This is a genomic window from Campylobacter sp. FOBRC14 (assembly GCF_000287855.1).
GTDB classification, from domain to species: domain Bacteria; phylum Campylobacterota; class Campylobacteria; order Campylobacterales; family Campylobacteraceae; genus Campylobacter_A; species Campylobacter_A curvus.
Genome location: NZ_ALJJ01000009.1, coordinates 1 through 55264 on the forward strand (window position 1 = coordinate 1; position 55264 = coordinate 55264).

Here is a 55264-nt window from a genome sequence, read left to right on the forward strand (position 1 = left end):
GGGGGGGGGGGTAAAATTGTCTCACATTTTTATAAAAGGAGTTGAAATGAAAATTTCAAATGTTTGTTTCAAGGTAGCCTTGTTGGGCTCATTAGTCTGCTCGTCTGCGCTAGCAAAGGGTGCTTTTATGGGAGTTAGCGGCGGCTACAACTACAAGAGCGGCAACGAGCTAAAAGTAGATGGCGACAAGACGAGAGATGCTGTGCCTACCTTTGGTATAAAGGGTGGCTACGACTTTGACGCGATGAGAGTTTATGGCGAGTACATCTACGGTAGCGAGGGCAAAGCCAGCCAAAGAGACGCAGCAGACGCGATCGAAGCCAAGTGGAAAACGCATAAATTCCTAGTCGGAGCTGACTACACGCCAGAGATCACGCGAAATTTCAAATTCTTAGCTGGAATTTATACCGGCCTCACCGTCCTGGACCTTGACGTAAAAGCCACGACTACAAATGCCAGCCTCACTATCTCGGACACCGGCAGAGACTGGACTATCGGCGGCAAACTGGGCGGGATTTACAGCTTTGATGAGAGAAACGAGCTCGAGTTTGGCGTGCGATACGACAAAACTAAATTCGACCTTGAAATAGGCGATGAAAAAGACAAGATAAAGCACACGAATTCGGACGTTTATCTAGGCTACAACTACAAATTTTAATCTCGGTCGGGCTAGTCCCGATCCGTCTTTGTCAAATACTCCCTTATCGCCGCTTCCTGCCGCCTTTTAATCTCCGCGCCGATCTGCTCGCCTTTTAGCCCAAGTGTCAAAATTTTATTCATTTTAATGTCCGGGCTAAATCTCTCGTCATAAATTTTAAGCTCCTTTGCCCTATTTATGCGGCTTTCATCGTAGCAGCCAAGCCAAAATTTAAGCGGCTTTTTAAGTGCGATTTTCATCAGCTCAAAGTCACTTGGCTCGTCCTTAAAAAACGGCTCTTTTTCAACGCTAAAAAAGCTTTTTGGTAGCTTCAAACGCTCCAAATTTGCTCTCGCGTCAAGTCCGAAATATCCGCAAAGCAGATAAATAAACAGCCGCTCGTCACTCACAAATTTACGCGCATTTTTCAGCAGGGCGTTAAATTTATCAAACTCTTGCCGCGAGATACAAAGCCCCTTAAATTCGCCACCCACAAACTTACCAAATAGCCAGCCAAGCAAATTTAGCTCAAATAAATAACGCGCGCCGATGTGTAAATTTGGCGCTTTAAAAAATTTAACGAGCTCGGCGTTTATGCGCTCACGGCTTAGATTTTCAAGTGGCAGCTTTTTCATCAGATTTAGCGTTTCAGGCGCGATGGTAAAGCCAAGTCTCGCGCTAAACTGCACTCCACGAAGCACCCTTAGCGCGTCCTCGCAAAATTTAGCTTCATCGATGTGACGTAAAATTTGCCCGCGCAAGTCATCTCGCCCGCCGTAAAAGTCCAAAAGTTCGCCATCAAAGATATTTATCATCATGGCGTTAATGGTAAAATCACGTCGCAAACACGCTGTGCGCGGGTCGTTTATGTAGCTGACGGCAAAGTCTTTGTGCCGCTCACCCGTTTTGCTCTCGCTACGAGGGAGGCCTAGGTCGAAGTTTTTAAATTTGTAGATGAAGTAGCTTTTGCCAACGCCGCTAGCACCGATACTTTGCATAAGCGCGTCAAATTTATGCGGGTAGATGTCATAGATCTCGATGTCGTAGTCGTAGATCTCGCGCCCTAGCAGCGTGTCGCGCACACAGCCACCTACTAGGTAGACACGAGTAGTGTGAGGTGCTAGTAGGCGGCGCACCTCGTCAAGGTCGCTATTTTGGCAGATTTTCGAGCCTATTTTCGACATTTGCGAGCGTAAATTCTAAAAATTTAAGTGTCAGCTCCAAGCGGCTTTGTAAATTCTCCTTTGGCATTTCATTTAGCCCCTCAAAAAGCACCTCGATACGCTCGCGCAAATTTTTCAAAAATATCTCTTCACTGCTTATGATATCGCGGCTCTCATCTTGCGTCGGCATCGCGCCCTGACTAGGCTCATGCGCTTTTTGCGCGCTTACATCTACGCTGACGTCTTTGGCGGGCGGCTCTTTTTCGCGCTGAGCTTCATCCTTGCGTTTAGCTATGGTCTCTATCTTTTCTAGCTCCGCGCTGACCTCGTCTATCGCCATTTTGGCTATATCATCAAGCTTCATAATCTTATCAACCACCTTTTAAATTCGGTTATCTCCTCTGGAGTCTTCATATCGATGAAAAAGTCTTTCATCTGCTCGTTTTGTATCTTTCGCGCCTTGCGAAGCCCGCTTAGACGGCGGATAGCCGCGAGCGCGTCCTTATTTGAGGGATTTTGCTTCAGGATATTTTTATAAGCCTCGAGTGCATCGTCCATTAGCCCTTGAGACTCGTATATAAGGGCTTCTGTTATCGTATTTTTCATGGTTTTTCTACGTATTTTGCTATTATGCCGCCCATTTCCGAGGTCGTGCATATCTCTTTAGCGCCGAATGAGGCGATATCTTTTGTCCTATACCCCTCTGCAAGCACTCTTTTCACGGCATTTTCTATCGTCATGGCGGCTTCTTCTTGATTTAACGCGTATCTTAGCATCATCGCCGCACTTAGTATCGTCGCGATAGGATTTGCGATGCCCTGCCCTGCGATGTCCGGTGCACTGCCGTGTATCGGCTCGTAGATGCCTACTTTGCCGCCTATGCTAGCACTTGGCAAAAGCCCGATCGACCCGCAAACCATGCTAGCCTCATCGCTTAGGATATCGCCAAATAAATTTTCTGTTAGGATCACGTCAAACTGCCTAGGAGCGCGCACCAGCTGCATCGCAGCGTTATCGACATACATAAATTCCAAATTTACGTCAGGATAGTCCTTCGCCACTTCGCTTACGACCTCACGCCAAAGCTGGCTGGTCTCTAGCACATTTGCCTTATCGACCAGGCAAACGCGTCTTTTACGCTTCATCGCGGCCTCAAATGCGACCTTTGCGATGCGCTCGATCTCAGCTTTCGTATAGATCATCGTGTTAAAGGCGCTATCATCTTTTTTTTCGCGCGGCTGACCAAAATAAAGCCCGCCAGTCAGCTCGCGAACCACCAAAATATCGACATCTCTAACCACTTCGGGCTTTAAAGCACTAGCGTCTATGAGCTCGTCATATATCACGGCAGGGCGTAAATTTGCAAACGCCTCAAGGCTCTTTCGTAGCTTCAAAAGCCCGCTTTCAGGACGTTTATCGCGTGGCAGGTCGTCCCATTTAGCACCGCCTATCGCGCCAAAAAGCACAGCATCCGAGCCCAGCGCGCTTTGACAAGTCTCATCAGGTAGCGGCTCGCCAAACACATCTATCGCTGCCCCGCCCATCAGCTTGTAGTCAAGCTCGAGCGTAAAGCCAAATCTCGCACTCGCTGCGTCAAGCACCTTGATCGCCTCATCGACGATCTCGGGACCGATGCCATCGCCCTTTATCACACAAATTTTATATCTTTTCATGACCGTCCTCATTTTGCTTTCGCTTTTGCATATTCGATCAGTCCGCCACTTTTTAAAAGCTCTTGCATAAACGGCGGGATCGGGTTAAATTTATACTCTTTTTGAGTGCTTAAATTTATGATTGTGCCGTTATCCACGTCGATTTTTAGCTCATCGCCCTCGTTTAGCTCGTCAGTTTGTGAAATTTCAAGTATCAAAAGCCCGGTATTAAAGCTATTTCGGTAAAAGATCCTCGCATAGCTCTTTGCCACGACAGCCCCGATACCAGCGGCTTTGAGAGCTAACGGTGCGTGCTCGCGTGAGCTGCCGCAACCAAAATTTTCGCCCGCGACGATGATATCGCCTTTTGCGATCTTGGAGCTAAATTTGGGATCGGCGTCCTCCATGATGTGCTTTGCGAGCTCGTTTTCATCGGATGTGTTTAGATAGCGCGCAGCGATGATGATGTCGGTGTCGATGTTATCGCCGAATTTCCAGACTTTGCCTGTCATTTTTGACCTTAAATTTAAATTTGAGCGATTTTAACAAAACAAAGCTAAATTTTTAATTCACGATCATCCAAACACCGATAAAACACATCAAAAATGCAGATACGATCTCCAAAATCCGCAGGTGGTTTGCGAGCAGCTTTTTAAAAGCCATACCGCCCAGCGCATAGACATTTAACGCGAAAATTTCCACGATAAAAAGCAAAAATAAAAGCAGATACATATCTCCGCCAAATGGGTCGGCTTTGTTTAAAAATGCCGGCAAGATCGCGGCTAGAAATATCCACGCGTTTGGATTTGACAGCGATATGAGCGCGCCTTTTACAAAAAGTCCTACGCCACTTTTATCGCCTTTGACGCTTTTGACATTGACGCCGCCGCGCCTTAAAAAGCCCTTTACGCCAAGGTAGATGAGGTAAATTCCACTACAAATTTTAAAAATGCTAAAAGCAAGGGTGTATTTGATGAGTAGTGCGCCGATGCCAAATATACATAAAACCGCGATAAATAGGAGCGAAAACACCTGCCCCGCGAGCATCGGCAGAGTGCGGCGGTAGCCAAGAGCCATGCCAAAGCTAAGCGCGAGTGTCATGTTGATGCCAGGCATCAGGCTGATAGGCAAAAACGTGATGACAAAAAGCAATGAATTCATAACAGCTCCCAAAATTCAACTGCAAAATTTTAAGCCTAAAATCATAAATTTAAGCTCTATTTTAACAAAAATTTGGCTTTTAAGATCTTTGTTGAAGCAAAGTTGTATAAAATAAACAAAGGCGGCAAATTTACCGCCTTAAATTTTTAATGGGTTAGGAAAAATTCCTGGATCTTAGCCTTGTCGTTCGTGGTCGCAAGGGCTAGCATCAGTAGGACTCTGGCTTTTTGCACGTTTAGGTTGTCGCTGGTTAAAAAGCCGTATTTCGTATCATCGACTTCACCGTTCATCGTGGTCTCGCCGCTGCCTACGCGAGAGTCACGCACGACTACGACGCCCTTTTTGACCGCTTCGCCTAGGGCTTCAAGCGCGCTTGGGAAAGGATTGCCATTGCCCATGCCCGCATTTACGATGCCCTTAGCGCCGTTTGCGACGGCTAAATTTATGAAGTCCGGGTTATCGTTTGAGTGGCTAAAAATAATATCCACGCGCGGTAGCTCCTTGATCTTTTCGATGTCAAATGCGCTTTTTGTCGTGTGTTTGCGTGCCGGGGTCATGTAGTATTTGACGTTGCCGTAAAAGACTGTGCCGATCTTGCCGGCGTTTGGAGATTTAAATGTATCCACGCCCGTTGTGTTCGTCTTTGTCACCTCGCGTGCGGCGTGGATCTCGTCGTTCATCGTTACCACGACGCCCTTGCCTACGCTATCCTTGCTCATCGCGACATTTACGGCGTTAAATAAATTTAACGGGCCGTCCGCACTTAGCGAACCGCTGTTTCTCATCGCTCCGACCATGACGACTGGTTTGTCGCTTTTGACGACGAGATCAAGAAAATACGCCGTCTCCTCCATCGTGTCGGTGCCGTGTGTGATGACGATACCGTCGGCCTTGCCGCTATTTAGCAGCTCATTTACGCGCTTAGCTAGTTTTAGCCAAACTTCGTTATTCATCTCCTGTGAGCCGATGTTTGAAATTTGCTCGCCTTTGATCGTGGCGATCTTGTTTATTTCAGGCACTGCGGCGATGAGCTTATCGACCGTGACCGTGCCCGAGGTGTAGCTGCTATCAAGCGCACCGGAGCCGCTACCGGCGATCGTGCCGCCTGTTGCTAAAATGTAGATCGTAGGTTTTGCAAAAGCCACCATAGAACCTAAAAGCATGAAAAATACCACCTTACAAATGAAACGCATGTCTTCTCCTTTAGCAGAAATTTTCTAAAAGATTATAGCGCTTGACACTTAAATTTCATATTAATTTTTAAATTTTATATTTTTTTAAAAAATTCTTATCATAACCATATAAATCGCTGTCGAAATCACAATGCTAAGCAAGGTATTTTTAAATTTTAGATGAATAAATACCGCACTCAGCACCCCGACGGCTTCGTTCAACCCGTATGGAAAGACGCTAAATTTAGTGTCTTTTAGCGCGTAAAAGACCAAAATCACCATTATCATCAGCCCCATGTGCCGCTCGATAGCACTTAGCCACGGGCTTGGCTTGTAGTTTTTGACCGCATAAAAGGGCATCGCCCGCGTGAGAAAAGTCGCGAACGCACTCACTAAAACCGCGACGAAAACGAGCCACTCGCTGGAATTTACGCTTATCATAGTCGCTCCTTAAACACCAAAATAAACACGAAGCAAAGCGCCATCGAGCCCACGAGCAGCGCCTTTGCGGGCATGCACGCCACGCCCACTACGCCAAAAAAGCACGCGACAAAAAGGACTTTGAAATTTTTATCGTTTTTAAACATTTCTATAACGATCACGATAAAAAGCGCCGTGAGGGAGAATTCAAGCCCGCTCATATCGACTTTGATGAGGCCGCCAGCCACGTAGCCAACGAGCGTGCCAAGTGCCCAGTAAAGCCACGAGAGGAAATTTAGCCAAGTAAAAATGAAACTGCGCTCGGCGGCGCCTGAAATTTTGAGCGTTTTAAAGATAGCAAAGGTCTCGTCCGTTAGCGTGGCGATGTTAAAGAGGCGAAATTTCAGCCCGTTATATTCTTTTAGCAGCGCAAGAGCGTAAAACGTGTGGCGTAAATTTACGAGATAAGAGACGATAAAAACCTCAACAAGCCCTGTGCCCGCGCTAAAAAGCGAGAGCATCATAAACTGCGCCGCACCGCCGTATGCGAGCATGCTAAGAGTCATCGCGATAAGCGTGCTCACCCCCATGCTGTTTGCCAGTATCCCAAACGCCACACCCAGCGGGAAATAGCCCATAAATATCGGTATGCTAAGCTTAAAAACGTAGTTAAACGACATATTTTTCCTTAAATTTAAGCGCAAATAGTATCTAAAATTTGAGAAATTTTGGCTAAAACATAGCGGATCAAAGGGTGAAATTTTAAGACTCCGTTATGATAATCATTGACGTTTACTTTGCAAACCCTGTTCACTCCGCAAGACGCCGAACATATAGCACGATTTTTTGCTTCGTTGCACTCGCAACTGCAAAGCAGACCGCGGTCAGCTATCGCTTCCCTGTCCTCGTAGCGAAGTCTCGTTACGAGTGCGTAGCACGAAGTAAAAATCGGCGGCGATAGCGTCGCTTCACAAGGTTTGACTTCGCTTTGAAATCCAAAAATCAATGAAATATTTTAACAGAATCAATTTTAAATTTCATCCTTTGATCAAAATAGAAGCAAAATTTTAGTTCAAGGCCTTTTTGCGGTCTTTACTCTCGCTGGCCGAGGAGTCGTCTTGTGAAAAATAAAGCACATCAACGACCCAAATAAGCAAGATGAAGCCGACTATACTAAGCATCACGATCATTTTCTACCTTTTAAGTCCGTTTACGATCTCAAGCATCGAGTCGCTCGTCGTGATCGCCTTTGAGTTGGCTTCGTAGGCACGCTGACCCGTGATGAGGTCGGTCATCTCCTCGACTAGCTGCACGTTACTCATCTCAACAAAGCCTTGTCTGATCGTGCCAAGCCCGTCAAGCCCGGCTACACCTACTACCGCGTCCCCGCTCGCTGCGGTTTCTAGATAGTTGTTATCGCCCATCGAGTGAAGGCCTGCCGGGTTGATGAAATTTGCTATTTGTATCTGGCCTATTTGCGCCATATTGGTCTCTCCGGCTTGTAAAACCGAGACCGTTCCGTCCGTACCTATCGAAATTTGCGTAGCATTTGCAGGCACGGCGATCTGAGGAATGAGCTGATATCCGTCGGAATTTACGATCGTTCCGTTGGAGTCAAGCTTGAACGCACCGTTTCTAGTGTATGCCGTAGTGCCGTCAGGTAGCTGAAGCTGGAAAAAGCCGTTGCCGGCAATGACCATGTCAAGGTTGTTGCTGGTTTCCTTAAAGTAGCCCTGAGAGAAAATTTTATTTATCGCCGTAGGTCTGACGCCCAGTCCCACCTCGATACCAGTCGGGCTCGTGGTCGTCTGGCTAGTCGCCGTGCCTGCGTATTCCATGACTTGATACATCAAATCGGCAAATTCCGCGCGATTTTTCTTATATCCGTAGGTATTTACGTTTGCTATGTTATTTGAAGTAACGTCTATTTGCGTCTGCTGAGCGATCATGCCCGTAGCAGCCGTATAAAGTGATCTCATCATGTCTTTATCCTTTAAGCTTTAAGCGCTAGTTTTTGAACTGCGTCTTGGTTGAGGTCGGTCATATGGCTTGTCATGACCTTTTGATACATATCCACAAGGCGCTGTGTCTCGATGAGTCCGACCATCTCGGTAACGGGATTTACGTTTGACATCTGCACGTAGCCTTGCATCAGAGTGTCGGCATCGTCGATATCTATCACATCGTCTAAATTTTTAGGCTCAAAAAGGTTGTCTCCTATCTTTTTAAGCTCTCTTATCTCACGTGGTTGAGCGATGAAAAATTTTGAAATTTGCTCGCTTTCGCCCTCGTTCATAGTATAGATATTTCCGTTTTTATCGACGCTTAGACTGCGATCTAGGGGTGCTTGTATGCCTCTTTGCTCAGGAGCTAAGGCCTGATAGTTGTTTGGCAACACGCGGTATCCCTCTTTTGTAACGATAAAGCCGTCCTCATCGAGGTTAAACGAGCCGTTTTTAGTCAGCCTCACGCCATTTGGAGTATCCACTAGAAAAAACATATCCTCGCGCTTGATAGCAAAATCGAGCGTATTGGAGCTGTATTTAAAGCCTCCAGCGCTAAAATCGGTGTATTCTTCGCTCACTTGCGGGACACGATCAAGAGTCCTGTTTAGAAATTTTGCCGCGTCTTTGGTGTGATTTTTTAGCGGCAGCTCGTCTTGAGTCTCTTTGAAAATTCTCTCAAAATCCCCGATAACGACGTCATTTCGCTTAAATCCTATCGTATTTACGTTGGCTAAGTTGTTTGATATGACGTTTAATCTGTTAAACTGCGTCACCATTCCGGCAGTGGCCTGATAGTAGCCGTTTTGCATGGAAATTTCCTATAAATTTTGATTTTTACGAGTATAAAGCAAAATGCGTTCCAACTTTTCTTTTATAAACATTTAATAAAATTTGGGTATAATCCATTTTCTTCTTTAACAAAAGATTTACGATACACAAAATGCAAAATCAGAAAGGAAATTTTATGAGTGCCGCAAAAGAAGCTTTGAGCCAAATAGAGGAGCTTTTCACTGAAAATGCAAAAGGTTTTCTCACCTATGAAAAACTCGTAAAATTATTAGACAAAGCGCCTACGGCGACGATGATAAAAAAGATAGAGCAGCTTGCTAAAACACATAAAGTCCAGCTGATGACAGCTGCCGAGATCGCAAAGATGAGAAATATCGCCGATGCGAAAAAGCGCCTTGAAAATATACAAAAAACGGATGTGAATATCGAAGAAGACCTCGATCTGACAAGTGACAACGACTTTTTAGAGTGGTCGCGCTCGGATAGTCCGGTGAGGATGTATCTAAGAGAAATGGGGCAAATTTCACTGCTTACAAAAGACGAAGAGGTCGAGATCAGTAAAAAGATCGAGCTTGGCGAAGATATCATTATAGACGCCTTTTGCTCGGTGCCGTTTTTGATAGATTTCATACTTGACTACAAAGAGCCGCTCATCAACAGAGAGCGCCGCGTCAAAGAGCTTTTTAAAAGCTTTGAAGACGAGAGCGAGAGCGAAGACGAGGACATCGAGAACGACGAGGACGAAGAGAACGAAGACGAGGAAGCGCCCAAAAAATCGCTCAAAAACGATAAACGCGCAGAAAAGGTCATCGAAAGCTTCAAAGCTCTTGAAAAAGCAAAAAAAGAGTGGCTAAAAACCGTAAATAAGCAAGAAAAGGTCGAAGTAGAGGACACTATGTCAAAGCTCACCCTTGCTTTTAAAAAGAAAATTTTAAAAGACAAGCTGATGGATCTAGGGCCGACCAGTAAGCTCATAAGCGAGATCGTAAAGTCCATGGAGACCGCTCTAAAAAGTGATGATGAGTTTGACCGCGAGCTAAAGCGCCTGGAGTATCGCTTGCCGATGTTTAGCGATGAGCTCAAGAAAAATCACAAAAGCATACTAAAAGACATCATCAAACTAAACAAGGAGGAGATCGCAGCTCGCGTGCCTGAGGCGACGATGGTTTCTACTTATGTCGAGATCAAAAAGCTCTTTACAACAAAAGAAGCGAGCAAGCAAGGCTTTGACCTGGAGCCCGCACGCTTAAAGGAAATTTTAGAGCAAATCAAGCGCGGCAAGAAAATATCAGACGAAGCCAAAGCTCGTATGGCAAAGTCGAATTTGCGCCTTGTAGTATCTATCGCCAAGCGCTATACGAACCGCGGTTTACCGTTTTTGGACCTCATACAAGAGGGCAATATCGGTCTCATGAAAGCCGTCGATAAATTCGAATACCGCAAAGGATATAAATTTTCCACCTATGCCACATGGTGGATACGCCAAGCTATCAGTCGCGCTATAGCCGATCAAGCTCGCACTATCCGCATACCGATACACATGATAGAGACGATAAACCGTATCAATAAAATCAACCGCAAATATCTGCAAGAAGAGGGCAAAGAGCCTGATGTGAGCGTTATCGCAAAAGAGGTCGGACTAAGTGTCGATAAAGTAAAGCAAGTCATAAAAATAACGAAAGAGCCTATCAGTCTAGAAGCCCCTATCGCAAACGAAGAGGATGGAAAATTTGGCGATTTTGTAGAGGATAAAAGCTCGCTTTCACCGATAGAGCAGATTTTAAAAGGCGATCTAAGAGAGCAGATAGATGATGTCTTGTCACAGCTAAATGACCGTGAAAAGGCCGTCATCTGCATGAGATTTGGACTGCTTGAAGACGAGAGCGATCGCACTCTTGAAGAGATAGGCAAAGCTCTAAACGTGACTCGCGAGCGTGTCCGGCAGATAGAAAGCTCCGCTATCAAAAAGCTAAAACACCCGAAAGTAGGCAGAAAGCTCAAAAACTATATCGAGGGGTAAATTTAGCCCCTCCTCTCCTAAAATTTCAGTTAAATTTAATATTACTTCAAACAAACGCTTTACCATCGTAATTTAAAAAACCACGCTTGGTCTAACGGCTTACCCTAAAAGTCGACAGTACCTGCTCCGCTTCGAATTCGTTTCGCAACTACAAGCAAAGCACAATACAGTTAGGCATCCTGCTCTTTGCTCTCATCTTATTTTACTGCACGGCTATTTCTTAAAAAGCTGCAAACGAAATAAAATAAAGCAGAAATGAAGCTTTTAAAAATTTATCAATGCTTTTTTAAAAAAGAAGGCTCTGTTACAATATTTCATTGATTTTCATATTTCAAAGCAGGAGAATACGAACAGCATCCCTGTAAAAACCTTGCTAGCGAGCTTATCGCCGCCGATTTTTACTTCGTGCTGCGCCCTCGTAATGAGACTTCGCTACGAGCAGAGAAGCCACAGGCTGAACGCGGTCTGCTTGCAGGGAAAACGCGAACAGCGTTTGAGTAGTGTAACGAAGCGTCTTGAAAAGCTGCGAGCAACGCGAAGCAGAAAAAATCGTGCTATATGCTTAGCTTCACTTCGTTCGCTACTCTCGCAAGCTCGAGAACGGCTACTCGCTTCCGCACAAACGCTGTTCGCGTCCGTGCTAGGTCGCTCCTGGAGCGAACAGGGTTTTTGCTTCACTCCGTTCGCAACTGCAAAGCAGAAGCGAAGCAAGTGTCAATTATTTATTATAAGAGAGCCAAAAAGAGATTTAAAAAATATCCAAGCCAAAGGCGGCCTGGATAAAATTTAAGCCAAAAGTCTGTCCATTTGGCTTTGTAGATTTGAGATGTTGTGCACTTGAGCGAGGATACTAGCATCGATATTTAAATTTGCTTGCTGCAAGTCATTTACGTTTTTAGCTATATCGTTGTTTTGTAGTCCGCTCTCGCTTTGACGAAGCGCTATACTTTGAGCGATCGAAGCGTTTATGCCTGCGGCTATACCGTTTTGAGCGGAGCCGATATTCGTGCGTAAAGAATTTATATTTTGCATTATATCATTTGCATTTGAGCCGTCCACCGCTACATTTGTGATAGACTCGGTGCTTAAATTTATGCTTTGCACGCCCTCGCCCGTCACGAAATTTAGCTCCGAGCCAAATACACTTTTGCCGTTAAACGTAGCATTTTGCACGCTTTGCGACATAGAGTGCGAAAGTGAGCTTATCTCTTTTTGTATCATCGACCTTTGATCGCTGTTTAGCGCCGCACTGCCTAGAGATACGGAGAGCTCGTTGATGCGGTTTGCGCTTTGGCTTAAATTTGAAAGCGTAGAGTCAGCGATATTTAGCATCCCTATCGCGTCATTTGCATTTGCGATGCCTTGCTCTAGGGTATTGCTCTGACTTAGTAAAGAGTCCGCGATCGCTAAATTCGCCCCGTCGATCCCGCTTAATGCACGCACGGCGGAGATATTTTGCAAAGCCTTTTCCTGCTGTGTCTTTTGCTCTTCTGCTCTTTGTGAAACATTGTATCCAGAGCCCACAGACGTCCCGTTTATTTGCATCTCTTATCCTTTAAATTTTGCTTGATGATAGCTTAAAATTTATAAATTCCAGCTTTATCAGTCGTTTAGACGCACTCTGATCGATCTCTCGTGAGCGCCTAGCCCTTCTGCCTCGGCTAGCTGCATGCAGGCCTTGCCAAGCTCCTTTATGCCCTTTCTGCTGACGGAGATTATCGAGCTTCTTTTCATGAAATTTTCAACCCCCAAAGGTGAGTAGAAACGCGCGCTACCACCGGTTGGCAAAGTGTGATTTGGCCCTGCCAGATAGTCTCCCATCGCCTCAGGCGTAAAATGTCCGAAAAATATCGCTCCGGCATGTTTTATCTCGTCAAGATAGCTAAGCGCATCGTTTGTAGCGATCTCTAGGTGCTCTACTGCCAGCTCGTTCATCAGCTCCACGCACTCTTTCATGTCCTTTGCGATGATGATGGCGGCCTTGTTTCGCATACTAACAGATGCGATAGGCTCGCGTTTTAGCGTCTTTAGCTCATCCTCGACATATCTTTGTACCTGCCTGCCAAAGGCCTCCACCGGCGTTATCAAAAAGCTACTGGCAAGCTCGTCATGCTCGGCTTGAGAGAGCAAATCGATAGCCACATGGCGGGCGTCCGCGCTCTCATCGGCGATGATGCCTATCTCGCTAGGACCTGCTATCATATCGATATTCACCTCACCATAAACTAGCTTTTTAGCCGTAGCGACGTAGATGTTTCCGGGGCCTGTTATCACGTCCACTTTAGGCACGCTTTGTGTGCCGTATGCCATCGCGGCGATAGCGCTGGCTCCGCCTATCTTAAAGGCAGTTTTTATACCGCAAAGATGCATCGCAGCAAGCAAGAGAGGATTTACCTTGCCGCCGATGGCTGGTGTGCAGACTACGATCTCTTTTACACCGGCTACTATCGCGGGCACGGCGTTCATCAAAAGCGAGCTGGGATAGGCCGCCTTGCCGCCCGGGATATAAAGCCCCGCACGATCTACCGGCGTGTATTTTGCACCCAGCAAGATGCCATGATCGTCTTTAAACGTCCAAGTAGCAGGCTTTGAGCGCTCGTGATATGATTTTATGCGCTCATAGGCTAAATTTAGCGCTAGCCTCAGCGAATTATCGAGGCCGTTGTAGGCGCGAGACATCTCGTCTACGCCGATCATCAGGTCGTTTTTGCTAGTCGGGCTAAATTTGTCAAATTTAGCGATCTGCGCAAAAAGCGCCTCATCTCCGCCGTTTTTCACCTCATCGATTATCTGCGTGACAACAGGCAAAACACCGCTCATATCCATATCCGATCGCTTCACAAGCTGCGTAAATTTCGCCCTAAAATCACTGTCCGTAGAGTGTAAAAATTTCATCCCTGATCCTTTTTGAAATGGTTTTTAAATTTTCTTTCATATCTCATTTTTTGGCTTATATTGCCGAGCAACCCGCCTTGATGGATGTATAAAATTTCGTTTTTAAATTCCTTTAAATTTGCAAACATCGTAATAAATCCGACTGGGTCATAAATAAGCTCGAATTCCACGCCGCTAGCCTTTAGCTCTTGCCAAATTTCATAAAGCTCGAGCTTTAGATCGCCAAAATGATATTTTTTGGGCGGAGTTAAAATTTTGACCCGCGAATGCTCATCAAGCGCCGCAATCTCCTCTCGCAGATACTTCGCGTCTCCTACGCACGGGCAGGTAAAGACGTTTAGATCTATATGTTTGGCTAGGTATGTAGCGCTCGTACCGGTGCCCGAAGGCAAAAAAATATCCGGACTCACGCCGCTTTTTTCACTCCAAGTCAAAATTTCATCAGCCTGCGTTTTAAAGCCGTACTCCGCTTCGTTTTGGGCTACGCCCTCGTTTATAAAAAGCGCATCCGCCGTATCGGCAAGCTCTTTTGCAAATTTCACCCTATCCTCGACTACGAAAATTTTCATGCCGTTTTCAAGGGCGAATTTGAAATTCCCGACCGGATTTTGCTTTAAATTTGAATTTAGGTGCGAAACGACATAGCAAAATTCTAAATTTTTTATCTTTGCAAAGAGGCTTAGCGAGTACATCGCATTCGACTGACTGGATCCATGCGAAACGATACGTTTAAAGCCGCTAAGATCGGCGTTTAGAAAGTATTCGAGCTTTCTGGCTTTGTTGCCGTTGAAATCTCCCAGCAAATCATCTCTTAAAAGATAAAATTCACGCCCGTGAAAGCTAAAAGGCTCTATCACTCTTTAGCTCCAAAAATTTTTCTATCTCGTTTATGGCGTCTTTGTTGGAGATCGAAAATTTTATCTCGATACGGCGCGATGCGTCCTTGTCCTCGGCTCCGTCCCTCATAATAAGCTCGTTGTAGCTACGTCCGCTAGCGACCAAGAGCTTTTGCAGCCTGGCGTCTTTGTTGTATGAGTTTATAAAGTCCATCACCGCATAGGCTCTACGCTGCGAGAGTTCGAGGTTGTAAAGGTAGCTGCCGTCGCTATCGGTGAAGCCCTCTATCATGATCTGATCGATATTTTTACTGATCTGGGGGTCATTTAAAAGCACATCAAAATACTTTTCAAGCGTGGTTCTAAGCTCATCTTTGACCTCCTCTTTCAGCTCAGCTTTGCCCTTGTCAAAGAGCACCGAGGAGCTAAGCTTTAGCGCACCAGAGTTTGGATCGATCGCGATACTGCCGCCTAGCTTGTCCTTAAGCTCGGAAATGACTTTCACGCGGATGCCGGTCAGATTTTTTATGCGGTTTTTAGTAACGTTTAGATCGCGTAAAAGCTCGTCGTATCTAGCCTCTTTTGCACTTACTTGCTCAAGCAAAAAGGCTATCTTGGCTAAATTTTTCTCATTACTGGCGTTCGCCTCCTCAAGCGCACTATCTCTGGCGGCTAGATCGTCGTTTAAAACGATCATTTTTTGATTAAGACTGAAAATACTGGCGTTTAAATCGGCTATACTGGCGTTGGCATCGGCATTTTCCTCTATGAGCTGTTTTAGTTTTTGTTTTAGCGCGTCTATCTGGATCACAAAGATATCGTTTGATTTTTTAAGGTTCAAATTTTCGTCGCTTATCTTTGCGAGCTCGTTTTTTAGGGCTGAATTTAGCTGATCGAGAGTAAAATTTTTACCCTGCTCGTCCTTTAAATTTGCAAGGGCTAGGATGATGGCCTGCTCTTTGTCGGCAAGCGTATTTTGCGAGAGGACGTATTTTACGACTATGGCGCCTATCAGTAGCATAAAGACAAAAAGCAATCCCGCCATCAAGTCGGCATACGAGACCCAAAACGTGGAGGAATTTTGATCGCTTTTATCTATCTTCATCTATCAAATTTGCATTTTCTATTTTTTTGATCACGAGGCTAGCCTCTTTGTCTATCTCGTCTATGCTCTTTTTAAGCTCTGCGATAAGGGCTTCGCGCTCTTTGTCACGCTCGCCGTTTTTGACCTCTTGCTCGTAAGCGTTTTTAAAAGCGCCCACGCCTTGAAGCATGCTCTCTTTAAAGGCTCGCATAGCGTTTTCTTGCTCGTTTATGAGCTTTAGTGAAAATTCTTTAAGGCTTGCTTCAAGCATCTTTAGCCCTTGTTCGAATTTAGCCGCATTTTTATCTAGCGTATGCGAACGCTCCTGCGAGATGTCGCTTAGCTTATTGTATCCGGTCAGTAAATTTAGCTCCATTTCTTTTATGCCAGCGCTAAATCCCGAGATCGCCTTTAAGATATCGGAGTGAATTTTGATGAATTCATCTTGCTTGCTGGCGGTTTTATTCAGTAAATTCACGCCTTGTTCCAGCCCAACTCTAGCTTCGCTGATGATTTGCTTTTCTAGATCTTGAAGCTGCATATACGAGCTGAATTTAGACTCGATCATGTCGTCTAGTCTACCAAAAAATTCCTCGTTGCTGACTCGTTTGAACATATTTTTTATATCGTCAAAGTGACTCGTAGCCGCGCTCATATATCGCTGCTCCAGCTCGTCCTTTTGCCAGAAAAACTGGCGGCTGAGCTCCCTTTGCTCGTTTGCAAATTTTTCAAATTTACTCATCCCGATCTTTTCAAAAAACATCCACCAAAGCGCCAGGAAAATGCCGTAGATCGAAACGTAAAAAGCCGTTCCTACGCCGTTTAAAAGCACTCCGATCTCTTTTTCAAGCTCTCCTGATGTGCTTGAGCTAAAGCTTGGCATCGAGATAGCGATACTTATGAAAGTACCTAAAATTCCAAGCATCGGGAAAACGGCAGCACCGATACTAGCTAGATTGTCATTTCTAAAATCTCTGGTGTAAAGCTCCAAAAAATCATCAAATTTCGCGTTTGATTTTTTGATGCCTGAAATTTCAAGCAGGCGTGAGATGATAAACTCTTTGAGACTGGCTCTAAAATCGTCTATCTTAGACGCAAAAAGGCTGTATGCCAGTTCTGCGCTATGACGCGTAAAAAGAAGCGCCACAAACAAAATAACACCCATCATCACGATCGTATGAAGCTTCATTTGAAAATTTATAAAGCCAAGATAGGCCAATAAAGCTAAAATATAGATCGCGAGAGGGAAAAAGATGATTTTAAAAAAGACAAAGGTAGAGCGACCGGCCTGCGCTTTAGGCATAGCAAGGTCGCTAAAATCGTTTTGATTTTGCATAAATTTAGTTCCTATCGATGCAGTTTAGGTCGCTAAATGCAGTCTGCAAGCGCCTAACCATACTCTCCTCACCGCATCTTAGCCATTTGCGCGGGTCGTAATATTTTTTATTAGGCTTATCTTCACCTTCCGGGTTGCCGATTTGCCCTTGCAAATAGCCGTGATTTTTGGCCTCGTACTCACGCACTCCGTCCCAAAACGCCCACTGCGTGTCGGTGTCGATATTCATCTTTATGACGCCGTAGCTCACTGCATCTTTGATGTCCTTAAGCTCACTACCGCTACCGCCGTGAAATACGAAATTTACGGGCTTGTCGTTTTTGGTATTAAATTTCTTAGCTACGTAAGCTTGAGAATTTTTCAAAATTTCAGGCCTTAGCACGACATTTCCCGGCTTGTAGACGCCATGAACGTTGCCAAAACTAGCTGCGATGCTGAATTTATCGCTTATCTTGCCAAGTCTCTCGTAAGCAAGCGCGACGTCTTCAGGTTGCGTATAAAGAAGCGCGTTATCAACGCTTGTGTTATCCACACCGTCCTCTTCGCCGCCCGTCACACCAAGCTCGATCTCCAGGCTGATGCCAAGCTCACTGAGCTTTTTTAGGTATTTTTCACAAGTGCTTAAATTTTCATCAAGACTCTCCTCGCTAAGATCAAGCATATGCGAGCTAAAAAGAGGCACGCCAAATGCGCGCTTATGCTCGCGGCTAGCCTCGATGAGAGCGTCTATCCAAGGCAGTAGCTTCCTTGCGGCGTGATCGGTATGAAGCACGACAGGCACGCCGTATTCACGGGCCAACAAATGCACATGCTTTGCGCCGGCTATCGCACCTAAAACATCGGCCTTAGGGCATGATTTGCCAGCGTAAAAGCTGGCTCCGCCGTTGCTAAACTGGATGATAACGGGCGAATTTGCCGTCTTGGCAGCCTCCAGGACGGCATTTACAGAGTTGTTTCCCACAACATTTACAGCCGGTATCGCAAAGCCTTGTTCCTTTGCAAAAGTGTATAGTCTATTTACGTCCTCACCACTCAAAACGCCTGCTTTTACAACATCTAAAACGCCCATTTTATCCTCCGAAATTTTATTTATACTCTATTTTGGCTTTCGCGCGAAGTGCATCGCCTTTTTGTCTTATAGTGTTTTGAAATTTCTCCATTTTGACGGCTTGCTCGATTTGAGGTTTAGCCTGTTCGAAGCTTACGACGCCAGCTGGTTTTGAGTCCTCTTTCAAGATGATGTGGTATCCAAATTGAGATTTGACAGGTTTAGTAGATACACTACCTTTGCTCATCGAAAATACCGCGTCTGCGAAAGGTTTTACCATTTGGCTTTGTCCAAACCATCCAAGCTCGCCACCGTGAGCTGCAGAGCCCTTGTCAATAGAATCTGCTTGTGCAAGCTCGGCAAATTTCTTAGCCAAAGCATCGCCCTTTAAATTTTTAAGCTGAGCTATGATCGCGTTTGCGGTCTTCTCATCCTCGACTAGGATATGGCTGGCACGCGCTTGAGCCGGTTGATTTAGGCTATCTTTGTTTTTATTGTAGAAATTTCTAAGCTCATCGTCACTCGTTTTGATACCGTCAAAAATTTTCCTCATATAAAGCTCTACCGCGATGCCTTCTTGTGCGGCTTGAACAGCTTTTATATACTCCGGATCTTTTTCGATACCTGATGCCTTAGCGTCTTTTAAAAGAAGCTTTCTGTTTATGAGATCGTCTATGATGCGTTTTTTCTCGTTAGGTTGAAGCTTGCTGGCGTCAAATCCAGGCATAGCGGCAGCCAAAAGTGCAGAAATATCCGTATCATTTATGTTTTCTCCGTCAACAGTTGCCACGACAGCGGCATTTAGGCTGATAGCAGCAGCCAAACTCAAAATAGCTGGAAATAAAAATTTTTTCATACAAATCCTTTAGAAAAATTGATTTTAGGCGGTCATTATACCAAATAAAGCCATAACTTTTCATTTAACTTATAAAATTTGATAAAATACCAAAATGAGAAGTAAAAAAGATATTTCACAGATAAAAAGCAGGTTGCTTTTAGCCTACAAGGACGCAAAAAGCGAGCTAAGGTTCAAAAGCCCTTACGAGCTAATAGTTTGCGTCATGCTCTCGGCTCAATGCACCGACAAGCGCGTAAATCTCATTACTCCTGCGCTTTTTGAGGCCTATCCGAACGTCAAAGCGATGGCGAACGCGAATTTAGCCAGCGTGAAGCTGCTTATAAATTCATGCAGCTTTTTTAACAACAAAGCTCAAAATCTGATAAAAATGGCAAAAAGCGTCATGGCTGAGCATGACGGCGAGATCCCGCTTGATGAAAGCAAGCTGATAAAGCTAGCCGGCGTCGGACAAAAGACCGCTCACGTCGTGCTCTTAGAGGCGACAGGCGCAAACGTGATGGCTGTGGATACGCATGTATTTCGCGTGTCGCACAGACTAGGTCTAAGCAGGGCAAAGACTCCCGAAGCCACAGAGGTGGATCTGAGTGAAATTTTTAAAACCGAGCTTGGCAGGCTACACCAGGCGATGGTGCTCTTTGGACGCTACACCTGTAAGGCGCAAAAGCCGCTGTGTGCGCAGTGCATCCTAAACGACCTTTGCAAAAGTAAGGATAAAATTTCAGAGTGAAATTCCATCACTGATTTTTTGTCATTATATTTCGCACGACCTGCGTTATCACGCCTACGGATGCGATCTCGCAGCGCTCATTTACGGAGTGAGGTGAGTAGATGTTTGGTCCGATCGATGTAGCCTCTAAATTTTTATGTTTCTCTAAAAGCACCCCGCATTCAAGCCCGGCGTGTATGGCCGTTATGACGGCATTTGGGCAGAATTTTTGAAGCTCTTTTAAAACATCGTCTGCAAATTCTCCTCCGACCGGCTTCCACGGCGCAGAGCGATCCTGCACTCGCACCTCAAAGCCAAGCGCCTTGGCAAGCTCGCTAAGCTCGAATTCCATCCTTTTTAGCCCTTCAAAGCTGACCGAGCGAGCGAAAAATTCCGCCTCGACCTTGTCATTGTCAAATTTCACGATAGATAAATTTACGCTATCGTTTGGCATATTAAGCTCTTTGCTAAAGCTTCGCACGCCCTGAGAAAACGAATTCACAAGGGCTAAAATTTTATCCCCGTCGGCTAAAATTTCAGCCTTGCCACCTAGTTTTTTTATGGCTATCTTTTCATTTTCACTTTGCAGATCCTTTTGGCTCATCACAAGCGCACTGGCAGATGATGGTATGGAGTTGCTCCTCTCGCCACCCTCGAATTTCACGATCTTGCAGCCGTTTTCGCGTAAAAATCTAGCTAAAATTTTGATCGCGTTTGGTATGTCCTTATGTATCTCGTTTCCCGAGTGTCCGCCAGGATAGCCGCTCACGCGCACTTCGTAAAGCTCTCCTTGCGCCTCGTGCTTATCTCGCACGTTCATCGCGGCAAATACGTTTATACCGCCGGCACAGCCTATGATGACCTCGTTATTATCCTCACTGTCTAAATTTAGGAGTTTTTTAGAGATCAGTTGTCCCTTAAAGCCGTTCGCACCGATCAAACCGACCTCTTCGTCGTTAGTAAATAAACACTCGATATTTTTAAATTCGCCAAGCATTTGCATCATTATGGCTACGCCTATACCGTTGTCAGCGCCAAGAGAGGAATTATGAGCCCGCATAAAGCCGTCATCGTCGTATCTGATCTTGATATTTGGCGCGTCGCCCATGCAGACCATATCATAGTGGCTTTGCAGGCAAATTTTAGGCTCGCCCTTTACGGCGTGGATGTTGCCTACCTCGTCTATGCTGACCTTGCATCCATGTGAGCGCGCAAAGTCCGCTAAAAATTCGCGCATCTGCTTAGTGTCGAAACTGCAATGTGGAATTTTGCTAAGAGTCTCGAATTTAGCCAGGATTTCATCTTTTGACATATTTTCTCCTTATTTTATGACACCAGGATACCCGGTCGCTTTTATCGCTTCAAGCATCGCGTCTTTATCGACATTTTCATCCGCCTCGACTACGGCTGTACGCGTCTTTAGCGAGACGCTGGCCTTTTGCACGCCGGCAACTTCCAGCAGCGCTTTCCTCACGATAGCGGTGCAAAGCGGACAGTGCATCGCCTCGATATAGATACTTATCGTTTGGGCGAACGCCCCCACGCAAAGTAGTGCGATGAGTAAAATTTTACGCATAAAATTTCCCTAAAATTTCAGGATAGAATAGCAAGCACAGCACGATCGCTCCTGATATGATGTAGATAAACAGCCATTTTTTGCGACCGGCTCCTAGTGCGCAACTTTTTGGCTTATAAAATATAAAAATACCGCAAAGCACGAAAGAGACGAGTGCAAGCACCGAAAACAGCGTCCTATACTCATAAAGTCCTTGCGTCCAGGACAAAAAAGAAAACGATGTGCCAAAGAGCAAAAATAAAAGCGCGGGCAAACAGCACAAGGTAGCGGCAAATGCGCTACCAAGAGATGTCAATATGAGCCAAATAGGCTTCAATCCTTGATCTCCAAAGATGTGTAGTCGTAGCTGAATTCTTTTGGAGAGTAGTAGTTTTGAGTATTGCCGTCCACTTCGGCATACGGATAGCCAAAGTTGTTTAGCGGAGACTGCGCAGGCTCCGGCGTCAAGACGAAGTCGCGTCCGTAGTTGAAGGCTATCCAGCACATCTCCCAGTTGCCAAAGAGATATTCGCGTATGTGCGCTAGCTTGCTGTCGTCGTTAGAGAGCTTCTCTCCTAGGCGCACCTTCGTAACGTCGGCAGGGTCGACTGGTATCCAGCCGTAGCCTTTTAGATAAAATTCAGCCCTGCAGTGCTGTCCGCCTGAAATTTTAGCCAGGCCGTCCTTTGCGCTACCCATCTGATCGGAAAATCTCGACTGCCCTACTCTGATGCCAAAAATTTCACGCGCAGGTATGCCGACCGATCTGCAAAGCCCGACGAAAACGGAGTTTATATCGGTGCATTTGCCGGTCAGCTTGCCGCTTTCAAGTATGGCTTTGACATCGCCAAGCCCGCATCCTAATACGCTGTTATCGCGTTGCATATTGTTTGCGACCCACGTATATATCGCTCTTGCACGCTCTAGATCGCCTTTTACGTCGCCTATTATCTCAAGCGCCTTATCTTTTACCACGCCCGTAGTCGGGATGTGCGAGGTCGGCTTTAAAAATTCCAGTATCGACGGCTCCATTTTCTCGTTAGGATCGTAGTTTACTTTGCTAAAATCGGTATTTCGCTCGATCGTCTCTATCCTAAAATCAACATTTAGCACTGGTCTTTGCTCGTTTGGTGCAAATTCTCCAAAAAGAGTCGGTATCTGCGTATCCGAGATGAAAGCGTTATTTGCGGTCGTGTTGATCGCGTAGTCTTTTACTAGATGCTGATACTCGCTGTGAAGCGTGAGGGGCACCCAAATTTTTGAAATTTCGCCCTTTTCTACGAGCTGATGCTTGAAGCTAACGTCAAACGTCCTCTTTTTTGGCTCTAAAGCGCCATTTTCGCTCGCTAGGATAGCGTTTGGAAGCAGACTGGCCGCACCTAAAATACCACTAAATTTAAAAAAATCTCTTCTTTGCATGGATTGCCTTTATTTTTTCTAGCTGACCTCAGCCCTTGGTGGCTTATTGTAGCATAAATTTTGGCATTTTGGCTGTTTTATGATAAAATCCGCGCTATGAAAAAGATTATTTTTTTAGCCATTATCGCGGCTAGTTTCAACGGTTGCATCTACCTAAACGACCGCGGGGTTTCGACGCAATACTACAACGACTGCAAAGAGTATTATGACGCGACAGGGACGTATCAAAAAGAGTGTCCGCACAATATGATCGACTGGAAATAAATGGATATAAATAAGGCCAGAAAAGCTAAATTTGACGAGCTAAACAGCGGTAAAAATTTAGAAATTTCACGCGCGATAGAGGCGCTTGGAGATCTTGAGTGCGCGTGCGAATTTAGCGATACGATAAATATAAAATTTCAAAATTTGAGCGCCGAGAAAAAAGAGGAGATTTACGCTCTCGCAAAGTCGCTAAAGCCTTGGCGCAAGGGGCCTTTTAAGATAGATGATATATTTATCGACACCGAGTGGCAAAGCTTTATTAAATTTAATCTCTTGGCGCCGCATCTGAATTTAGACGGTAAAAGCGTCGCTGACGTGGGCTGCAACAATGGCTATTATATGTTTAGGATGCTAAATTTCGCCCCTAAAAAGATAACTGGCTTTGATCCGAGCGTCCATACGGCGCTTCAGTTTAAATTTATAAACCATTTTGCCAAGACAAATATCGCTTACGAGATGCTTGGCGTAGAGCATTTGCCGTTTTTTGAGAGTAAATTCGACACTATTTTTTGCCTTGGCGTGATCTATCATAGAAGCGATCCGATAAAAATGCTAAAAGAGCTAAAAAGCGCGCTAAATCCGGGCGGAGAGGTATTTTTAGACACGATGTATATCGATATGCGGGGAGAATTTGCCCTAAGCCCCAAAAATACCTATTCCAAGATACCAAATATCTATTTCGTGCCTACGATAGACGCTCTGCAGGGCTGGTGCGAGAGGGCGAAATTTAAAGATTTTGAAATTTTAGCCACGAAGCAAACGGATACGAGCGAACAGCGAAAGACGCCATGGATAGACGGGCAAAGCTTGCAAAATTTCCTCGATCCAAACGACAACACCAAAACGATAGAGGGCTATCCCGCACCAAAACGAGTATATGTAAAAATCAAAATTTAAGGATAAAAATGGCTGATGATAATATTTACGAAGCTAGCGAAGAGAGTCAAATAGTCTTGCCCGAGGATGAAAATCCATTTAGAAACGACATCAAGACATCTCCTGCTATAAAGCTGAATTTAAGTGGAACGACCACCTTTTTGGAAAAAAATCACGCAAAGACGAAATTTTACACCAATGCCGACATGGTCGCGGACGACAGAGGGCTCATACACAGCGGATTTATCTTTTCGGCGGCAAACTACGCCGCACTTGTGGCTATAAATGAGGAATTTTGCGTAACTATCGGTGCTCGTATAAATTTTTTCGGTCCGTTGAAGCTTGGCGATATCGTAGAATTTGAAGCTAAAGCGCATTTTGACGAAAATAGAAAACGCGAAGTGCGAGTGACCGGACATACAAAAGAGATCAAAATTTTTGAAGGGACGTTTCAGCTAGTCAAGCTCGAGGAGCATATTTTCGATGCACAACAAAAAAATATACAAAAAGAGGCCGCGATAAGACGCACTAAAGAAAAACAAGAAAAAGACGGGTCTAAATAGGAGGCTTTTTATCCGCTTAGCACCTTTTAGTAAATAAACGGTAATTTTTTAAAATATTTAATTTTATATTAAGCTACAAAGCTAATTTTATATGGTAATATTCTCATTAAACTTTTATTAAAGGAGTCTTAATGAAACTGACTAAAATTAGTCTAGCGGCTTTGGTTGCTTTAGGTGCATTTTCAAGCGTTGCAAGTGCGACACCACTTGAAGAGGCTATAAAAAACGTTGATCTCTCAGGCTTTGCAAGGTATCGTTATACGGACGACCATTTTGACAACAAAGGTGCGAAAACCACAAATGCAAATCATAGATTTAGAATAGAAAGCGCATTTAAAGCAGCTATCGATGATAACTTCTTTGGCGTCTTAAATCTTTTATATGATACAAAAGATGGCTCAGGTCATATGACTCCCAATGCTACAGATCAAACAAATACTACAGGTAGCTTCGGCGTTCAAGAATTTTACTTAGGTTATAAATATGGAAACACTACTGTAACAGCCGGTAAGCAGCTAATCAAAACATTTTTTGATGATGGCGATATATCAGGCACAGGTGTTAAAATCTTAAATACAGATGTTCCGGGACTAACCTTAACAGCGGCTGCATATGATGCATTAGAGTATGGCACAGTTGATGTAGATGGTCCGTTACTAAATGCTATCGGCGCTATGGATAAATCGCCGAATCTATACGTATTAGGCGCTATGGGCTCATATGATCCAGTGGCATTTAAAATTTGGTATGCAAATCTTCATGACGTAGCAAATTTGATCGCAGGCGATGCTGCCGTGAACTTTAACATAAACGACTTCAAGCTAGGTTTACAAGGTCAATACGCTCATAATGAGTCAGATCATGCAGACTATACAGATGCTAATTTCTATGGCGTAAAAGCTAACTTCGGTATACTAGGTGCTAGCCTAAACGCAGGATATATAAACTTTAAAGCCGATAACACAAGCAATGGCGGAGTAGGAACATCTTTCGTTTCAATCGATTCAAATGGTGGTTATATAAATCCAGCCAAAATTCTAAACGGTGCAATGAGTAGTAGCTCTCAATTTTATAACAATATAAAAGACAAGAACGATTACTGGTTCATCAATGCCAAATATGTATTTGATCAAAAATATGGTATCGGCGCAGGATACACAAAAGGCAAAGGCTATAGCAATGCCCTTGCAGAAAAAAGAGCTAAAAGAGATGAGTGGTATGGCCAACTCGACTATAAATATAGCAAAAAGCTAAATTTCATGGCTTGGTATGCAGCTGCTAAAGATAAAAAAGACGGAGAAAAATACAAACAAGATAGGATCAGATTCGAAGCAAAATATAGCTTCTAATCCACTTGATATCCGGGTATGCGATATGCTCGGATATCAACTCTTTCTTACATATCTTATCCATATATCTAAATTTTCTTGTTCTCTCTTAAGCGTGCTGGGCTCGCCGTGTCCAGGGTATAAGATAAAATCGCCTCTTAAATTTTTACATTTTTCAAGACTTTTTATCATGTCTTCCTTGCTAGAATACGGAAAATCCCACCTACCAATGCTGTCTTTAAATAAAAAATCGCCGCTAAACATAGCCTCGCCGATTTGTATCATCGAGCATCCCGGCGTATGTCCGCTAAACAGGTAAAATCTCACACTCATATCACCGATCATGATCTCTTTATCGCCACTGATCAAGGCATCGGCGGTAAAACACTCGTATCCGTAGCCAAAGACATCGCTTTGCACCATAAATGCGTCATTTTCATTGATATAAACGGGCAAGCCAAGCTCGTCTTTTAGGGCTTTGACGTCAAATATATGATCAAAGTGTCCATGCGTACAAAGTATGGCTTTTGCATCTTTTGCGTTTTGCTTGACCCACTCTTTAGCGCCCTCTCCAGGGTCTATGACAATATCGCCGCCAGGAGTTTTTACGATGTAGCAATTTGTCATATACGGACCGAAATTTTCAGATAAAATTTGCATTTTTATACTTTAATTTAAATTTTTAAGAATTTTACAATAAATTCCTTAAACTTAAAGGAAAATTTTAAAATAAAACTAGTATAATTGAACCAATAAAAATAAATCGGTGCAAAGATGAAAGATTACGAAAGCATAAAGAAAATTTTAGTTGAATTCTTAAAAAATTACATTACAAAAAAGAGTAAATCTAAAAATCTGCTGATAGGTGTGAGTGGAGGCATAGACTCTGCGGTAGTAGCCACTCTGTGCGCGGCTGCTATGCCAAAAAATACCCACGCTCTCATAATGCCAACAAACGCTTCAAGCACTAAAAACATAGACGATGCGTTAAATCTATGCAAAAAGCTTGGCTTAAATTTTAAAATTTTAAATATCCAAGCCATCCTTGACGCATTTGGCGACTCTATAGGCGAAAACATAGACAAACTTCGTAAAGGAAATTTAAGCGCAAGGGTGCGCATGAGTCTGCTGTATGACTACTCGGCCAGCATAAACGCTCTAGTCGTAGGCACCAGCAACAAAAGCGAGCTGATGCTAGGATACGGCACTATCTTTGGTGACCTGGCATGTGCGATAAATCCTATCGGCGAGCTTTATAAAACTGAAATTTTTGAATTCGCAAAGTATCTTGGAGTCGATGAAAACATCATAAACAAAGCGCCAAGCGCCGATCTTTGGGATGGCCAAAGCGACGAGGCCGACATCGGATACACTTATGAAACGATAGATGAGATATTAAAAGGTATAGCAGGAGGGAATTTAGGCGCAAGCGTCGATAAATTTGGACAAGATACGGTCGACGAGATCGTAAAAAGGGTAGAATCGAATAAATTTAAGCGACAAATGCCGTTGATAGCAAAAATTTAAAAGGATTTATAATGAAAGAAATTTCATTTTACAAACCAACCGTCACAGAGCGCGAAAGTGAGCTTATCAAAGAGGTCCTATACGGACAAGATCCAAACAGCATAATAGACAAATTTGAAGAGGCTCTGAAGAAGTATTTTGACGCAAAACATGTTATCACGACAAATAACAGCGCGGCGGCGCACCATTTGGCACTAAGCGCCATGCATATCAAACGTGGCGATAAGATACTCTGCTCGGTAAATGCCTTTCCTAGCGTAGCTCAGGCGATCCGCCATTTTGATGCGGAGCCGATATTTGTGGATATAAATGAGGATGATTTTAACATAAACCCCGATGCACTCGAGAAAATTTTAAAAGAGCAAAACCACAAAAAGCTAAAATGCGCCTTCGTCACTCATATAGCCGGTCAAAGTGCGCAAATGGACGAGATAAAGGAGATAGGCGAACGCTATGATGTTCAAATTTTAGACGATGCGAATAGAGCCATAGGATTTACCTACAATGGCAAGAAAGTCGGCAGTAAAGACTCGTTTTTATCGTGCTTTCAGACAAATTCTCAAGTGCAAAATCCAATCTCCACAGCCGGATTTTTCACCACAAACGACGACGAGATCGCCAAAAGCGCCAAGCTACTTCGCAACTACGCGCTGGTAAACGGCATCGATAAATACGGCAATCTAAGCTACATCTACGATGTCGTGGATATCGGGCTAAAATACGATATAAACGCGCTGAATGCGGCATTTTCGCTCGCTCAGCTAGAAAAGAACGACGGCTTCATAAAACGTCAGCGAGAGATAGCTGCGATCTACGATAAGGAGCTAGCGGGCTATCCACAGATCGCCACACCAGTAAAAAAACGCGATCATATCTACTCGCAATACATCATAAAAGTAAATAAAAACCGCGACGGCTTTGCAAGAGAGCTACTAGAGCGCGGCATACACACATCTTTACACTACATACCGATACACCTGCTAAGCTATTATAAAAACAAATACGCGCTTAAAGTAAATGACTTCCCTACTGCGCTAAAGGTCTATCAGCAAGTGCTTTCGCTGCCTATCTACGACGGGCTGAAAGACGAAGACGTCTACTACATCTGCGACACGATAAAAGAGATACTGAAAAATCGTGCCTAAAAGCAGCTTCGAGCAAAATTTACACACTTGGGCGAACAGATATTTTTATCGCCCAAGCCTCCCGCAAAAGCTGCTAGCCTACGCACTTTTACCGCTTAGTCTCGTTTATACCGCCATCATTTGGATCAAAAAAATTTCAAGCTGCAAAAAAGACTTTGGTATCAAAATTTTAAGCGTGGGGAATTTAAGCCTTGGTGGAAGCGGCAAAACTCCGCTTTGTATCGCCATTGCAAATGAATTTAAAGGTGCATTCATCGTGCTAAGAGGCTACAAAAGAGCCACCAAGGGCATGCTGGTAGTCTGCAAAAACGGCGAAATTTTAGCAGATACACGCACGAGCGGCGATGAGGCCATGGAATACGCCATAAGCGTCAAAGATGCAAACGTCATCGTAAGTGAAAACCGCGACGAAGCGATAGAATTTGCCAAAAACGCCGGCGCCAGATATGTCTTGATGGACGATGGCTTTGGTAAATTTCATATCAAAAAATTTGACATCTTGTTGCGCCCAGCTCCAAAGCCCGCGCTAAATTTCACTATCCCTAGCGGCGCTTACCGCTATCCGGTAAGCTTTTATAAATTTGCAGACTTTATCGCCGAGCCGGGCCAGACGCACTTTAGAAAGAGCAGAATCGAAAATCCCACGCCAAAAATGGTGCTAGTGACCGGCATAGCCAACCCGGCGCGCTTAGAGCCGTTTTTTAAAGATACGCTAGCACAGATCTTTTACCCCGATCATTACAGCTTTTGCAAGGACGAGCTCGCTCAAATTTTAAAAGAGCGTGAGGCAAGCTCGCTTTTGATGACGCGAAAGGACTACGTAAAGGTGCGAGACTTTGGCCTACCGATCTCGCTCATCACGTTAGAAACGACGCTTAGCGAAGAGTTTAAAACGCTGATACAATCTAAAATTTAAGCGCATTTTGTTATAATCTGACATTTTTAGCGAAGGATCGAAGTGCAAAATTCACTACAAGTCGCGCAGGTCATCATCTCGGCCCTGCCTTATATTCAAAAATTTCGTAATAAAATTTTCGTCGTCAAATACGGCGGCTCCGCACAGATAGACGATACGCTCAAAAACGACTTCGTTCGCGATATAGCGCTGCTTCAGCTTGTAGGCTGCAAGGTCGTAGTCGTGCATGGCGGCGGTAAAAAGATAAATTCCTACCTTGATCGTTTGCATATAAAAAGTGAGTTCGTAGACGGGCTTCGCGTGACCGACAAAGAGGCTATGGAGATCGTCGAAATGGTGCTTAGCGGCAATATCAACAAAGAGATCACCGCGCTTTTGAACAAAAACGGCGCAAGAGCGATCGGCGTGAGCGGCAAAGATGCGAATTTACTCAAGGCAAGAATTTTAAATAACGGCAAATACGGCTTTGTGGGCGAGATAGAGCGCGTAAATACCTACGTCTTAAACGGCCTGCTCGAAAACGGCCTGATCCCGGTCGTCGCTCCTGTCGCCACTGACGACGAGGCCAACAGCTACAACATAAACGCCGATTTGTGCGCGAGCAAGATAGCAAGCGCGCTAAAGGCCGAACGCGTGATATTTCTCACCGACACGCGCGGGATACTGGATAAAGACGGAAATTTGATCAGCAAGCTAAATGAAGCGCATATAACTGCGCTAAAAGAGGACGGCACGATAAACGGCGGCATGATACCAAAGGTCGATGCAGCACTTGAATGTGTCAAAAACGGCGTCGCAAACGCACACATACTTGACGGCAGGCTGCCTCACTCGCTGCTGCTGGAGCTCTTTACTGATGACGGCATAGGGACGATGATAAAAGGATGAAAATTTTAATGACCTCGGTCGCTGATAAAAAGGCGGCCAAAATGCTAGGCAAAAAACTCATCAAAAATGGCTTGGCCGCTTGCGTCAGCAGCGTAAAGGCGGGTAGTCTTTACGTCTGGGACGATAAAATCTACGACGAGAAAGAGAGAATTCTGCTCATCAAGACGGACGCTAAATTTAAAAAAATAGCTAAATTCATAAAAGCAAATCACGGCTACGATCTGCCTGAAATTTTATCTTTCAAGCCAAAAGATATCTATAAAAAATACAAAATTTGGGTAAAAAATCAAACAAAAGGCAAAAAATGAGACTCACACCCACAAGAGCGGACAAAAACGAAAAGGTAAAAAATGTAAATTTAAGCACCGCACTGCTAAATCCAAGTAGCATCCACGGCGGACTTTACGCACCGACGAAGCTTCCAAAGATAAGCGCTAAAGCATGGCAAGATCTAAGCGCGTTAAGCTACGAAAAGCTGGCACTGGCTATCATCTCGCTCTTTAAATTCGACATCGACGAGGCAAGCTTTAAAAAGGCCTTGAGACGCTATAAAAATTTCGACCGACCAAATATACCGGTCGAATTTAAAAGGCTTGGTAAAAACCTATACATAAACGAGCTTTATCATGGGCCCACACGCGCTTTTAAGGATATGGCGCTTCAGCCTTTCGGCGAAATTTTAAGCAAGCTCGCGCAAAAACGAGGCGAAAACTACCTCATAATGTGCGCCACGAGCGGCGACACCGGCCCGGCGACGCTACAAACCTTCGCAAACGCTAAAAATATAAAAGCCATCTGCTTGTATCCTACGGGCGGCACGAGCGAGGTCCAGCGACTCCAGATGGTCTGCATGCCCGGCGAAAATTTAAAGGTCTTTGGCATAAAAGGCAACTTCGACGACGCTCAGCGCGCACTAAAAACGCTTCTGGCGAGTCAAAATTTTAAAAGCGAACTGGCTAAAAATCGTCTTTTGCTAAGCGCGGCAAACTCCGTAAATTTTGGCAGAATTTTGTTTCAGATCATCTACCACGCATACGCCTACGCACGCCTTTTAAAGCTTGGCAAACTAGGCAAAAACGAGAGCTTTGACATCATCGTGCCAAGCGGGAATTTCGGCAACGCTTTGGGGGCTTATTACGCTAAAAAAATGGGCGCAAAAATAGGCAAGATAAAGATCTCTTCAAACGCCAACAATATTTTGACCGAGCTTTTTACGACGGGCATTTACGATCTAAGGAACAAAACCTTAGTCAAGACCATAAGCCCGGCCATGGATATCTTGCTAAGCTCTAACGTCGAGCGCCTACTTTTTGATAAATTTGGCGCCGTACGCACGAAAGAGCTCATGGACGAGCTTAATAAAAATAAATTTTACAAGCTAAAGGCGCACGAACTAGCAGCGCTAAAAGAGGACTTTGAGGCAAACTTTTGCACCGACGAGGAGTGTGAAAGCTACATAAGCTCCTGGGCTAAAAAAGGCGTAGCGATCGACCCGCATACCGCAACATGCCTAAAAATGGTAGACAGCTCTCGTATAAACGTCATAACCTCGACTGCGCACTGGGTGAAATTTACACCAAGTATGCTAAAAGCCTGCGACGTGAAGGTAAAAGGCGGCGAAAAAGAGGGGCTAAAAAAGATGGCTGAAATTTTAAACGACACAGTGCCAAAGGCGATAGATGCGCTATTTGACGCGCCGATCCTACACCCTGAAGTGATAGCTCAAAGCCAGATCGAAAATAAAATTTTAGAATGGATCAAAAAATGATAATCATACCCGCCCGCCTGGCCTCGACTAGGTTTAAGGATAAAATTTTATGCGATATCGGCGGGGTGCCGATGTTTGTGGCTACGGCTAGACGCGTTAGTAGCTGCGATGATGTAGTAGTAGCGGTCGATGATGAAAGCGTCTTTGACATCGCACGAAAGCACGGACTAAAGGCCGTGATGACGAGCAAGGATCATCAAAGCGGGACGGACCGTATAAACGAAGCGGCGCAAATTTTAGGGCTAGACGAGCGCGAGATCATCATAAACGTCCAAGCCGACGAGCCCTTCATAGAGCCTGAAAATATCGCTAAATTCAAAGCCTTTTGCGAGGCTAAACGCGAAAAAGCCTTTATGTTTTCATGCTACAAGCTAGTTAGCGGCGAATTTGCCGATGATAAAAACCTAGTCAAAGTCGTTACTGATTTTGACGGCTTTGCGCTATATTTTTCACGCTCGCGCATACCTTTTGACCGCGCTAAATGCGACGAATATAAAGCTCACCTTGGCATCTACGGATACAGCGCACTAAATTTACGCAAATTTTGCTCACTTCGCACCTCACATCTTGAAAGTACCGAAAAGCTAGAACAGCTGCGCACCCTTGAAAACGGCAAGCGCATAGCGATGCTGGAGGTCTCAAGCCAGAGTATCGGCATAGACAGCGAGGATGACTACAAAAGAGCATTGGCGAAATTTCGGAACGATCTGTGACATTTGAGACTAAAAATATCTTGATTTATCTCAAATCAAATTTCACGCTTTTTGGCTACTATTTCCAAAAAGGAGAATAGTATGACAAGAGAGAAATTTTGCTACGAGGTCGCGACAGTCACGAAATTCATACAAATTTACTGCACCGACAAACACAAAGACGAGCCAAAGCACAAATGCACGCAAAGCCTGAGCTATAACGGGGAAGCGGACGTGGCGAGCGTGGAATTTGAGCTTTGCAAAGAGTGCGAGCACATGGCTAGATACGCTTACGCCAGACTTCAAGCCTGCCCTCATATAGAAAAACCGCGCTGTCACCGCTGTCCGCATCCTTGCTATGAGCTTGACATGTGGAAAAAGATGGCTAAAATGATGAAATACAGCGGTATGAAGCTAGGCCTTAATAAGATCAAAAAGCTATTTTTAAGAGGCGGCGACTAGCGCCTGCTACTTAACCTTTCTTTCACAAATTCTTTTTACAATTCTCCTACATTTTAAATAAAGGAGAAAAAATGAGCGATCAAACTGCAGCGATATGCCAGAGTAAAATAAGCCTGCCGACACTTTTGATAGCTTCAAAGGCTTATCTTTTGGCGATATTTGCAAAAGCAAAAGAAGCCAGCTTTGGCAAAATGATCACGAGATCTGACGCCAAAACGCTTGCCGATATGGCGTTTGAGATAGATAAAAGATTTGGCAAGCTAAAAGCACAGGCAAATACAGCAAAAGCGGCATTTGAAGCCAAAATGCAAAACAAGCTCGAGACTCTTGCTAAAGAACAAAGAGATGACTTCGTGAGAGATTTTAGCGCGAGATATAACGAAAGAGTCTGTGCTCTAAGCATAAAAGAGGCTGAAATTTGGGATATCACTAAAAAAGACGAACCCGAAGAAAAAGCCAAAAACAACTAAACATCACCACACTCCACTCCTAAAATTCAGGCCGAATTCGATTCGGCCGATTTTAATCCATCACCACAAAATATAAAATAGTCAAATCTTATAAAACGACATTACAATATTTTAGAATTTTAAAATCGGCACTGTGTCAAGATATAACCTTCAAAAATTATCCTATATGATTTAACCTTTTCTTCACAAGTTTTATTTAAAATACACTCATATTTTTTAAGGGAGAAAAGATGAAAAAAATAGCTTTAGTAGCCGTCTTGATGGCTGGAAGTATGTTTGCCGCTTCACTTGAGAAGAGCACGAACGAGGAGCTTTACGCGATGATGGCGAACGCCGATGCAAAAACGCTAAGCGATATAGCCTTTGAGATAGACAAGCGCGTAGGTGAGCTAAAAGCCCAAATAAAGGACACCAAAAGAGGCTTCAAGTCTGAAATGAGAAAGAAGCTTGAGGCCATGAGCGCGGCTGACAGGTATAAATTTATGCAGGATTTTAGAACCGGCTACAACGAAAAAGTCTCGGCTCTAAGTGTAAAAGATGCCGACAGGCTAGACATAGAGCTCAAGAAAATGGACGACGACTTTGACAAACATCGTCATGAGGGTGGCTTTATGGACGGTAAAAAATTTGACAAAAAGCACGACTGATGCGAATTTAGGCTTTGCGATGAGCAAGGCCTACCTTAACGCTACAAAACAGGCAAAATTTTAAGTATAATTTGATGTTTTGGAGAAGCCATGAATAAAATTTTGATCGTAGAAGACGAAAATATGCTGCTTGATATGATGAGCACGTATCTAAAAAGCAAAAATTTTGACGTCACGGGCGTAAAAAACTACGAAGACGCACTAAATTTAGCCTATGAAAAATGCTTTGATCTGTGGATATTTGATGTCAAGATCATCGGCGGTAACGGCTTTAAGCTGCTTAAAGAGCTAAGAGAGGCCGGCCGCAACACGCCTTGTATATTCACGACCTCGCTAAATACCCTAAAAGACGTGCAAGATGGCTTCATAAGCGGCTGCGACGACTACATCAAAAAGCCGTTTGAGCTTAAAGAACTACTTTTGCGCGTCAATAATATCCTGCGGCGCACCTTCGTGCATAATCCAAAAACCAGAGAGCGCATAGATGAAAATTTCAGCTTCGACATGACCCAGGGCGTTTTGTTTAAAGGCGATGATATCGTGTCGATGCCACAAAAACAAGCCAAGCTGCTAAGCTTGCTGCTTAAAAACAAAGATAGATTCCTAAGCCGAGATGAAATTTATAGTGAAATTTGGAGCTACGATGAGAGCCCTAGCGAGCTAAGCCTTCGAGTCTACATCACGGGACTTAGGAAAATTTTAGGCAAGGAGCGCATCATCAGCCAGTCTAAGCTCGGATATAAATATGCTTAACAAACGCCATGTCCTGCCTATTTTCTTACTATATTTTCTAACGAGCATCACATTTACCGTCCTTTTTGCGGGCATCTTTTATCAAAATGAAAAGATGTTCATCATAGATAAAGATACCTTCGAGCTAAGAGATCTAAGGCGCGAGCTACAGATGAAGCTCGATAAACACGGCGAGCTTGACGATGATGATTTCGACGACTTCGAGGCGTATGTCGTGGATCTAAAAACCGGCGACATCATCGAAGACGACTTTGATGTAAGGCCAAATATGCCAAGCAGCTACGAGGATGGCAACAGTCTGGTAGTGCAGTTTAACATAGCCGATAAAAACGCTCAAAACGAATACTACATAGCCATCAAAACGACCGGTGTGAAAACGAAGCTTTTCACGCTCAAGCTTAAAATTTTATTCGCATCGCTGGGTGTTTTGGCAGCGGTCTTGCTGATAGCTTATTTTATCATCAGGCTCTCTTTGCGCCCGCTTTATGAAAAGATAGAATTCCTAGACGGCTTCATACGCGACACCACGCACGAGATAAACACGCCTTTGAGCGTCATTTTGATGAGTATAGAGCTTTTTAAAAGCGACCCTGCCAAATACCTAAGCAACATCAAGACCGCAGCGACTACGATAGCAAATCTTTACGAGGACCTGGTCGCTTTGAGGTTAAAAAACGGCACAAAAGATGAAAAAGAGCGGCTAGATTTAACCCGGATGCTAAGCGAGAGGATAGAGTATTTTAGCACTAGTATCGAGCAAAAAAATATAAATTTAAAGCTTGATCTAGCAAACAACGTATCGCTTTTTACCTCGAAATTCAAGTTAAGAAAGATCATCGACAACCTACTCTCAAACGCCGTAAAATACTGTAACGAAGGCGGAAACATCAGCATAAATTTAACTCCTGGCGAGCTAAATATAAAAAATAGCGGCAAAGGCATAGCAAAGCAAAATTTACCGCATATTTTCGAGCTTTATACGAGATTTGACGAGCAAAACGGCGGCTTTGGCATAGGACTGAATATCGTAAAGAAATTTTGCGACGAGCTGAATTTTAAAATAAGCTGCCAAAGCGATGAGAGACTAACGTCTTTTGAAGTGAAATTTAGCAAGGCTTAGCCCGCTACGATAATAGCATTTTAATATTTTTAGGCTCTGTTACAATTATTTCATCGATTTTCAGATTTCAAAGCGAAGTCAAACCTTGTGAAGCGACGCTATCGCTGCCGATTTTTACTTCGTGCTATGCACTCGTAACGAGACTTCGCTACGAGGACAGGGAAGCTGTAGCTGACCGCGGTCTGCTTGCAAGGAAAACGCGAACAGCGTTTGAGTAGTGCAACGAAGCGTCTTGAAAAGCTGCGAGCAACGCTAAGCAGAAAAAATCGTGCTATATGTTCGGCGTCTTGTGGAGCGAACAGGGTTTTTGCTTCACTTCGTTTGCAACTGCAAGGCAGAAGCGAAGCAAACGTCAATGATTTATAATAACAGAGCCTAAAATTTCAATAGCCGCTTGCGCGAGAGCAAGTAGCCAAACATATAAAATAAAGGGCCGATTTGCTAAAAGCGCGGCAAACCAAGCCCTTTTTGGATTTTACATCGTCTCTCCGGCGATCATTCCAAACACCATACAATCAAGTATCGCGTATGTTCCTAGACGGCTGGCTCCATGCACACCGCCTGTTATCTCGCCTGCAGCATATAGGCCTTCTATTGGCTTATGCGTTTTATAAGAGATCACTTGAGCCTTTGTGTTTATCTCGAGGCCTCCGCAAGTGTGGTGGACTTTTGGCATAGTACGACTCGCATAAAATGGCGGTTTTGAGATGTTTATGCCACCTAGTTTATCTACCGGCTTGCCAAATTCATCTTTTCCTGCGGCTACTCCTTCGTTATATTTTTTGACGCTTTCTTTGAGCGCATCAGCAGGGATCTTGAAATGCGCCGCGAGCGCGTCAAGGGTGTCAAATTTCCAGATGACGCCAGCCTCTAACGGACGAGATGTGTAGATAGGATTTCTCGCGTCTACTGCTTGTTGGTCGCAAAGGTTGACCGGGTAGTTCTCGTCTTTGCCGATGACTGCAAAGCACGCGTCTGATTTGATCTTACGGCCGGCATGCTCGTTCATGAAGCGCTTGCCTGTTTTTGGATTTACCGTTATGCCGTAAGTGTTGCAGCAGTGGTTTGTGAAATTCACGGCCGCACCAAAGCCCTTTTCATCAGGCGAGCAGTATGGCAAGAACTGTATCCACGAAGTTTGAAGCGTGATAGCGCCCAGATCGGTCGCTTTTAGCATCGCTCCCGCGCTTGAGCCTTGTTGGTTGGTGCTGTCTATCGTAGGCACTATGCGAGGATCTTGTATCTGGCGATACCAGAGGTCGCGTCCAAAGCCGCCTGCAGCTAGTAATACGCCGTCTTTAGCCTTATAGGCCTTTTTATCGCCGCTTGTGTTTTCCAGGTCGTCGCTAAAGAGCTTGGCGTCAAATTTATAGTTCTCTCGAGCTAAAATTCCCACCACTTTCCCGGCGTCATTTAGCACGAAGTCGTCAAATTTCGTCCTTGTTTTGATAGTGACGTTTTTATCCTCGCCAAGCACTTTTAGCATAGGTTGGATGTAGCCAGAGCCCGAAGCGTTTGTAGCTTGTAAGCTTCTAGCCACGCTGTGACCGCTTTCAAATATCAGCTTATCTGAAAACTGAGCGCCACATTTTTCAAGGAGCGCGACGGCATCGTTGCTTTTATCAAACATCGTGCTCAAAAGCTCGGTGTGATTTAGCCCGAGTCCGTCTTTTACGGCATCGGCGATAAATAGCTCTTTACTATCCTTTATGCCTTGAGCGACTTGGTATTTGTTCATAGGAGCAGCCATGTTTCCACCGTTTATGACGGAATTTCCGCCCGCACGGCCCATTTTCTCGACTATCAAAACCTTCTTGCCGCGCTCGCTGGCTTTTAAGGCGGCTGAAAGTCCCGCAAATCCCGTTCCTACGATGACTATGTCATACTCTTCGTCAAATTTGACATCCTTTTCGCTTGATACCGCTACTGCATTCACGCCGCTTAGTGCGAGCGCGCCGGCACCTACCATACTCATTTTGAGCATATCGCGTCTTGAGATCTTGTTTGCCATGTTGTCTCCTTTAGAAGTTTGTAAATTTATTATAATGAAATTTTAATTTTATATTTTAAAACGGATAGAAATTCCGCAAGCTTTATCATCTTTTGATAGAATCGATATTAAAAACTACGGCAAAAGCCGATATCTTGAATTTAACCTTACAAAAAATAGTAAATCAAAACCTTGTCTGAGCGAATTTTAGTCATCAAATTCCGCCTTTAAAATGTGATAGTCTCGTGAGAAATTTTATGATGCTACTTTTTGAAACATCGCAGATGAGGATAAATTTTAATAAAGCCGTGGAGATAGATCTCGCCTCCGCGACATCAAGCTAAGCCTCGTAAGCAGGCTTCCATCTAAAATTTAAAACAGCTGTTTTGGCGTCTTTTACCTTGTCTTTATTTAAGCCCTGAGCGATTGCGGTAGTAGCCACCGCCTCGGCTACGACCTGAGAAAACTGCGTCAATCTCGATACAGACGGCAAGAGTGCAGCCCCCAGTTTATCGGTATCTATCATGCCTTTTAGGGAGTGTGCCGCCGCACTTATCATCTTATCAGTGAGCAATGAAGCGTCGACAGACATCACTCCAAGCCCGAGGCCAGGATACATCAGCGCGTTATTCGCCTGTCCTATCTCGTATGTAACACCCTTATAAACGACCGGCTCTACTGGGATACCGGTGGCTACTAGCGCCTTACCGTCGCTCCACGCTATAAGGTCGCTCGACGTAGCTTCGGCTAGCTCGGTCGGGTTGCTTAGAGGAAATATCATAGGGCGCGCCGTGTGCTTTGACATCTCTTGGACTACCTCTTTGGTAAATGTATGAGGCGTGGTCGATGTGCCTACGAGGATCGTCGGATGCACTCTTTTGACGACCGCGGTGAGACTTATGAGTGTATCTGGATCTGTAAATTCCTCTCTTTTCTTGCAAAAGGCTTTTGCTCCGGCGTAAGATCATCCATATCATCAAAGAGCAGCCCTTGCTTATCTACTAGATAAAATTTAGACTTTGCCTCAGCCTCGCTGAGCCCTTGCTGTAGCATCTCAAGATAGACGCGATTTACTATGCCAGCTCCCGCAGTCCCCGCACCAAAGCAGACGTAATTTTGATCTTTTAGCTTTTCTTTTGAAATTTCAAGCCCGCACAAGATAGCGGCTAAGGTGATGATGCCTGTGCCTTGCATGTCGTCATTGAAAGTCGGTATGCTTTTGGTGTATTTTTTAAGTATATTGGCTGCATTCGAGCGACCAAAATCCTCCCAGTGAAGATACAATCTAGGAAAGACTTTTCTGGCCGCATGCACGAATTTATCGATAAATTCATAGTATTTATCGCCTCTAATACGCTTAAAGCGGTTGCCTAGATAAAGCGGATCGTCCAGCAAGCTTTGCCTGTTCGTTCCCACATCAAGCACGACAGGTAGTACCATCTTGGGATCTATCCCGGCGGCCGCGCTATAAACCATTAGCTTGCCCACCGATATATCAACGCCGTTCGTGCCCCAGCCTCCTATGCCTAAAATGCCCTCCGCATCGGTCGCTACGATGAGGCGGATCTCCCTGCCGCTAGCCGCTTTTTTAAAATTTCCTCTATGCCGTCGCTGTTTTCTATCGAGATGAAGGCCGCGTTTTGAGGATTGACGAAAAATTCGCTGTAATTTTCTATACTCTTGGCGATCACCGGATCATAAACTATCGGCATAAATTCGACCACATGCTCGTTGAAAAGGTAGTAAAATAGCGTGCGGTTGGTGTCAAAAATTTGCATCAAAAATTTACGCTTTTCTATCTCTTCGCCCTTTGTTTTAAAGTGCAAATACACCTGACTGGCCTGCTCCTCGATGCTTTGGATGTGCGGCGAGCCCGTCTAGCCCGAGCTGCTCACGCTCGGCCTTGCTAAATGCCGTCCCTTTGTTCAAGAACGGATCGTTTAAAATTTCATACCCTCTTTTCATGTTTTGCCCCTTATGAAAGATTGTCAAATTGGCTCTATTGCAATATTTCATTGATTTTCAGCTTTCAAAGCGAAGTCAAACCTTGTGAAGCGACGCTATCGCCGCCGATTTTTACTTCGTACTACGCACTCGTAACGAGACTTCGCTACGAGGACAGGGAAGCGGTAGCTGACTGCGTAAATCGTGCTATATGTTCGGCTACTCGCTCCCGCACAAACGCTGTTCGTGTCTGTGCTAGGTCGCTCCTGGAGTGAGCAGGGTTTTGCTTCGCTTCGTTCGCAACTGCAAAGCAGAAGCGAAGCGATTATCAATGATTTATTATAATAGAACTATCAAATTTTTGAAATTTTCTCCAAAAATTTCTCAGGCGAGATAAAGCCGATCGTTCGTAGAGGCTTAAGCTCCTCGCCGCCTTTAAAAAACAAAAGTGCAGGCGGGTCGATAAGGCCGAATTCTCGTAGCATAGCATCGTTTTGCTCGCCGCTTTGCGTGACATCTACACGCACGAGGGTAAAATCGCCAAGCTTACCGGCCACGGCGCTATCTTTAAAAGTGATCTTTTCTATCTCTTTGCAGCTTGCGCACCAATCGGCATAAAAATCGACCATCACGGGCTTGTCGGCATTTTTGATGAGATCTTTTAGCTCGTTTAAATTTTTGACCGAGCGAAAATTTAGCTGCGCTTGATCAAAGCTTGTAAAATTTAGCCCGCTAAGAGGCGAGAGAGCGTCCCTTGAGCCCAAAAATCCGCCCGCGATAAGCATTATAGAATAGACAAAGACCAAAATAGCAAGCGCCTTTTTAAATTTCATAGCCCCGCTCGCGGCTGCTTCGAAAGCTCCAAAATATACCGCCATGAACACGCCTATGACGCCGTATCCTACCAGCTCGAAAAACGAGCCGAAAATTCTAGCCATGAGCCAAACGGCCATTATCAGCATCAAAAAGCCAAAAAGGCTCTTTATACCGTCCATCCAAGCACCCGGCTTTGGTAAAATTTTACCCGAGCTGGCCCCTATGACAAGCAGCGGGACTCCCATGCCAAGCCCCATGCCAAAAAGCATGGTGCCGCCATAAAACGTATCTCCGCTTTGAGCTATGTAAAGTAGCGCCCCTGCAAGCGGTGCGGCGACGCACGGAGATACTATGAGCGCCGAGGCGAAACCCATGATGAAAACGCCGATCAGACCGCTACTATTTTGGGATTTCTTGCTTATAAGATTTTCAAATTTTGACGGTAGCTTTATATCGTAAAAGCCAAACATGCTAGACGCAAGCAGGACAAAAAACAGCGCAAATACGCTAAGCACCCAGACATTTTGCAATGCGCCCAGGACCCCAAAACCAAGCAAGCTCGCCGCAACGCCCGCAAGCGCGTAAGCAAGGCTCGACGCCACGACATAAACCAGCGACAGCACAAAGCCGGTTTTGGCGTTTAAATTTCGTCCGCTTTTTGAGACGATGATACTTGAGAGGATCGGTATCATCGGGAAAACGCAAGGCGTGAAAGCTAGCAAAAGCCCGTAACCAAAAAACGTAGCCAAAGAGAGCAAAAAGCCGCTGCTATCAAGCTCGCTGGCGATATTCTCCTCGTCTGAAAGCTGATTTGTGTCCTGCTTGTCGGCAGCCGCAACGCTAAATTTATCATCTATTTTGGTGATAGTGTAAATTTTACTTTGCGGACGGTAGCAAATGCCGTTTTTAGCGCAGCCTTGATATAAAATTTCAAGCCGGGCTTTATCGTCTTTTAAATTTTCACCGACTAGCTTAAACGGCACAAGGAGCGAGAAATCCTGCAAGATGATCTCGTGATCGCCTACTGATTCTGGCTTTGGCATGTTTAAAAGAGAGTTGATCGTCTCGCCATTTAGCTTTATCTCGAAGGTATCTTGATAGATGTAGATGTTTTCGCCGAATTTAAATTTTATCTCTAAATTTTGACTGTCTTGGGCGGTGCTGATGTCAAATGCCTTGCTGACGTCGAGGACCTCGCCAAAGCAAGCCAGACAAAATGCAAAAAATGATACGAGAATTTTAAAAACCATAGTGTTCCTTTTTGATTTACGTGATTTTAATAAATTTTATTAAATTTATTGTAAAACCGTTAAGTGGGCGTGAAATCAGCTTTATTGTTGTAAAATTACGAAACGGACGTGAATTTATGAAATTTAAAGGATAAACCATGCCAAAAGAGAAAAAACACGTAAAAGGTGCCAAACTAGGCTACGAGCAAGAGCTAAGGCTGCTTCAGATCGAGCTTTTAAAATTTCAAAACTACGTCAAAGAAAAGGGCTTAAGAGTGCTGATGCTGATGGAGGGGCGCGACGCGGCGGGCAAAGGCGGCACGATAAAACGCCTGACCGAGCATCTAAACCCACGCGGATGTCGGATAGTCGCCCTCACAAAGCCAAGTGACGTCGAAAAGACGCAGTGGTATTTCCAGCGATACGTCACGCATCTACCAAGCGCGGGAGAGATCGTGATCTTTGATAGGAGCTGGTATAACCGCGCCGGAGTCGAGCCAGTGATGGGATTTTGCACTCAAGAGGAGCATAAGGAATTTTTGCGTGAAGTGCCGAAATTTGAAGAGATGGCCATAAACTCGGGCATAATTTTCTTTAAATTTTACCTCTCTATCAGCAAAGAAGAGCAAAAAAGGCGCTTTAAAGAGCGCATGACCGACCCTCTCAAGCAGTTTAAGATCTCTCCGGTAGATCAAAAAGCTCAAGAGCTGTGGGATCAATACTCGATCGCCAAATATTCGATGCTGCTAGCCTCTCATAACGCCATCTCGCCATGGGTCATCGTAGCCTCCGACAACAAAAAAGAGGCGAGGCTCAATGTGTTTAAATTTATATTAAGCAACGTGGAGTATCCAAAAAAGATAGCCGAACGCCTACACTATGACAAGAACGTCGTCAGAGGCGGCAACGAAGAGATAAAACGTATCGAAGAGGGACTCAATAAAGACAGGATAAAAAGTATCGAATAAAATTGCTTAGAGCCACTAGCGTGGCTCTAAATTTAGATATTACTCGACTTCAGCGTCGATGACGTCGTCGTCTTTTTTCTTTCCGCCTGATTGCTCGCCGCTAGCGTTGTCATCTTTTTTATACATTGCCTCGGCTAGTTTGTGGCTGGCGGCACTTAGAGCTTGGACTTTTGCGTCGATTTGCTCCTTGCTTGCGTTTTCATCTTTTAGCGTCTCTTTTAGATCGTTTAGCGCAGCCTCGATATTGCTTCTATCCTCGGCAGGCACCTTCTCTCCTAGCTCGTTCATGCTTTTTTCGGTTTGATGTACCAAAGCGTCGGCTGAATTTCTGGCCTCGACCGCCTCTTTGCGCTTTTTATCGTCCTCTTTGTGAAGCTCGGCGTCTTTTACCATGTTGTTTATCTCGTCCTCGCTTAGTCCGCTTGAACCGGATATCGTGATGTTTTGAGCTTTGCCGGTCGCTTTATCTTTTGCCGAGACGGTCAAAATTCCGTTTGCATCTATGTCAAATTCTACTTCTATTTGAGGTACACCGCGTGGGGCTGACGGGATGCCCTCTAGGTTGAATTGTCCTAAAGATTTGTTATCCCTTGCAAATTCGCGCTCACCTTGAAGCACATGGATAGTCACGGCGCTTTGGTTGTCCTCTGCGGTTGAGAATGTTTGATTTTTCTTGACAGGGATCGTAGTGCCCTTTTCGATGATCTTTGTCATCACGCCGCCAAGTGTCTCGATACCGAGGCTAAGCGGAGTGACATCAAGGAGGAGCACGTCTTTTACGTCGCCTTTGATGACCGCACCTTGGATAGCGGCACCGATAGCTACGACCTCGTCAGGGTTCACACTCTTGTTTAGCTCTTTACCAAAGGCCTTTTTGACCTCTTCTTGAACGAGTGGCACACGGGTAGAGCCACCGACCATCACGACCTCTTTTACATCGCTCTTGCTAAGTCCCGCCTCTTTTACGACCTCGTTGATCTTTGTGATAGTCTCGGCTACGAGCGACTCTATCATGCCCTCAAATTTTGCGCGAGTGAGCTTTTTGACGAGGTGTTTTGGACCGGTAGCGTCAGCTGTGATGAACGGTAAATTTATCTCGGTTTCTTGAGCCGAACTAAGCTCTTTTTTAGCGTTTTCTGCAGCCTCTTTTAGGCGTTGGCTAGCCATGACGTCCTTTTTAAGGTCGATGCCGGTCTCATTTTTAAACTCATTTACGAGCCAATCGATGATAAGGTTATCAAAGTCATCGCCGCCAAGGAAAGCGTTACCACCCGTGGCTAAAACCTCGACTACGCTGTCGCCGGTCTCAAGCACGGTAACGTCAAACGTTCCGCCGCCTAGGTCATAAACTAAAATTTTCTCGGCCTCTTTTTTATCAAGCCCGTAAGCAAGCGCCGCAGCCGTCGGCTCGTTGATGATACGAAGCACATTTAGTCCGGCTATCGTTCCGGCCTCTTTTGTCGCCTTTCTTTGGCTGTCGTTGAAATAAGCAGGCACCGTGATGACCGCGTCTACGACCTTTTCGCCAAGATATGCTTCGGCGTCTTCTTTTAATTTCATCAAAATTTTAGCCGAAATTTCTTGCGGAGTATAGACCTTACCGGCGATCTCGACGGCGCAAGCACCGTTTCTATCGACGACGTGATAAGGTAGGCGAGCTTTCGCCTCTTGGGCGTTTTTCTCGTTGCTCATGAGCCCCATGATACGCTTGATCGAATATATCGTCTTTTCAGGGTTAGTGACCGCTTGACGTTTTGCCACGTCGCCTACTAAAACCTCTCCCTTGTCGGTAAATGCTACGACTGATGGAGTCGTATTTTTGCCCTCTTTGTTTGGTATGACCTTGCTCTCACCGCGCTCATAGACGCTCACGCAAGAGTTTGTCGTTCCTAGGTCGATTCCTATTACTTTTGCCATTTGTTTTCCTTTATTTTGGTTTTTAAATTTCGTTTATATCGATTGCGACCGGCATTAAATTTAGCCGACCCATCAAAATCACCTGTCCGCTGGATCTCACTAAATACCTGCGGACGACTAAATTTCGTATCAATTTGCAACGCTAACCATCGCAGGGCGCAAGACTCTACCGTTTATGATGTATCCTTTTTGCATGACTTGTACGATCTGACCGCTAGTATGATCCTCACTATCGACGCGAAGCACCGCATTATGGACATTCGGGTCAAACTCACCGCTAGTGTCGATCTCGCTCATGCCATGCTTTTCAAAGCATTTTTTGAACTGATTTATCGTAATGAGCACGCCCTCTTTGACGTTTTTGGCAAACTCATCGTCGTCAGGGTCGAAATTTGCCGCGATCTCCAAAGCGTCGATCACCGGGAGCAAATCGCGTGCAAATTTCTCGTTTGCATAGCTTGCGATATCGGTCTTTTCTTTCTCGAAACGCTTTTTGATGTTTTCAAATTCCGCATTTGCTCTATAATATTTATCCGTCAGCTCGTTAAGCTTGTTTTCAAGCTCCGCAACTTTCGCCGCATCGCTCAAGCCGTCAAAATTTACGCTATCAGGCGCTAAATTTTCATTTTGAGCATCTTGCACGTTTTGCTCTTTTATCTCTTCGCTCACGCTGCCTCCTTTATTTTATTTAAAAATTTCACATAATCGCTATAAATACTGCCCGCACATACCATCTCGCACGGATAGCCAAGATAAGTCATTTTAAGCTTTAGCCCCATAAATCCCTCGTCAAATAACGGAGAAAACGTAAGTCCCTCGTTCATCTGCGCGGCAAATCCGGGCTCAAGCATCATCTTAAAACGCTCATCGCCAAACATTTTAAAGGCCAAAATTTCGTTCTCTTGGAAGTAAATTTTGGTTCTTTTAAGCTCCCTTATCTTGCTTCTAAGTTCGCTTAAACCAACCTGAGCGCAAATCGTCTCAAGCTTGTTTAAACCAACGCCAAGTAAATTTTGTAGGAATTTCTCGATGCGCGCATCATATCTGATGACGATCTCGTCGCTATCCAAATTTAAGATCAAAAATCTATCATTTAAATTTAAAATTTCAAGCAAGCGCGTATCCAAACTGCCAAAAACCATACAATAAAGCTCGAATCTATCACAAAGCATCTTTAGATTATAACCGTCATTTACGCTGATATCAGCGTCATTTAGGTCTAGAGTCTCGCTCCAATATCTTCTCATCGCAGTTATGGTCGGTATGCGACCGCCGCTTATATGAAGCTTCGTTATCTCGCCCTCGTCGGAGAGCTTTTTAAAATAAACACGTATCGTAGATGCCGGCATCGAGATATTCATACGCGATCCAAGCTCGCTCGAGCCTATCGGGATATTGTCGCTCAGATACGCTTCGATGATGGAATTTAAGATCATATCGCGTTTGTTCGTCTTATTCACTTAGCACTCTTTCTTTTTAATTGCTAACGGAATTATACAATATTGAGTATGGTATTGTCAAGTAGTAAAGTTAAAAAAATAAATTTATTTATTCTTAGCGTTATAAACTCAAGTTTGGCTATAAAATTTTTGGATATTATACATTTTTTCGTATAATTTATATATTTTATTTGATTTTTTATAATATAATTAACATTATATATACTAAATTAATATGTTTATATTAAATTTTATGTATATTTAATGAAATAACTTGTATAATTTTCCGATGATAGAAACGAACGACATTTTCAATCTGCTTCATAATGCGATTGAATCCAAAAATATCGGTAAGAAAATTTCACAAGCACAAATGGCAAAGCACCTTGGCATCTCGATGAGGACGTATCAGGACTGGCGTCTTGGCAACTCAAAGCCTCAAGCCGCACTGGCCGTTTGTCAGCTCTTGTGCGAGCTTGATGACGATGAGATATTGTTTGTTGTAAAAAAAATGAAAAAATTACTAGGAGAGTAGATGGATAATCTGACACAAAAAGAGCGTATAGAGCTAGAGAACGTTTTTGCGGCGATTTATACGAAAAAAGAGTCTAAATTTTTTCAGTTTTATAAGGAATTCTACTCCGTCGCGCTCTCAAAATTTCATACTTTTAAATTTAGACTAAAAAAGGGCAAAATTTTAAAATAAAAGATATAAACAAGGCCTACTTCACTCGGTCGGTAGCCTTTCAAAAGTAGCTGCCAGTATGCCATGCGAAGCGTCTAGAGGGACTACGAGATAGAGCCAAAGTAAAAATCGCATCACACACTCGCACTCGCTTACTTACCTGGCATAAACGCTTATTCACATTCTCTCCGCTCTTGCAAGCACAGCAACGGCTACTCGCTCCCACTCTGCTGGCAAGGAATTTATAAACAGCGTTTGATAAACCAAACAAATATCCACCGGCTAAAAAGGCCGATGGATACGAGATCATTCGCCAAATTTATACACGATCCTGCCGCTTTTTATCGTAACTACAGCAGCTCCCTTCAGCTTTTTGCCAAACAGCGGAGAATTCGTAGATTTCGAGCGATTGATCTTTTCATCGTAGATGTATTCTATCTCCGGATCGATGATAGCGATATCAGCCAGCATTCCCTCGGCCACTTCGCCTTTATCCTTTAAATTTAGCATTTTTGCGGCGTTTGTTGAGGTGAGTTCGACCATTCGCTCGAGACTTATGACGCCTTCATTCACGAGCTTTAGCGTGAGCGGCACAAGCGTTTGAAGTCCGATGATACCAAAAGGCGCCTTATCAAATTCCACCTCTTTTTCATCGCTGTGATGCGGAGCGTGATCGGTCGCGATGACGTCGATTAGACCGCTTTTTAGCGCCTCTCTGACGGCCATTACGTCGCTTATCTCACGAAGCGGAGGCGACATTTTGAAATTTGCGTCATAGTTGTTTTTCAAAATTTCATCATCGCTAAAGCTAAAGTGATGCGGCGTAGCCTCGCAGGTGATATGTATGCCCTCTTTTCGGCCCATTTCGATGATCTTTAGTGAATACTGCGAGCTTACGTGCGCGATATGGATATGCGCCTTAGTCAGCTTTGCTAAAAGCATATCTCGGCTCACGGCGATCTCCTCTTTTTCGCGTGCCATGCCTTTAAGGCCCAGTATCGCCGAGACCTTGCCCTCGTGCATGACGCCTTGTCTGCAAAGCGAGCAGTCCTCCGAGTGGCTGATACAAAAGCTACCAAACATGCTCGAATACTCCAGTGCCGCCCTCATCACGCTAGAGCTAGTCACAGGCAGCCCATCATCACTAAAAGCGACGGCACCGGCCTCTATGAGATCGCCCATCTCGACTATCTCGTTGCCGCCGAGCCCCTTGCTGATCGCAGCTATAGGCAGCAAGTCTATGAGCCCGCAGGTTTTGGCTTTTGCTATCATCGCGCGCGTTATGGAAGCGTTATCGTTTACCGGGTTTGTATTTGCCATGCAAAGGCAGGTCGTCACGCCGCCAGCGACTGCAGCCTCGGAGCCTGAGATAATGTCGTCTTTATACTCGTATCCGGGATCTCTAAAATGCACGTGCATGTCTATGAGTCCTGGCATCACCAGTTTGCCAGTAGCGTCTATAACGGTATCGGCGTCGATGTCCTCGCTCGTTACGCGCACTATTTTTTCGCCATCTATCAGCACGTTTGCTTTGAATTTCTTATCATGATTTACGACGGTTGCATTTTTTATAGCTATTTTCATGATCAGCCTCGATTGTTTATTAGTGTGTTTAGGATCGCCATTCGCACGGCAACGCCGTTTTCTACTTGATTTAAGATGACCGAGTGAGTGCCGTCGGCCACGTCAGAATTTAGCTCCACGCCGCGGTTTATCGGTCCTGGGTGCAAGACTATGGCGTCAGGCTTGGCTAATTTTATCCTATTCTTATTCAGCCCAAAAAATTTCGAATACTCCCTAGAGCTTGGAAATGCCACGTCCCCGTCCGCGCGCTCGAGCTGTATCCTTAGCATTATGATGACGTCGCTTCCCTCGCATGCCTCTTCCATATTTTTGCAAATTTCAGACTCGAACACCTCGGCATCTTTTGGTATCATCATCTTTGGAGCAAAGAGCTTCACGTTTATGCCAAATTTCTTCATCGCCCAGATATCAGAGCGTGCCACGCGGCTCCTTGCTATATCGCCGATGATAGAGACGGTTGTATTTTTATCGAGGCTTTTGCCGTATTCAAGCAGAGTAAAAAGATCGAGCAGAGCCTGAGAGGGATGCTCGTTCGTGCCGTCTCCTGCATTTACGACGCTGGCATCGGTCCTGGCAGCTGCAAATTTAGCCGCACCCGAGCTTGGATGACGAAGCACGATGATATCTGTTTTCATCGCAGCCATGTTATTCATCGTGTCGTTTAGCGTCTCACCCTTTTTTACGCTCGAGTTTGAAGCGGTGAAATTTATCGTATCCGCGCCAAGCCTCTTTGCAGCTATCTCAAAGCTAGTGCGCGTGCGCGTAGAATTTTCATAAAATGCGTTTATCGTGGTCTTGCCGCGCAGATACTCGCATTTTTTTATATCCTTTAAATTTAGCTCTTTAAATTCCTTCGCAGCGTCTAAAAAATACAAAATTTCCTCTTTGCTAAGCTCTCTGGTGCCCAGCAGATCCTTATGTTTATAGCCCATTTTAGCTCCTTTAGCTATTTACCTACCAAAACACAAGCCGGCTCATAACCGCCATCACACGCCTTTTTGAAAAGTGCCCTAGTCTTCTCCTCGTCTTTTATTTTGTTTTGCGAGATCCCAAACGCCTGCATCTCGCCAAGCTTTGCACACGCCATCGGCTCGTTATCATCGCAGGCTTTTGTGAAAATTTGCTCGGCTTGAATCCTATCTTTTTTCACGCCGTCGCCGTTAAAGAGCATTATCGCGTTCATAGTGCAGCCCTTTTTCACGCCCTCGCCGCAAGCTTTGTTAAAAAGCGTGTAAGCCTCCTCAAATTTTTTACTTCCGTAAAGCTCTTGCGCTTTGTCGAAATTTTCATTTGCTCCGAGTGTAAGCGCAAGCGCGCCGACCGCCAAAAACAGTGTAGTGATCTTTTTCATATCTATCCTTTAAATTTTATTTCTCAAATAGCTTAGGGTGTCGCTTTTTCATAAATTCGACTATCTCGATGACCTCGTCCACGCCCTCGGCACTCGAATTTTCCAGTGCATCGTCTATACACTCGACATACGTTTGCGCCGCCTCCTCAAGCTTTGATCTCTTTACGCCGGCATAATGCATCAACGCCTCCAAAACCACGCTCAGCTCGTAGCTAAGCTCCTCTATGCTAACATCTTCTTCTCTCATATCTCCTCCTGCGTTTTTTTGTTTATCAGCTCTACTACCTGTGCTTTTATCGCTTCATAGCTAAATCCGTCCTTAAAATTTGCAAACAGCCCTCCGCTCGCACTGACGTGTCCGCCACCGCCCACTAGATGCTTTGCCATCGCGCTCACATCTACGTTGCCGTTAGCTCGAAAGCTCATCGTTTTTTTGTTCGTGATGTCGATGAAAAAGTCAAATTCTGGATTTGCTACCAAAAAATCGTTTCCGATGACCGAAGTGTTTCCTATATTATAGGTAAGCACGCCCTTTTTATCCTTATAATCGATCCTAAATTTCTCTTTATTCGCGCCAAGCAGCCTCACGACGTAGCTTGATATGAGATTGCTCAGCGTATCGTCTTTATCCGTCATAAAAAAGGCTTTTTTTATCGCGTGGATCTGCATATCAAGCCCGATATAGTCGTTTTTATCATTAAAAAATTTCGCCGCCTCGCGCAAAAGATGAAACATATAAAGGCTGTTTTGCTCCTCGAACATCACCTTGTTTATCTCTTTTGCGTTCGCGATGAGTCCGAGGCAGACCTTGCCCATCTCAAAATTTTTATCGTCTTTTAGCCAGATATCGACTGCATTTACGACATCGCTAAAAATTTTAAGCTCCCGCTCCTCGCCAAACATCGACGCGAAAAAGTCGTGCGTTATCTTTGTCGCGCACCTTGAGCTATCCAGCAGATACCACTCGAACGCACTCGCGCACTCCGCGCCGCTTTGATGATGATCCAAAAGGAAAATTTTAGCGTTTTTGCCCTTTAGCATGGACTCAAACTCCTCGCACTGAGCCATCGTCAAATTTAGATCCGTTATCAAGATAAGCGCCTCTTCGCCATCTAGCTCACTCACGATGGCAGCAAATTTCTCATCGATCTCGCGTCCGTAGTTGGAATTTAAAAATTTCACGTCCTTAAAATAAAAATTTGTGATTACCTGCGCGCCGTATCCGTCGAGATCGGTGTGCGAGAGGTGATAAAATTTCATATATTTCCTTAATCTATAAATTTTCGACTTCGATGACGCCGACGGTTTCAAACGGCGTATTCGGCGAAATTTCAGCAAAGCTCAGCACTACGATATCGATACCGAAATTCGTGCAGATATTTGCTATAAATTTACGTAGGCTAGGCTCGACGCAAAGTATCATCGCTCCATGCTGACTGAGCGGGCGCTTCTCTTTTTCATGGCGCAAAGCCTGCACTATGGCCGAAGTCTGCGCGACGTTTATCATCAAATGATATGCGCCGTCTTTATACTGCACCGCGTCCATCAGCTTTTGCTGCACGGAAGTCTCCAAAATGTAAAAATTCAGCGCTCCGTGCTCGTCCGTGTAAAGCGAGGTGATGACACGCGATAGCGCCGCGCGCACATGTTCGATTATCATGTCTAAATTTTTACTGACCTCGGCGATGTCGCTGAGCGCTTCGAGTATGCTTAAAAGATCTTTTATCGGGATATTGTCTTTAAGCAAGGCTTTTAACACCTTTTGAATAAGGCTAATAGGCGCGATCCTGAGCGTATCCTCGACTACGACCGGGTAGTCTTGCTTTAGTTTGTCGAGTAAATTTTGCGTCTCTTGACGCGTTAGAAGCTCGGCTGCGTTTTGTTTTATGAGCTCACTCATATGCGTAGAGATGACGCTGGCGGGATCTACGATAGTATAGCCGCTAAGTATGGCGTCCTCTTTGACGCTGGCATCAACCCAAAGCGCATCAAGGCCAAACGCCGGCTCTTTTGTCGGGATACCCTCGATATCTTCGCTCACTAGCCCGCTATCCATCGCGAGGAATTTATCGGCGTAAATTTCGCCTTGGCCTATCACGATGCCTTTTAGCTTGAAGCGGTACTCGTTAGGCGGCAGCTGGAGGTTGTCGCGGATACGAATTTTTGGCATCAAGAAGCCTAGCTGCGAGGCGATGTTTCGCCGCATAGCACGTATGCGCTCGATGAGATCGACGTCGGCTAGTTTTAATAGCCCGTAGCCCAAATCAAGCTCTAAAATTTCAAGCTTTAAAATGTCATTTATCTTGGTCTCTTCTTCTCTGGCGATCTCTTCGTCACTTTTTTTAGGTGGTTTTGCAGCGCTCGGTGTCGCGCCCTCGCCGCCGGTTTGGGGTTTTGCTCCGATTTTAGCTTTGCCTTGAGGCGTGATGGATAAATTTCCCTCTTGCGTCTGCTTTACGATATAGCCAAGCCCCAAAAATAAAACGGCAATGAAGCCAAGTGAGAGCGTCGGCAGACCAGGAACTAGCGCAAACATAAACAGTATGAAGCCAACGATCAAAAGCGTTTTATAATCGCCTAAAAGCTGATGTAACGTGCCTTCTGCGAAGTTATCGTCGTCTTTGCTCGCACGAGTGATGATGATCGCTGTCGCCGTGGATGTGATGAGGCCTGGTATCTGACTCACGAGTCCGTCACCGATCGTAAGGATCGTGTAGTACTGCGCCGAAGTAGCCATGTCAAGACCGTGCTGGAACGAGCCTATGGCAAAGCCGCCGATGATGTTTATTATGGTGATTATGATGCCTGCGACCGCATCGCCTTTGATAAATTTAGACGAACCGTCCATCGCTCCGTAAAAATTCGCCTCGCCGATTATGGCTTGACGGCGCTCTCTGGCAGTCTTCTCATCGATGAGGCCTGCGTTTAGGTCCGCATCTATCGCCATTTGCTTACCCGGCATCGCATCTAGCGTGAAGCGCGCTTGCACCTCACTCACACGCGTCGAGCCCTTGGTGACGACCATGAAATTTATGAGTACCAAGATACAAAAGACGATGATACCGATGACGTAGTTTCCACCTACGACGAACTGTCCGAAGCTCGAGATGATCTCACTGACCGCCTCGGGGCCGTTATGTCCTTCGCTTAGTATCATGCGCGTCGTGGCGATATTTAGTGACAAACGAAAGAGCGTAACGATGAGGATCAGTGTCGGGAAGGTGCTAAGATCGGTAGGCTTTGGCACATAAATGGAGATCAAGATGATGAGCACCGAGACCGAAATCGAAAGCGCCAGGAAAAAGTCTAGCACCGTGCTTGGCAGCGGCACGATGATGATCGCTAAAATGGCGATTATGACGCCGACGATGCTAAGACTTCTAAATTTCAAAATAGGCGCCAAAAAAGGCGCGACAAGAGTTAGGATGCTATTTTTTTGCTTTGCCAATTCTACTTCTTGATAATATCGCTTAATTTTATCGCGTCAAGCATCTCGTCGACTTTGTTTTGCAGTCCCGTAAACATCAGCCAGATTTGACAGCTTGAGGCCTTGGCGGACGGACAGCCATCAGCCGAAGTCGAGCACTCAAATACACTGACTTCGCGCTTTTCGGCGCATTCTATTATGGTTTTTATGCTTATGTTTTGAGGATCGGCTTGCAGTGCGAAGCCGCCGTTTGCACCTTTGTAGGATTTTAAAATTTGCTCTTTGGCTAAATTTTGAAGGATCTTGGCCAAAAAACTCTTTGAAATTTTAAGCTCGTTTGAAATAGTATCGACATCTACCGGAGATGATTTTTGGGATATTAAAATGAGCGAAAGTAAAGCATACTCGCTTGCCTTTGTAAAAAGCACGCACTCTCCTTGTTTATCTTTTGATTAGCTGGCTATTTTATAAAATTTTTACTGCATTTTTGATTAATTTTTTAAAAAAGCCGAATTTTATCTTATTTTATATATTTTTATGTTTTCTATGCTATAATCGCCGTCTTAAATTTCAATTCACCAATCAGGAGGTCATCATGGCTTTGGATTCGGCTAAAAAAGCAGAAATCGTTGCGAAATTCGCTAGAAAAGAGGGAGATACAGGCTCTCCGGAGGTTCAGATCGCGCTTCTAACAGCACGTATAGCAGAACTCACCGAACACCTTAAGGTTTTCAAAAAAGACTTCTCTTCACGCCTTGGTCTTTTAAAATTAGTAGGTCAAAGAAAAAGACTTCTAAAATATCTCAAGAACAAAGACTACACTACATATTCTAAACTCATCGTCGAGCTTGGCATAAGAGATAAATGATTTCAGGGGACTTGCTCCCCTATTTTATTTTAAAATTTCTATCTTCCTATCATCAAAATTTTAAATCAATATTTTTATCTTGTATAAGAAAACTCAACTACTTTAAATTTACAATGCCTAAATTCACAAAATTCGCGGCATCACGAGCCATACGCAAAATACCTGATATCGCGACGACAGATATATAATCTTAAATAATATTTAAATTAAATTATTATTTAAATAATTAAGAATTTTTAATAAAGATTTAAGACTACGTGAGCTAAGATTACACCATAAATCAATGTGCAAATTTTGCACATAGAAGGAGAAAAGAATGAAAGAGGGCAAAGTAATCTGTCCTTATTGCGGGACGGGTTGTCAAGTAACGTTGCACGTCGAAAACAACGTTATCAAGTATGCCACCGGTGTCGAAGATAACCCTATCAACCAGGGAAATCTTTGTCTAAAAGGCTTTTATGGCTGGGACTATGTCGGAGCTCCGGATAGACTTACCAAACCGATGATACGCAAGAAAAACGGCGTATTCAGTAAGGACGGAGATCTCGAAGAGGCTAGCTGGGACGAGGCGCTTGATCTAGTCGTTTCAAAAATGAAAGAGGTCAAAGAAAAATACGGCCCCGACGCATTAGTCGGAAACTACTCCGCACGCTGTACGCTTGAGGACAACTACGTCGCTCAAAAGATCATGCGTGCAGTCATAGGAACAAACAACGTCGATCACTGTGCACGCATCTGACACGCTCCGACAGTAGCGGGACTCGCTAAAACAATCGGAAACGGAGCTGCCACAAATAGCTTTACAGAGATCGGACCATACAGCAACTGTATCCTAATGATCGGCTCAAACCCGGAAAACGGACACCCGA

63 protein-coding genes and 1 pseudogene (1 of these 64 cut by a window edge) are annotated in these 55264 nt (G+C 44.6%); 24 read left to right on the top strand and 40 right to left on the bottom strand.

Features of this window, described 5'->3' with window-relative positions:
• Positions 1 to 46: 46 nt before the first annotated feature.
• Positions 47 to 658, top strand: coding sequence for an outer membrane beta-barrel protein (locus tag HMPREF1139_RS03235; RefSeq protein ID WP_009649951.1), 612 nt, complete (start codon positions 47 to 49; stop codon positions 656 to 658).
• Between the two features lie 11 nt (positions 659 to 669).
• Here HMPREF1139_RS03235 and HMPREF1139_RS03240 read toward each other — a convergent pair whose 3' ends face one another.
• The 13 genes from HMPREF1139_RS03240 to HMPREF1139_RS03295 all read right to left on the bottom strand — a co-directional run bounded on the left by HMPREF1139_RS03240 (position 670) and on the right by HMPREF1139_RS03295 (position 9020).
• The gene (locus tag HMPREF1139_RS03240) at positions 670 to 1821 is read right to left on the bottom strand and encodes a CCA tRNA nucleotidyltransferase (RefSeq protein WP_011992175.1); all 1152 of its coding nucleotides are present in this window, start codon (positions 1819 to 1821) and stop codon (positions 670 to 672) included.
• Positions 1787 to 2164: a CiaD-like domain-containing protein gene (locus HMPREF1139_RS03245; protein ID WP_009650172.1), complete on the bottom strand. Its 378-nt coding sequence runs from the start codon at positions 2162 to 2164 to the stop codon at positions 1787 to 1789. The genes HMPREF1139_RS03240 and HMPREF1139_RS03245 overlap by 35 nt, the downstream gene beginning before the upstream one ends.
• Positions 2161 to 2406, bottom strand: a complete 246-nt coding sequence (locus HMPREF1139_RS03250) for a tetratricopeptide repeat protein (RefSeq protein ID WP_009650329.1) — start codon at positions 2404 to 2406, stop codon at positions 2161 to 2163. The genes HMPREF1139_RS03245 and HMPREF1139_RS03250 overlap by 4 nt, the downstream gene beginning before the upstream one ends.
• A complete protein-coding gene (leuB, locus tag HMPREF1139_RS03255; protein ID WP_009650230.1) occupies positions 2403 to 3473 on the bottom strand; it encodes a 3-isopropylmalate dehydrogenase in 1071 nt (356 codons plus the stop codon). Before leuB ends, HMPREF1139_RS03250 begins: the two co-directional genes overlap by 4 nt.
• An 8-nt stretch (positions 3474 to 3481) precedes the next feature.
• On the bottom strand, positions 3482 to 3964 hold the full coding sequence (locus tag HMPREF1139_RS03260; protein ID WP_009650121.1) for a 3-isopropylmalate dehydratase small subunit: 483 nt from the start codon (positions 3962 to 3964) through the stop codon (positions 3482 to 3484).
• A 52-nt stretch (positions 3965 to 4016) separates the two neighbouring features.
• The gene (locus tag HMPREF1139_RS03265; protein WP_009650276.1) at positions 4017 to 4613 is read right to left on the bottom strand and encodes a LysE family translocator; all 597 of its coding nucleotides are present in this window, start codon (positions 4611 to 4613) and stop codon (positions 4017 to 4019) included.
• 146 nt (positions 4614 to 4759) lie between these two features.
• Positions 4760 to 5806, bottom strand: a complete 1047-nt coding sequence (locus HMPREF1139_RS03270) for a type II asparaginase (RefSeq protein WP_009649996.1) — start codon at positions 5804 to 5806, stop codon at positions 4760 to 4762.
• 84 nt (positions 5807 to 5890) lie between these two features.
• Complete coding sequence (locus HMPREF1139_RS03275; RefSeq protein WP_009650310.1) at positions 5891 to 6226, bottom strand: branched-chain amino acid transporter permease; 336 nt, start codon at positions 6224 to 6226, stop codon at positions 5891 to 5893.
• The gene (locus HMPREF1139_RS03280; RefSeq protein WP_009650023.1) at positions 6223 to 6885 is read right to left on the bottom strand and encodes an AzlC family ABC transporter permease; all 663 of its coding nucleotides are present in this window, start codon (positions 6883 to 6885) and stop codon (positions 6223 to 6225) included. The genes HMPREF1139_RS03275 and HMPREF1139_RS03280 overlap by 4 nt, the downstream gene beginning before the upstream one ends.
• 14 nt (positions 6886 to 6899) lie before the next feature.
• Complete coding sequence (locus HMPREF1139_RS03285; protein ID WP_009650076.1) at positions 6900 to 7211, bottom strand: hypothetical protein; 312 nt, start codon at positions 7209 to 7211, stop codon at positions 6900 to 6902.
• Between the two features lie 61 nt (positions 7212 to 7272).
• Positions 7273 to 7395 carry a hypothetical protein gene (locus HMPREF1139_RS11965; RefSeq protein ID WP_009650181.1) on the bottom strand — a complete coding sequence of 41 codons (123 nt, stop codon included), beginning with the start codon at positions 7393 to 7395 and terminating at the stop codon, positions 7273 to 7275.
• A gap of 3 nt (positions 7396 to 7398) precedes the next feature.
• On the bottom strand, positions 7399 to 8187 hold the full coding sequence (gene flgG, locus HMPREF1139_RS03290; RefSeq protein ID WP_009650319.1) for a flagellar basal-body rod protein FlgG: 789 nt from the start codon (positions 8185 to 8187) through the stop codon (positions 7399 to 7401).
• Positions 8188 to 8198: 11 nt separating this feature from the next.
• Positions 8199 to 9020, bottom strand: a complete 822-nt coding sequence (locus HMPREF1139_RS03295; protein WP_009649986.1) for a flagellar hook-basal body protein — start codon at positions 9018 to 9020, stop codon at positions 8199 to 8201.
• A 131-nt stretch (positions 9021 to 9151) separates the two neighbouring features.
• Between HMPREF1139_RS03295 and rpoD the strand changes: the two genes are divergently transcribed.
• A complete protein-coding gene (rpoD, locus tag HMPREF1139_RS03300; protein ID WP_083845024.1) occupies positions 9152 to 11020 on the top strand; it encodes an RNA polymerase sigma factor RpoD in 1869 nt (622 codons plus the stop codon).
• Between the two features lie 786 nt (positions 11021 to 11806).
• On the opposite strand, the gene HMPREF1139_RS03310 is transcribed toward rpoD, so the two are convergent.
• From HMPREF1139_RS03310 to HMPREF1139_RS03340, 7 genes are read right to left on the bottom strand one after another with little or no spacing between them, the layout of a single operon-like run.
• Entirely contained in the window at positions 11807 to 12565 is a 759-nt protein-coding gene (locus HMPREF1139_RS03310) for a flagellin (RefSeq protein ID WP_009650148.1), read from the bottom strand.
• A gap of 57 nt (positions 12566 to 12622) precedes the next feature.
• On the bottom strand, positions 12623 to 13915 hold the full coding sequence (gene hisD / locus HMPREF1139_RS03315; RefSeq protein WP_009650364.1) for a histidinol dehydrogenase: 1293 nt from the start codon (positions 13913 to 13915) through the stop codon (positions 12623 to 12625).
• Positions 13912 to 14772, bottom strand: a complete 861-nt coding sequence (locus HMPREF1139_RS03320) for a pyridoxal-phosphate dependent enzyme (RefSeq protein ID WP_009649942.1) — start codon at positions 14770 to 14772, stop codon at positions 13912 to 13914. The genes hisD and HMPREF1139_RS03320 overlap by 4 nt, the downstream gene beginning before the upstream one ends.
• On the bottom strand, positions 14756 to 15856 hold the full coding sequence (locus HMPREF1139_RS03325) for an OmpA family protein (protein WP_009650264.1): 1101 nt from the start codon (positions 15854 to 15856) through the stop codon (positions 14756 to 14758). The genes HMPREF1139_RS03320 and HMPREF1139_RS03325 overlap by 17 nt, the downstream gene beginning before the upstream one ends.
• Entirely contained in the window at positions 15843 to 17171 is a 1329-nt protein-coding gene (locus HMPREF1139_RS03330) for a MotA/TolQ/ExbB proton channel family protein (protein ID WP_009650220.1), read from the bottom strand. The genes HMPREF1139_RS03325 and HMPREF1139_RS03330 overlap by 14 nt, the downstream gene beginning before the upstream one ends.
• Positions 17172 to 17175: 4 nt before the next feature.
• Positions 17176 to 18240: a class II fructose-bisphosphate aldolase gene (gene fbaA / locus HMPREF1139_RS03335; RefSeq protein ID WP_009650059.1), complete on the bottom strand. Its 1065-nt coding sequence runs from the start codon at positions 18238 to 18240 to the stop codon at positions 17176 to 17178.
• Between the two features lie 16 nt (positions 18241 to 18256).
• Entirely contained in the window at positions 18257 to 19075 is an 819-nt protein-coding gene (locus HMPREF1139_RS03340) for a peptidylprolyl isomerase (RefSeq protein ID WP_009650011.1), read from the bottom strand.
• A 94-nt stretch (positions 19076 to 19169) separates the two neighbouring features.
• Here HMPREF1139_RS03340 and nth point away from each other — a divergent pair, with 94 nt between their 5' ends.
• Positions 19170 to 19805, top strand: a complete 636-nt coding sequence (gene nth / locus HMPREF1139_RS03345; protein ID WP_009650367.1) for an endonuclease III — start codon at positions 19170 to 19172, stop codon at positions 19803 to 19805.
• Between the two features lie 7 nt (positions 19806 to 19812).
• Here nth and HMPREF1139_RS03350 read toward each other — a convergent pair whose 3' ends face one another.
• The 4 genes from HMPREF1139_RS03350 to HMPREF1139_RS03365 are packed head-to-tail and all read right to left on the bottom strand — an operon-like array spanning position 19813 to position 22758.
• Positions 19813 to 21096, bottom strand: coding sequence for a M20/M25/M40 family metallo-hydrolase (locus HMPREF1139_RS03350; RefSeq protein ID WP_009649938.1), 1284 nt, complete (start codon positions 21094 to 21096; stop codon positions 19813 to 19815).
• Between the two features lie 9 nt (positions 21097 to 21105).
• Entirely contained in the window at positions 21106 to 21360 is a 255-nt protein-coding gene (locus tag HMPREF1139_RS03355; RefSeq protein WP_009650125.1) for a heavy-metal-associated domain-containing protein, read from the bottom strand.
• Positions 21353 to 21676 (bottom strand): aryl sulfotransferase, encoded by a 324-nt coding sequence (locus HMPREF1139_RS03360; protein WP_009650238.1) that lies wholly within the window; start codon positions 21674 to 21676, stop codon positions 21353 to 21355. Before HMPREF1139_RS03360 ends, HMPREF1139_RS03355 begins: the two co-directional genes overlap by 8 nt.
• Entirely contained in the window at positions 21673 to 22758 is a 1086-nt protein-coding gene (locus tag HMPREF1139_RS03365; RefSeq protein WP_009649956.1) for a transglutaminase-like domain-containing protein, read from the bottom strand. Before HMPREF1139_RS03365 ends, HMPREF1139_RS03360 begins: the two co-directional genes overlap by 4 nt.
• 96 nt (positions 22759 to 22854) lie before the next feature.
• On the opposite strand from HMPREF1139_RS03365, the gene HMPREF1139_RS03370 reads away from it, so the two are divergent.
• The 4 genes from HMPREF1139_RS03370 (at position 22855) to HMPREF1139_RS03385 (ending at position 25810) form a co-directional block, all read left to right on the top strand.
• Complete coding sequence (locus HMPREF1139_RS03370; RefSeq protein ID WP_169753837.1) at positions 22855 to 23022, top strand: hypothetical protein; 168 nt, start codon at positions 22855 to 22857, stop codon at positions 23020 to 23022.
• Entirely contained in the window at positions 23023 to 23919 is an 897-nt protein-coding gene (cmoB, locus tag HMPREF1139_RS03375) for a tRNA 5-methoxyuridine(34)/uridine 5-oxyacetic acid(34) synthase CmoB (protein ID WP_009650369.1), read from the top strand. It begins immediately after the preceding gene.
• Positions 23920 to 23927: 8 nt separating this feature from the next.
• On the top strand, positions 23928 to 24461 hold the full coding sequence (locus HMPREF1139_RS03380) for a PaaI family thioesterase (protein WP_009650244.1): 534 nt from the start codon (positions 23928 to 23930) through the stop codon (positions 24459 to 24461).
• Positions 24462 to 24592: 131 nt separating this feature from the next.
• Positions 24593 to 25810, top strand: a complete 1218-nt coding sequence (locus tag HMPREF1139_RS03385) for a major outer membrane protein (RefSeq protein ID WP_009650117.1) — start codon at positions 24593 to 24595, stop codon at positions 25808 to 25810.
• A gap of 36 nt (positions 25811 to 25846) precedes the next feature.
• Here HMPREF1139_RS03385 and HMPREF1139_RS03390 read toward each other — a convergent pair whose 3' ends face one another.
• The gene (locus HMPREF1139_RS03390; protein ID WP_009650101.1) at positions 25847 to 26449 is read right to left on the bottom strand and encodes an MBL fold metallo-hydrolase; all 603 of its coding nucleotides are present in this window, start codon (positions 26447 to 26449) and stop codon (positions 25847 to 25849) included.
• Between the two features lie 114 nt (positions 26450 to 26563).
• Here HMPREF1139_RS03390 and HMPREF1139_RS03395 point away from each other — a divergent pair, with 114 nt between their 5' ends.
• The 12 genes from HMPREF1139_RS03395 (at position 26564) to HMPREF1139_RS03450 (ending at position 36177) form a co-directional block, all read left to right on the top strand.
• On the top strand, positions 26564 to 27316 hold the full coding sequence (locus HMPREF1139_RS03395; protein WP_009650006.1) for an NAD+ synthase: 753 nt from the start codon (positions 26564 to 26566) through the stop codon (positions 27314 to 27316).
• Between the two features lie 11 nt (positions 27317 to 27327).
• Positions 27328 to 28461 (top strand): DegT/DnrJ/EryC1/StrS family aminotransferase, encoded by a 1134-nt coding sequence (locus HMPREF1139_RS03400; RefSeq protein ID WP_009650133.1) that lies wholly within the window; start codon positions 27328 to 27330, stop codon positions 28459 to 28461.
• Complete coding sequence (locus HMPREF1139_RS03405) at positions 28454 to 29377, top strand: tetraacyldisaccharide 4'-kinase (protein ID WP_009650192.1); 924 nt, start codon at positions 28454 to 28456, stop codon at positions 29375 to 29377. Before HMPREF1139_RS03400 ends, HMPREF1139_RS03405 begins: the two co-directional genes overlap by 8 nt.
• Before the next feature lie 42 nt (positions 29378 to 29419).
• Entirely contained in the window at positions 29420 to 30265 is an 846-nt protein-coding gene (gene argB / locus HMPREF1139_RS03410) for an acetylglutamate kinase (RefSeq protein ID WP_009650002.1), read from the top strand.
• Positions 30262 to 30573 (top strand): divalent-cation tolerance protein CutA, encoded by a 312-nt coding sequence (cutA, locus tag HMPREF1139_RS03415; protein WP_232209595.1) that lies wholly within the window; start codon positions 30262 to 30264, stop codon positions 30571 to 30573. The genes argB and cutA overlap by 4 nt, the downstream gene beginning before the upstream one ends.
• Positions 30570 to 32033 (top strand): threonine synthase, encoded by a 1464-nt coding sequence (thrC, locus tag HMPREF1139_RS03420; protein ID WP_009650211.1) that lies wholly within the window; start codon positions 30570 to 30572, stop codon positions 32031 to 32033. Before cutA ends, thrC begins: the two co-directional genes overlap by 4 nt.
• Entirely contained in the window at positions 32030 to 32746 is a 717-nt protein-coding gene (gene kdsB, locus HMPREF1139_RS03425) for a 3-deoxy-manno-octulosonate cytidylyltransferase (RefSeq protein ID WP_009649962.1), read from the top strand. Before thrC ends, kdsB begins: the two co-directional genes overlap by 4 nt.
• 81 nt (positions 32747 to 32827) lie before the next feature.
• Positions 32828 to 33187 carry a nitrous oxide-stimulated promoter family protein gene (locus HMPREF1139_RS03430; RefSeq protein WP_009650053.1) on the top strand — a complete coding sequence of 120 codons (360 nt, stop codon included), beginning with the start codon at positions 32828 to 32830 and terminating at the stop codon, positions 33185 to 33187.
• Positions 33188 to 33258: 71 nt separating this feature from the next.
• A complete protein-coding gene (locus tag HMPREF1139_RS03435) occupies positions 33259 to 33657 on the top strand; it encodes a hypothetical protein (protein WP_009650137.1) in 399 nt (132 codons plus the stop codon).
• A 230-nt stretch (positions 33658 to 33887) separates the two neighbouring features.
• Entirely contained in the window at positions 33888 to 34304 is a 417-nt protein-coding gene (locus tag HMPREF1139_RS03440; RefSeq protein ID WP_009650226.1) for a DUF1104 domain-containing protein, read from the top strand.
• Positions 34305 to 34394: 90 nt separating this feature from the next.
• Positions 34395 to 35057 carry a response regulator transcription factor gene (locus HMPREF1139_RS03445; RefSeq protein ID WP_009649981.1) on the top strand — a complete coding sequence of 221 codons (663 nt, stop codon included), beginning with the start codon at positions 34395 to 34397 and terminating at the stop codon, positions 35055 to 35057.
• Complete coding sequence (locus tag HMPREF1139_RS03450) at positions 35050 to 36177, top strand: sensor histidine kinase (protein ID WP_009650321.1); 1128 nt, start codon at positions 35050 to 35052, stop codon at positions 36175 to 36177. Before HMPREF1139_RS03445 ends, HMPREF1139_RS03450 begins: the two co-directional genes overlap by 8 nt.
• A 475-nt stretch (positions 36178 to 36652) precedes the next feature.
• Here HMPREF1139_RS03450 and HMPREF1139_RS03455 read toward each other — a convergent pair whose 3' ends face one another.
• From HMPREF1139_RS03455 to dsbD, 5 genes and pseudogenes are all read right to left on the bottom strand, one after another.
• On the bottom strand, positions 36653 to 38188 hold the full coding sequence (locus tag HMPREF1139_RS03455; RefSeq protein WP_009650330.1) for a flavocytochrome c: 1536 nt from the start codon (positions 38186 to 38188) through the stop codon (positions 36653 to 36655).
• Positions 38189 to 38507: 319 nt separating this feature from the next.
• Positions 38508 to 39826, bottom strand: a pseudogene (gene maeA / locus HMPREF1139_RS12105) (oxaloacetate-decarboxylating malate dehydrogenase).
• Positions 39718 to 39999 (bottom strand): malic enzyme, N-terminal domain protein, encoded by a 282-nt coding sequence (locus HMPREF1139_RS11680; protein ID WP_009650070.1) that lies wholly within the window; start codon positions 39997 to 39999, stop codon positions 39718 to 39720. The pseudogene maeA and the gene HMPREF1139_RS11680 overlap by 109 nt, the downstream one beginning before the upstream one ends.
• Positions 39983 to 40132: a hypothetical protein gene (locus HMPREF1139_RS11685; RefSeq protein WP_009649975.1), complete on the bottom strand. Its 150-nt coding sequence runs from the start codon at positions 40130 to 40132 to the stop codon at positions 39983 to 39985. Before HMPREF1139_RS11685 ends, HMPREF1139_RS11680 begins: the two co-directional genes overlap by 17 nt.
• Positions 40133 to 40464: 332 nt before the next feature.
• Positions 40465 to 42177, bottom strand: coding sequence for a protein-disulfide reductase DsbD (gene dsbD / locus HMPREF1139_RS03465; RefSeq protein WP_009650086.1), 1713 nt, complete (start codon positions 42175 to 42177; stop codon positions 40465 to 40467).
• A gap of 137 nt (positions 42178 to 42314) precedes the next feature.
• Between dsbD and ppk2 the strand changes: the two genes are divergently transcribed.
• On the top strand, positions 42315 to 43124 hold the full coding sequence (ppk2, locus tag HMPREF1139_RS03470; protein WP_009649978.1) for a polyphosphate kinase 2: 810 nt from the start codon (positions 42315 to 42317) through the stop codon (positions 43122 to 43124).
• 39 nt (positions 43125 to 43163) lie between these two features.
• Here the strand turns inward: ppk2 and dnaK are convergent, their stop codons facing one another.
• The 3 genes from dnaK to HMPREF1139_RS03485 all read right to left on the bottom strand — a co-directional run bounded on the left by dnaK (position 43164) and on the right by HMPREF1139_RS03485 (position 46501).
• Positions 43164 to 45041, bottom strand: coding sequence for a molecular chaperone DnaK (gene dnaK, locus HMPREF1139_RS03475; RefSeq protein WP_009650189.1), 1878 nt, complete (start codon positions 45039 to 45041; stop codon positions 43164 to 43166).
• Positions 45042 to 45170: 129 nt separating this feature from the next.
• Positions 45171 to 45710 carry a nucleotide exchange factor GrpE gene (gene grpE, locus HMPREF1139_RS03480; RefSeq protein WP_009649992.1) on the bottom strand — a complete coding sequence of 180 codons (540 nt, stop codon included), beginning with the start codon at positions 45708 to 45710 and terminating at the stop codon, positions 45171 to 45173.
• Entirely contained in the window at positions 45707 to 46501 is a 795-nt protein-coding gene (locus tag HMPREF1139_RS03485) for an HrcA family transcriptional regulator (RefSeq protein WP_009650252.1), read from the bottom strand. The genes grpE and HMPREF1139_RS03485 overlap by 4 nt, the downstream gene beginning before the upstream one ends.
• Positions 46502 to 46769: 268 nt before the next feature.
• Here HMPREF1139_RS03485 and HMPREF1139_RS03490 point away from each other — a divergent pair, with 268 nt between their 5' ends.
• Both HMPREF1139_RS03490 and HMPREF1139_RS11690 read left to right on the top strand, forming a co-directional pair.
• A complete protein-coding gene (locus tag HMPREF1139_RS03490; protein WP_026175482.1) occupies positions 46770 to 47015 on the top strand; it encodes a helix-turn-helix domain-containing protein in 246 nt (81 codons plus the stop codon).
• Positions 47016 to 47186 carry a hypothetical protein gene (locus HMPREF1139_RS11690; RefSeq protein ID WP_009649943.1) on the top strand — a complete coding sequence of 57 codons (171 nt, stop codon included), beginning with the start codon at positions 47016 to 47018 and terminating at the stop codon, positions 47184 to 47186.
• Positions 47187 to 47471: 285 nt separating this feature from the next.
• On the opposite strand, the gene HMPREF1139_RS03495 is transcribed toward HMPREF1139_RS11690, so the two are convergent.
• The 7 genes from HMPREF1139_RS03495 to HMPREF1139_RS03525 are packed head-to-tail and all read right to left on the bottom strand — an operon-like array spanning position 47472 to position 53955.
• On the bottom strand, positions 47472 to 48749 hold the full coding sequence (locus tag HMPREF1139_RS03495) for a dihydroorotase (protein ID WP_009650024.1): 1278 nt from the start codon (positions 48747 to 48749) through the stop codon (positions 47472 to 47474).
• 2 nt (positions 48750 to 48751) lie between these two features.
• A complete protein-coding gene (locus tag HMPREF1139_RS03500) occupies positions 48752 to 49681 on the bottom strand; it encodes an aspartate carbamoyltransferase catalytic subunit (protein WP_009650119.1) in 930 nt (309 codons plus the stop codon).
• A gap of 14 nt (positions 49682 to 49695) precedes the next feature.
• Positions 49696 to 50100 (bottom strand): tetratricopeptide repeat protein, encoded by a 405-nt coding sequence (locus tag HMPREF1139_RS03505; protein WP_009650162.1) that lies wholly within the window; start codon positions 50098 to 50100, stop codon positions 49696 to 49698.
• 16 nt (positions 50101 to 50116) lie between these two features.
• Positions 50117 to 50347 carry a hypothetical protein gene (locus HMPREF1139_RS03510; protein ID WP_009650279.1) on the bottom strand — a complete coding sequence of 77 codons (231 nt, stop codon included), beginning with the start codon at positions 50345 to 50347 and terminating at the stop codon, positions 50117 to 50119.
• Positions 50344 to 51360, bottom strand: a complete 1017-nt coding sequence (locus HMPREF1139_RS03515) for a DHH family phosphoesterase (RefSeq protein ID WP_009650307.1) — start codon at positions 51358 to 51360, stop codon at positions 50344 to 50346. Before HMPREF1139_RS03515 ends, HMPREF1139_RS03510 begins: the two co-directional genes overlap by 4 nt.
• A 13-nt stretch (positions 51361 to 51373) precedes the next feature.
• The gene (flhA, locus tag HMPREF1139_RS03520) at positions 51374 to 53548 is read right to left on the bottom strand and encodes a flagellar biosynthesis protein FlhA (RefSeq protein WP_009650204.1); all 2175 of its coding nucleotides are present in this window, start codon (positions 53546 to 53548) and stop codon (positions 51374 to 51376) included.
• Positions 53549 to 53550: 2 nt separating this feature from the next.
• Positions 53551 to 53955: an RrF2 family transcriptional regulator gene (locus HMPREF1139_RS03525; RefSeq protein ID WP_009650149.1), complete on the bottom strand. Its 405-nt coding sequence runs from the start codon at positions 53953 to 53955 to the stop codon at positions 53551 to 53553.
• Between the two features lie 167 nt (positions 53956 to 54122).
• On the opposite strand from HMPREF1139_RS03525, the gene rpsO reads away from it, so the two are divergent.
• Positions 54123 to 54395, top strand: a complete 273-nt coding sequence (gene rpsO, locus HMPREF1139_RS03530; RefSeq protein ID WP_011992145.1) for a 30S ribosomal protein S15 — start codon at positions 54123 to 54125, stop codon at positions 54393 to 54395.
• Positions 54396 to 54711: 316 nt separating this feature from the next.
• A protein-coding gene (locus HMPREF1139_RS12110; RefSeq protein ID WP_169765172.1) for a molybdopterin oxidoreductase family protein crosses the window boundary here: on the top strand, positions 54712 to 55264 show its beginning. It continues 1727 nt past the right edge of the window; the window shows 553 of its 2280 coding nt (coding positions 1-553); its start codon is at positions 54712 to 54714; its stop codon lies beyond the right edge, outside the window.

Excerpts from the sequence above, each read along its gene's own strand:
- HMPREF1139_RS03235 (WP_009649951.1), top strand. The coding sequence starts at position 47 with ATGAAAATTTCAAATGTTTGTTTCAAGGTAGCCTTGTTGGGCTCATTA.
- HMPREF1139_RS03240 (WP_011992175.1), bottom strand. The coding sequence starts at position 1,821 with ATGTCGAAAATAGGCTCGAAAATCTGCCAAAATAGCGACCTTGACGAG.
- HMPREF1139_RS03245 (WP_009650172.1), bottom strand. The coding sequence starts at position 2,164 with ATGAAGCTTGATGATATAGCCAAAATGGCGATAGACGAGGTCAGCGCG.
- HMPREF1139_RS03250 (WP_009650329.1), bottom strand. The coding sequence starts at position 2,406 with ATGAAAAATACGATAACAGAAGCCCTTATATACGAGTCTCAAGGGCTA.
- leuB (WP_009650230.1), bottom strand. The coding sequence starts at position 3,473 with ATGAAAAGATATAAAATTTGTGTGATAAAGGGCGATGGCATCGGTCCC.
- HMPREF1139_RS03260 (WP_009650121.1), bottom strand. The coding sequence starts at position 3,964 with ATGACAGGCAAAGTCTGGAAATTCGGCGATAACATCGACACCGACATC.
- HMPREF1139_RS03265 (WP_009650276.1), bottom strand. The coding sequence starts at position 4,613 with ATGAATTCATTGCTTTTTGTCATCACGTTTTTGCCTATCAGCCTGATG.
- HMPREF1139_RS03270 (WP_009649996.1), bottom strand. The coding sequence starts at position 5,806 with ATGCGTTTCATTTGTAAGGTGGTATTTTTCATGCTTTTAGGTTCTATG.
- HMPREF1139_RS03275 (WP_009650310.1), bottom strand. The coding sequence starts at position 6,226 with ATGATAAGCGTAAATTCCAGCGAGTGGCTCGTTTTCGTCGCGGTTTTA.
- HMPREF1139_RS03280 (WP_009650023.1), bottom strand. The coding sequence starts at position 6,885 with ATGTCGTTTAACTACGTTTTTAAGCTTAGCATACCGATATTTATGGGC.
- HMPREF1139_RS11965 (WP_009650181.1), bottom strand. The coding sequence starts at position 7,395 with ATGATCGTGATGCTTAGTATAGTCGGCTTCATCTTGCTTATTTGGGTC.
- flgG (WP_009650319.1), bottom strand. The coding sequence starts at position 8,187 with ATGATGAGATCACTTTATACGGCTGCTACGGGCATGATCGCTCAGCAG.
- HMPREF1139_RS03295 (WP_009649986.1), bottom strand. The coding sequence starts at position 9,020 with ATGCAAAACGGCTACTATCAGGCCACTGCCGGAATGGTGACGCAGTTT.
- rpoD (WP_083845024.1), top strand. The coding sequence starts at position 9,152 with ATGCAAAATCAGAAAGGAAATTTTATGAGTGCCGCAAAAGAAGCTTTG.
- HMPREF1139_RS03310 (WP_009650148.1), bottom strand. The coding sequence starts at position 12,565 with ATGCAAATAAACGGGACGTCTGTGGGCTCTGGATACAATGTTTCACAA.
- hisD (WP_009650364.1), bottom strand. The coding sequence starts at position 13,915 with ATGAAATTTTTACACTCTACGGACAGTGATTTTAGGGCGAAATTTACG.
- HMPREF1139_RS03325 (WP_009650264.1), bottom strand. The coding sequence starts at position 15,856 with ATGAAGATAGATAAAAGCGATCAAAATTCCTCCACGTTTTGGGTCTCG.
- HMPREF1139_RS03330 (WP_009650220.1), bottom strand. The coding sequence starts at position 17,171 with ATGCAAAATCAAAACGATTTTAGCGACCTTGCTATGCCTAAAGCGCAG.
- fbaA (WP_009650059.1), bottom strand. The coding sequence starts at position 18,240 with ATGGGCGTTTTAGATGTTGTAAAAGCAGGCGTTTTGAGTGGTGAGGAC.
- HMPREF1139_RS03340 (WP_009650011.1), bottom strand. The coding sequence starts at position 19,075 with ATGAAAAAATTTTTATTTCCAGCTATTTTGAGTTTGGCTGCTGCTATC.
- nth (WP_009650367.1), top strand. The coding sequence starts at position 19,170 with ATGAGAAGTAAAAAAGATATTTCACAGATAAAAAGCAGGTTGCTTTTA.
- HMPREF1139_RS03350 (WP_009649938.1), bottom strand. The coding sequence starts at position 21,096 with ATGTCAAAAGATGAAATCCTGGCTAAATTCGAGACTCTTAGCAAAATT.
- HMPREF1139_RS03355 (WP_009650125.1), bottom strand. The coding sequence starts at position 21,360 with ATGCGTAAAATTTTACTCATCGCACTACTTTGCGTGGGGGCGTTCGCC.
- HMPREF1139_RS03365 (WP_009649956.1), bottom strand. The coding sequence starts at position 22,758 with ATGCAAAGAAGAGATTTTTTTAAATTTAGTGGTATTTTAGGTGCGGCC.
- HMPREF1139_RS03370 (WP_169753837.1), top strand. The coding sequence starts at position 22,855 with ATGAAAAAGATTATTTTTTTAGCCATTATCGCGGCTAGTTTCAACGGT.
- cmoB (WP_009650369.1), top strand. The coding sequence starts at position 23,023 with ATGGATATAAATAAGGCCAGAAAAGCTAAATTTGACGAGCTAAACAGC.
- HMPREF1139_RS03380 (WP_009650244.1), top strand. The coding sequence starts at position 23,928 with ATGGCTGATGATAATATTTACGAAGCTAGCGAAGAGAGTCAAATAGTC.
- HMPREF1139_RS03385 (WP_009650117.1), top strand. The coding sequence starts at position 24,593 with ATGAAACTGACTAAAATTAGTCTAGCGGCTTTGGTTGCTTTAGGTGCA.
- HMPREF1139_RS03390 (WP_009650101.1), bottom strand. The coding sequence starts at position 26,449 with ATGCAAATTTTATCTGAAAATTTCGGTCCGTATATGACAAATTGCTAC.
- HMPREF1139_RS03395 (WP_009650006.1), top strand. The coding sequence starts at position 26,564 with ATGAAAGATTACGAAAGCATAAAGAAAATTTTAGTTGAATTCTTAAAA.
- HMPREF1139_RS03400 (WP_009650133.1), top strand. The coding sequence starts at position 27,328 with ATGAAAGAAATTTCATTTTACAAACCAACCGTCACAGAGCGCGAAAGT.
- cutA (WP_232209595.1), top strand. The coding sequence starts at position 30,262 with ATGAAAATTTTAATGACCTCGGTCGCTGATAAAAAGGCGGCCAAAATG.
- thrC (WP_009650211.1), top strand. The coding sequence starts at position 30,570 with ATGAGACTCACACCCACAAGAGCGGACAAAAACGAAAAGGTAAAAAAT.
- kdsB (WP_009649962.1), top strand. The coding sequence starts at position 32,030 with ATGATAATCATACCCGCCCGCCTGGCCTCGACTAGGTTTAAGGATAAA.
- HMPREF1139_RS03430 (WP_009650053.1), top strand. The coding sequence starts at position 32,828 with ATGACAAGAGAGAAATTTTGCTACGAGGTCGCGACAGTCACGAAATTC.
- HMPREF1139_RS03435 (WP_009650137.1), top strand. The coding sequence starts at position 33,259 with ATGAGCGATCAAACTGCAGCGATATGCCAGAGTAAAATAAGCCTGCCG.
- HMPREF1139_RS03440 (WP_009650226.1), top strand. The coding sequence starts at position 33,888 with ATGAAAAAAATAGCTTTAGTAGCCGTCTTGATGGCTGGAAGTATGTTT.
- HMPREF1139_RS03445 (WP_009649981.1), top strand. The coding sequence starts at position 34,395 with ATGAATAAAATTTTGATCGTAGAAGACGAAAATATGCTGCTTGATATG.
- HMPREF1139_RS03450 (WP_009650321.1), top strand. The coding sequence starts at position 35,050 with ATGCTTAACAAACGCCATGTCCTGCCTATTTTCTTACTATATTTTCTA.
- HMPREF1139_RS03455 (WP_009650330.1), bottom strand. The coding sequence starts at position 38,188 with ATGGCAAACAAGATCTCAAGACGCGATATGCTCAAAATGAGTATGGTA.
- HMPREF1139_RS11685 (WP_009649975.1), bottom strand. The coding sequence starts at position 40,132 with ATGAAAAGAGGGTATGAAATTTTAAACGATCCGTTCTTGAACAAAGGG.
- dsbD (WP_009650086.1), bottom strand. The coding sequence starts at position 42,177 with ATGGTTTTTAAAATTCTCGTATCATTTTTTGCATTTTGTCTGGCTTGC.
- ppk2 (WP_009649978.1), top strand. The coding sequence starts at position 42,315 with ATGCCAAAAGAGAAAAAACACGTAAAAGGTGCCAAACTAGGCTACGAG.
- dnaK (WP_009650189.1), bottom strand. The coding sequence starts at position 45,041 with ATGGCAAAAGTAATAGGAATCGACCTAGGAACGACAAACTCTTGCGTG.
- HMPREF1139_RS03490 (WP_026175482.1), top strand. The coding sequence starts at position 46,770 with ATGATAGAAACGAACGACATTTTCAATCTGCTTCATAATGCGATTGAA.
- HMPREF1139_RS11690 (WP_009649943.1), top strand. The coding sequence starts at position 47,016 with ATGGATAATCTGACACAAAAAGAGCGTATAGAGCTAGAGAACGTTTTT.
- HMPREF1139_RS03495 (WP_009650024.1), bottom strand. The coding sequence starts at position 48,749 with ATGAAAATAGCTATAAAAAATGCAACCGTCGTAAATCATGATAAGAAA.
- HMPREF1139_RS03500 (WP_009650119.1), bottom strand. The coding sequence starts at position 49,681 with ATGGGCTATAAACATAAGGATCTGCTGGGCACCAGAGAGCTTAGCAAA.
- HMPREF1139_RS03505 (WP_009650162.1), bottom strand. The coding sequence starts at position 50,100 with ATGAAAAAGATCACTACACTGTTTTTGGCGGTCGGCGCGCTTGCGCTT.
- HMPREF1139_RS03510 (WP_009650279.1), bottom strand. The coding sequence starts at position 50,347 with ATGAGAGAAGAAGATGTTAGCATAGAGGAGCTTAGCTACGAGCTGAGC.
- HMPREF1139_RS03515 (WP_009650307.1), bottom strand. The coding sequence starts at position 51,360 with ATGAAATTTTATCACCTCTCGCACACCGATCTCGACGGATACGGCGCG.
- rpsO (WP_011992145.1), top strand. The coding sequence starts at position 54,123 with ATGGCTTTGGATTCGGCTAAAAAAGCAGAAATCGTTGCGAAATTCGCT.